Annotated in this window: 40 protein-coding genes (2 of these 40 only partly in view); 28 read left to right on the top strand and 12 right to left on the bottom strand. The window is 69.5% G+C overall.

Features of this window, described 5'->3' with window-relative positions:
* From epsZ to SYV04_RS06390, 12 genes are all read left to right on the top strand, one after another.
* On the top strand, positions 1-701 hold the 3' portion of the coding sequence (gene epsZ / locus SYV04_RS06445) for an exopolysaccharide biosynthesis polyisoprenyl-phosphate hexose-1-phosphate transferase EpsZ (RefSeq protein WP_422723914.1). It extends 805 nt beyond the left edge of the window; the window shows 701 of its 1506 coding nt (coding positions 806-1506); its start codon lies off the left edge, out of view; the stop codon is at positions 699-701.
* Positions 702-816: 115 nt separating this feature from the next.
* Positions 817-2352, top strand: a complete 1536-nt coding sequence (locus SYV04_RS06440) for an oligosaccharide flippase family protein (RefSeq protein WP_321544734.1) — start codon at positions 817-819, stop codon at positions 2350-2352.
* Between the two features lie 17 nt (positions 2353-2369).
* Complete coding sequence (locus tag SYV04_RS06435; protein WP_321544733.1) at positions 2370-2999, top strand: polysaccharide biosynthesis/export family protein; 630 nt, start codon at positions 2370-2372, stop codon at positions 2997-2999.
* A 4-nt stretch (positions 3000-3003) separates the two neighbouring features.
* Entirely contained in the window at positions 3004-4209 is a 1206-nt protein-coding gene (locus tag SYV04_RS06430; RefSeq protein WP_321544732.1) for a hypothetical protein, read from the top strand.
* Positions 4210-4225: 16 nt separating this feature from the next.
* Entirely contained in the window at positions 4226-4399 is a 174-nt protein-coding gene (locus tag SYV04_RS06425; protein ID WP_321544731.1) for a hypothetical protein, read from the top strand.
* A gap of 21 nt (positions 4400-4420) precedes the next feature.
* Positions 4421-4849 (top strand): response regulator, encoded by a 429-nt coding sequence (locus tag SYV04_RS06420; protein WP_321544730.1) that lies wholly within the window; start codon positions 4421-4423, stop codon positions 4847-4849.
* Entirely contained in the window at positions 4833-6326 is a 1494-nt protein-coding gene (locus SYV04_RS06415) for a GumC domain-containing protein (protein ID WP_321544729.1), read from the top strand. The genes SYV04_RS06420 and SYV04_RS06415 overlap by 17 nt, the downstream gene beginning before the upstream one ends.
* A gap of 40 nt (positions 6327-6366) precedes the next feature.
* The gene (gene epsU / locus SYV04_RS06410) at positions 6367-7551 is read left to right on the top strand and encodes an exopolysaccharide biosynthesis GT2 family glycosyltransferase EpsU (RefSeq protein WP_422723920.1); all 1185 of its coding nucleotides are present in this window, start codon (positions 6367-6369) and stop codon (positions 7549-7551) included.
* A gap of 35 nt (positions 7552-7586) precedes the next feature.
* A complete protein-coding gene (wzy, locus tag SYV04_RS06405) occupies positions 7587-9134 on the top strand; it encodes an exopolysaccharide repeat unit polymerase (protein WP_321544727.1) in 1548 nt (515 codons plus the stop codon).
* Positions 9135-9265: 131 nt separating this feature from the next.
* Positions 9266-9886 carry a hypothetical protein gene (locus tag SYV04_RS06400; RefSeq protein WP_321544726.1) on the top strand — a complete coding sequence of 207 codons (621 nt, stop codon included), beginning with the start codon at positions 9266-9268 and terminating at the stop codon, positions 9884-9886.
* Positions 9883-10986, top strand: coding sequence for an exopolysaccharide biosynthesis glycosyltransferase EpsD (gene epsD / locus SYV04_RS06395; protein ID WP_321544725.1), 1104 nt, complete (start codon positions 9883-9885; stop codon positions 10984-10986). The genes SYV04_RS06400 and epsD overlap by 4 nt, the downstream gene beginning before the upstream one ends.
* Positions 10983-13724, top strand: a complete 2742-nt coding sequence (locus SYV04_RS06390; protein WP_321544724.1) for a glycoside hydrolase family 44 protein — start codon at positions 10983-10985, stop codon at positions 13722-13724. The genes epsD and SYV04_RS06390 overlap by 4 nt, the downstream gene beginning before the upstream one ends.
* On the opposite strand, the gene SYV04_RS06385 is transcribed toward SYV04_RS06390, so the two are convergent.
* From SYV04_RS06385 to SYV04_RS06360, 6 genes are all read right to left on the bottom strand, one after another.
* Positions 13639-14763: an acyltransferase family protein gene (locus SYV04_RS06385; protein WP_321544723.1), complete on the bottom strand. Its 1125-nt coding sequence runs from the start codon at positions 14761-14763 to the stop codon at positions 13639-13641. The genes SYV04_RS06390 and SYV04_RS06385 overlap by 86 nt on opposite strands.
* Before the next feature lie 115 nt (positions 14764-14878).
* On the bottom strand, positions 14879-15670 hold the full coding sequence (locus tag SYV04_RS06380; protein ID WP_321544722.1) for a WecB/TagA/CpsF family glycosyltransferase: 792 nt from the start codon (positions 15668-15670) through the stop codon (positions 14879-14881).
* A complete protein-coding gene (locus tag SYV04_RS06375) occupies positions 15667-16119 on the bottom strand; it encodes a GNAT family N-acetyltransferase (RefSeq protein WP_321544721.1) in 453 nt (150 codons plus the stop codon). The genes SYV04_RS06380 and SYV04_RS06375 overlap by 4 nt, the downstream gene beginning before the upstream one ends.
* The gene (locus SYV04_RS06370) at positions 16112-16621 is read right to left on the bottom strand and encodes an NUDIX hydrolase (RefSeq protein ID WP_321544720.1); all 510 of its coding nucleotides are present in this window, start codon (positions 16619-16621) and stop codon (positions 16112-16114) included. Before SYV04_RS06370 ends, SYV04_RS06375 begins: the two co-directional genes overlap by 8 nt.
* Positions 16622-19507, bottom strand: coding sequence for a TonB-dependent receptor domain-containing protein (locus SYV04_RS06365; protein ID WP_321544719.1), 2886 nt, complete (start codon positions 19505-19507; stop codon positions 16622-16624).
* A gap of 93 nt (positions 19508-19600) precedes the next feature.
* Positions 19601-20056, bottom strand: a complete 456-nt coding sequence (locus tag SYV04_RS06360; protein ID WP_321544718.1) for an HIT family protein — start codon at positions 20054-20056, stop codon at positions 19601-19603.
* A 204-nt stretch (positions 20057-20260) separates the two neighbouring features.
* On the opposite strand from SYV04_RS06360, the gene SYV04_RS06355 reads away from it, so the two are divergent.
* The 6 genes from SYV04_RS06355 (at position 20261) to SYV04_RS06330 (ending at position 32220) form a co-directional block, all read left to right on the top strand.
* Positions 20261-21958, top strand: a complete 1698-nt coding sequence (locus SYV04_RS06355) for a carboxypeptidase-like regulatory domain-containing protein (protein ID WP_321544717.1) — start codon at positions 20261-20263, stop codon at positions 21956-21958.
* 196 nt (positions 21959-22154) lie between these two features.
* Positions 22155-22619 (top strand): response regulator, encoded by a 465-nt coding sequence (locus tag SYV04_RS06350; protein ID WP_321544716.1) that lies wholly within the window; start codon positions 22155-22157, stop codon positions 22617-22619.
* Positions 22620-22687: 68 nt separating this feature from the next.
* Positions 22688-26500, top strand: coding sequence for a bifunctional serine/threonine-protein kinase/formylglycine-generating enzyme family protein (locus SYV04_RS06345; RefSeq protein ID WP_321544715.1), 3813 nt, complete (start codon positions 22688-22690; stop codon positions 26498-26500).
* Between the two features lie 199 nt (positions 26501-26699).
* Positions 26700-27647: an ADYC domain-containing protein gene (locus SYV04_RS06340; protein WP_321544714.1), complete on the top strand. Its 948-nt coding sequence runs from the start codon at positions 26700-26702 to the stop codon at positions 27645-27647.
* A gap of 163 nt (positions 27648-27810) precedes the next feature.
* On the top strand, positions 27811-28995 hold the full coding sequence (locus tag SYV04_RS06335; RefSeq protein WP_321544713.1) for an efflux RND transporter periplasmic adaptor subunit: 1185 nt from the start codon (positions 27811-27813) through the stop codon (positions 28993-28995).
* Positions 28996-29037: 42 nt separating this feature from the next.
* Positions 29038-32220 carry an efflux RND transporter permease subunit gene (locus SYV04_RS06330; protein ID WP_321544712.1) on the top strand — a complete coding sequence of 1061 codons (3183 nt, stop codon included), beginning with the start codon at positions 29038-29040 and terminating at the stop codon, positions 32218-32220.
* 5 nt (positions 32221-32225) lie between these two features.
* On the opposite strand, the gene SYV04_RS06325 is transcribed toward SYV04_RS06330, so the two are convergent.
* Entirely contained in the window at positions 32226-32648 is a 423-nt protein-coding gene (locus SYV04_RS06325) for a type II secretion system protein GspG (protein ID WP_321544711.1), read from the bottom strand.
* Between the two features lie 225 nt (positions 32649-32873).
* Here SYV04_RS06325 and SYV04_RS06320 point away from each other — a divergent pair, with 225 nt between their 5' ends.
* Complete coding sequence (locus SYV04_RS06320) at positions 32874-34835, top strand: 4-alpha-glucanotransferase (RefSeq protein WP_422723913.1); 1962 nt, start codon at positions 32874-32876, stop codon at positions 34833-34835.
* An 18-nt stretch (positions 34836-34853) separates the two neighbouring features.
* Here the strand turns inward: SYV04_RS06320 and SYV04_RS06315 are convergent, their stop codons facing one another.
* Complete coding sequence (locus SYV04_RS06315) at positions 34854-35579, bottom strand: AMIN-like domain-containing (lipo)protein (protein WP_321544709.1); 726 nt, start codon at positions 35577-35579, stop codon at positions 34854-34856.
* Between the two features lie 285 nt (positions 35580-35864).
* Here SYV04_RS06315 and SYV04_RS06310 point away from each other — a divergent pair, with 285 nt between their 5' ends.
* The 5 genes from SYV04_RS06310 to SYV04_RS06290 all read left to right on the top strand — a co-directional run bounded on the left by SYV04_RS06310 (position 35865) and on the right by SYV04_RS06290 (position 45227).
* Complete coding sequence (locus SYV04_RS06310; protein ID WP_321544708.1) at positions 35865-36362, top strand: peptidoglycan-binding domain-containing protein; 498 nt, start codon at positions 35865-35867, stop codon at positions 36360-36362.
* A 167-nt stretch (positions 36363-36529) separates the two neighbouring features.
* Entirely contained in the window at positions 36530-37822 is a 1293-nt protein-coding gene (locus tag SYV04_RS06305; protein WP_321544707.1) for a pyridoxal phosphate-dependent aminotransferase, read from the top strand.
* Positions 37823-37894: 72 nt separating this feature from the next.
* The gene (locus tag SYV04_RS06300; protein ID WP_321544706.1) at positions 37895-39184 is read left to right on the top strand and encodes an NTP/NDP exchange transporter; all 1290 of its coding nucleotides are present in this window, start codon (positions 37895-37897) and stop codon (positions 39182-39184) included.
* A gap of 33 nt (positions 39185-39217) precedes the next feature.
* Positions 39218-40360, top strand: a complete 1143-nt coding sequence (locus tag SYV04_RS06295; protein ID WP_321544705.1) for an SDR family oxidoreductase — start codon at positions 39218-39220, stop codon at positions 40358-40360.
* Positions 40361-40880: 520 nt separating this feature from the next.
* Positions 40881-45227 (top strand): DNA topoisomerase 3, encoded by a 4347-nt coding sequence (locus SYV04_RS06290; protein ID WP_321544704.1) that lies wholly within the window; start codon positions 40881-40883, stop codon positions 45225-45227.
* Between the two features lie 8 nt (positions 45228-45235).
* Here SYV04_RS06290 and cls read toward each other — a convergent pair whose 3' ends face one another.
* Positions 45236-46687: a cardiolipin synthase gene (cls, locus tag SYV04_RS06285; RefSeq protein ID WP_321544703.1), complete on the bottom strand. Its 1452-nt coding sequence runs from the start codon at positions 46685-46687 to the stop codon at positions 45236-45238.
* Positions 46688-47036: 349 nt separating this feature from the next.
* Between cls and SYV04_RS06280 the strand changes: the two genes are divergently transcribed.
* Both SYV04_RS06280 and SYV04_RS06275 read left to right on the top strand, forming a co-directional pair.
* On the top strand, positions 47037-47846 hold the full coding sequence (locus tag SYV04_RS06280; protein WP_321544702.1) for a M57 family metalloprotease: 810 nt from the start codon (positions 47037-47039) through the stop codon (positions 47844-47846).
* A 282-nt stretch (positions 47847-48128) separates the two neighbouring features.
* The gene (locus tag SYV04_RS06275; RefSeq protein ID WP_321544701.1) at positions 48129-49658 is read left to right on the top strand and encodes a S8 family serine peptidase; all 1530 of its coding nucleotides are present in this window, start codon (positions 48129-48131) and stop codon (positions 49656-49658) included.
* A gap of 68 nt (positions 49659-49726) precedes the next feature.
* On the opposite strand, the gene SYV04_RS06270 is transcribed toward SYV04_RS06275, so the two are convergent.
* Positions 49727-50116 (bottom strand): DUF5335 family protein, encoded by a 390-nt coding sequence (locus SYV04_RS06270; protein WP_321544700.1) that lies wholly within the window; start codon positions 50114-50116, stop codon positions 49727-49729.
* 121 nt (positions 50117-50237) lie between these two features.
* Positions 50238-52196 (bottom strand): PAS domain-containing hybrid sensor histidine kinase/response regulator, encoded by a 1959-nt coding sequence (locus SYV04_RS06265; RefSeq protein WP_321544699.1) that lies wholly within the window; start codon positions 52194-52196, stop codon positions 50238-50240.
* 224 nt (positions 52197-52420) lie between these two features.
* On the opposite strand from SYV04_RS06265, the gene treZ reads away from it, so the two are divergent.
* Entirely contained in the window at positions 52421-54280 is a 1860-nt protein-coding gene (treZ, locus tag SYV04_RS06260; RefSeq protein ID WP_321544698.1) for a malto-oligosyltrehalose trehalohydrolase, read from the top strand.
* Positions 54281-54590: 310 nt separating this feature from the next.
* Positions 54591-56615: a PAS domain-containing protein gene (locus tag SYV04_RS06255; protein WP_321544697.1), complete on the top strand. Its 2025-nt coding sequence runs from the start codon at positions 54591-54593 to the stop codon at positions 56613-56615.
* A gap of 24 nt (positions 56616-56639) precedes the next feature.
* On the opposite strand, the gene SYV04_RS06250 is transcribed toward SYV04_RS06255, so the two are convergent.
* Positions 56640-57671, bottom strand: partial view of a serine/threonine protein kinase gene (locus tag SYV04_RS06250; protein ID WP_321544696.1) — the 3' portion only. 621 nt of this gene lie beyond the right edge of the window; only the last 1032 of its 1653 coding nucleotides appear in the window; the start codon falls outside the window, past its right edge; the stop codon is at positions 56640-56642.

Here is a 57671-nt window from a genome sequence, read left to right as displayed (position 1 = left end):
CCCTGCCGGCGCATCCCTTCCGCATGGACCGGGCGCGCCCCGAGCAGACGCACGCGGTGTCCGACGGCTACCTGCACTTCGTCACCCACGCGCCCGCGCCGCACCAGATGGCCATCAAGCGCCTGTTCGACATCAGCGCCTCGGCCGCCGCGCTGCTGGTGCTCTCGCCGCTGCTGCTGGCGGTGGCACTGATCATCAAGGTCACCTCGCGCGGCCCCGTCTTCTTCAAGCAGCAGCGGGTGGGCCTGCACGGCAAGACCTTCAACATGCTCAAGTTCCGCTCCATGGTGGTCAACGCCGAGGAGCTGAAGGCCAAGCTGGAGGCGATGAACGAGCAGACCGGCCCGGTCTTCAAGATCAAGAACGACCCGCGAATCACTCCTATCGGGCGCTTCATCCGCAAGTACTCCATCGACGAGCTGCCGCAGCTGCTCAACGTGCTGCGCGGTGAGATGAGCGTGGTGGGCCCGCGCCCGCCGCTGCCGAAGGAAGTGGAGAAGTACGCGGCCTGGCAGCGCCGCCGGCTGTCGGTGCGGCCGGGGCTCACCTGCATCTGGCAGGTGTCTGGGCGCAACCAGATCTCCTTCGAGGAGTGGATGTACCTGGACATGCAGTACATCGATAACTGGACCCTGCTGACCGACTTCAGCCTCATCCTGAAGACGGTGCCGGTGGTGATCACCGGCAACGGGGCCAGCTAGCAGGCAGGCGGGGCCCCCCCGGCGGCTCGGGGCAGGGGCGGGGAAGCGGTCCGCGAATTGACGCGGATGCGGTGCTGTCGTTCACTTCCCTGTCCCTCTTTCTGCCGCCGAGGCCATGTCCCCGCCGAACCCTGACACGAGCGCCGCGGCGCCCCCGTCGGCCCCGCCGCCCGCCGCGCTGGACGTGACGACGTCCATGCGCAACGCCCTGAAGCTGGGCGGCTCGCTCATGGTGACGTACGGCATCGCCATGACGGTGCGGCTGATGCTGCCCCGGGTGTTGGGGCCGGAGGCCTTCGGCCAGTTCAACTGGGCCTCGGAGGGCTTCACCGCCGTCTTCTTCGTGCTGGCCGGCCTGGGGCTGGAGGTCTACATCCGCAAGGAAGTGGCCCTGCGGCCGCACCACGCCAGCGAGTTCTTCGGCGGCACGCTGCTGCTCCAGGTCCTCCTGGCCATCGGGCTCCTGGGAGCGATGCAGGGGCTGATGCACCTGGAGGGCAAGCCCGCGCACCTGAAGCTGCTGGTGCTGCTGCTGGGCGTCTACCAGCTCTTCTTCCGGTGCAACGGGACGCTGGCGGCGGTGCTGCACGCGCGCGAGAAGGTGGACGGGCTCTCGGTGGCCAACATCGCCACCAAGTGCGTGTGGGGCGGCGGGCAGCTCCTGGTGCTCGCGCTGGGGCTTCCGCTGCCGTGGCTGGGCGTGCCGATTCTGGCCTCGGAGCTGGTGCGGGCCGTCGTGCTCTACCGCCTGGCGCGCCGCCACACCGGGCTGGAGCTGCGGGTGGACGGGCGGGGCACGCGCTCGGCGCTCACCGGGGCGCTGCCCTTCTTCCTCAACGAGGCGGCGCTGGCGGCCAACGGGCCCATGGGCGTGTTCCTCCTGGGCTTCCTCACCAACACCACGGAGGTGGGCTGGTACGGCGCCGGGTGGAACCTGGCGGGCATGACGCTGATGGCGGCGCCGGTGCTCACCTGGGTGATGATTCCGCTGCTGTCGCGTGCCTCGGCTCACTCTCCGCAGGAACTCGACCGGCTCACCCGCCGCACGCTGGAGGCGGTGCTGGCCTTCTCCATTCCGCTGACGCTGGCCATGGGGCTGGGCGCGGACGTGTGGATCGGCGTGGTGTACGGCGAGGCCTTCGCGCCGGCCGCGGCGGTGCTGCGGCTGCAGGCTCCCATCCTGACGCTGACGTACGTGGCCATGGTGTGCGCCAGCGTGCTGACGGTGACGGGCAAGGGCTGGTGGGTGACGCGCACCTCGGTGGTGTCCATGGTGCTCAACTCCACGCTGAACCTCACGCTGGCGCGTCCCTTCCTGGCGTGGTTCGGCCCGGTGGGCGGCGCGTGCGCCTCGGCGCTGGCGCTGTTTACCTGCGAGGCGGTCACCGTGACGCTGCTGGTGAGCGCGGTGGGCAGGCGGGCCTTCGACCGGCAGAGCCTCACCCGGCTGGGCAAGACGCTCGCCGTGTGCGCGGTGGTGACGGGCGCGCACCTGTCGCTCTCGGGCTTGGGACCGGTGCGGCTGGCCGTCGGTGCCGCGCTCTATCTTTTCCTCGTGTTCGCTACCGGCGCGGTGCGCCTGGACGAGCTGCAAGGCCTGCTGCGCGTGGTGCGCCGTCGGGGCGCTCCAGTCCAGGCGTCCGCCGCATGAGCCGGAGCCTCTCTTCTATGCGCCGTTTGAACCGCTCCACTCCTGTGTTCCTCTTCCGGGCCCTGCTGCCCGCCGCGCTGCTGCTGCTGTCGGCCTGCTACATGCCGGGCCGCTTCGTCTGGGTGGATGACTACCGCGAGCCGCCCTCTCTTCAGGACGAGGGCTACATCATCCGCAAGGGCGACATCCTCGCCATCAACGTGTGGAACCAGCGTGAGATGTCCACGCAGACGCAGGTGCGCGAGGACGGCCGCATCACCCTCTCGTTGCTCAACGACGTGGACGCCGAGGGGCTCACCCCGCCCGTGCTCGCCCGCAGGCTGGAGGAGTTGCTCAAGCCGCTGGTGAGCAACCCCGTCGTCACGGTGACGGTGGCCAAGGCCGAGCCGCTGAAGGTGGCGGTGCTGGGCGAGGTGAAGGACCCAGGCATGAAGGAGCTGGACCCGGGCTCCGGCGTGCTGCAGGCGCTGGCCCAGGCCGACGGCTTCACGGACTACGCCCAGCTCGACGGCATCTACGTGCTGCGGCGCCAGGCGGAGTCGCCCGCGCCGATGCGCATCCGCTTCGACTACGAGGCCGTCATCCGCACCCAGGGCAAGGGTGCCTCCTTCCGCCTGCGCACCGGCGACGTCGTGGTGGTGGAGTGAGCGGATGGCGATGCTGCCCGCGCTGATGACGAGCCTGGTGCTGGCCACGACTCCGGCCATGCGCTACTCGTCCGCCGTGCGGACGGAGACCTTCGTCCGTACGCCGAACCTGACCGAGCGCGCCGACAGCGACGTGCTGCAGGACTTCGTCATCACCCCGCGAGGAGAGGTCATCCTCTATGCGCCGCGCATGGAGGTGAAGGCCATCCTCGAGCCGCAGTTGATGATGCGCCGCGCCTTCACCCAGCCCACGCTGGAGGTGCTCACCTTCCTGTTCCTGCGCGGCGAGTACCAGCTCACGCGCGGCTTCAAGGTGTGGGCCATGGAGTCGATGACGTACGGCTCCTTCCCCTTCGAGGACTTCCGGGTGCCGGCGCCCACCATCGAGGGAGACGTGCGCCTGCTGGACGCCAGCCAGTACGTCTACTCGGAGAGCATGGTGGGCTTCGACGTGACGAGCATCCGGCGCACGTACATCGGCGTCATGGGCGGCCTGGTCGTCAACGGCCTGTTGGATGCGCCCGAGAACGTGCGCCCGCGAGGTGACCGCGTCACCCCCTCACAGATTGGCCCCGAGGTGCGGGCCCTGGTCTTCCACTCCGCCACCCGCCGGTTGGTGCTGGGCATGCACGTGTATGCCCGCGAGGTGAACTTCTCCACCGACGCGCGGCTCTCGCTGCTCCAGGCCATGCCCGTGCTGCAGTACAAGTTCCACCCGCTGATCGAAGGTCGGCTGGAGGCCGGGGTGGCGGTCGGCGAGCGGCGCCCGCAGGACACCCCCTACCGGCACTCCACCGAGTCCATCCTCCACCCCACGGGCGAGGCCAGCCTCTCCGTGCCAGTGCCGGTGGGCTTCCACTGGCCGGTGAAGGCCAAGCTGACGGCCCGCTACGTGCCCTTCGTCAACGCCTTCACCACCGACGTCTTCCCCCGCACCGAGGGCGCCTTCGGCTTCGAGTGGAAGGGGCGCCGCAAGGCCCAGGTGAATGTCGAGCTGTCCGCTGCCCAGGCCCGCACCGACGGCTTCCACCGCCGCGATGGCGAGGAGCGCCTGTCCTTCAAGGTCCAATGGCCGGTTACTCGCTCCTCGGCCGTAGTGGCGTCCGGTCGACTCTTGAGGTTGAGAGAATTTCTGATCGATGACGACCCCATCTATAAGTGGTTCGCGGGCGTTGGATTGGTGATCCGTCAGGAGAATGGTAGGCTTTAATCCCACCAGGCGATGGATGAAGAAGTTCCTGCTGCTATCGGTGTTGTACTCCATCATTTTGCTTCCGAGCCTGGCGGCGCGTGAACGCCACCAGGTCCGGGGCGTCAAGAAGGCCATCCTGATGATGGTCGTCTTCAACCTTTGCTACGCCTTCGCCGTGCTGGTCATCTGGCCCCAGCTGGACGATTAGGAGAGGACCCGGAAGCACTCCATGGTGGACGTCTCGCAACAAACGGTCCTCGTGGTGGAGGACTCGCCCTTGTTCCGGAAGATGGTGGGCGAGTTCCTGCACGCGCTGGGCGTACGCCACCTCGTGGAGGCGTCCAACGGGCGCGCGGCCATCGAGCAGCTGGCGCACAGCCGGCCGGACCTGGTGTGCCTGGACCTGACACTGCCGGACGTGTCTGGGTACGACGTGTGCGAGTACATCCGCGGGCAGTCAGAGCTGGAGGGCCTGCCGGTGCTGATGATCAGCGCGCGCGGAACGCTTTTGGACCGGGCTCAGGCAGAAGAAGTGGGGGCGGATGGTTACTTGACCAAGCCCTTTACTCAGGAAGAGTTCAACCAGCAGGTGGTGAGACTGTTGGCGCGGGCGGCCGAGCTGGCCTCGGGAGGCAAGAGCGATGTCCGCACCCCATGAGGACAAACTGCCCGAAGTGGAGCGCCAGCAGGCGCAGATCTTCGACTGGGAGCAGATCAAGGACTACGTGGGCTACGTGCGCCACGCGGTGCAGCGGCACCGGGTGCTGGCGCTGGCCACCTTCGCGGTGACGGCGACGCTGGCGCTGTCGGCGGCCAAGCTCCTGCCGCGCACGTGGTACTCGGAGACGAAGCTTTTGCCCCGGCGCGCGGCCACCATCGCCGCGCTGGTGAACCCCGAGCGCGCCAACATCCTCAACCCGGATCCGCCCAACCCCATGCGCCCGCCCAACGAGGTGGACGCGCAGACGCGCGCGGCCGCCGAGGCGGTGCTGCGCCAGGACAACCTCATTGCCCTGATCAAGAAGATCAACCTGCTGGACCGGTGGGAGGCCACGCGCCCGCCGCTGCTGCGCGCCAAGGACACGGTGATGCGGATGATCTCCTCGCCGCCGGACGAGGACGCGCGCATGGATGGCATGGTGGGCACGCTGGAGAAGAAGCTCCGGGTGAACACGGACGATGGCAAGGTGGCCATCGGCGTGGAGTGGGGCGACCCGCAGCTGGCGTACGAGCTGGTGGACGCGGCCAAGCAGAGCTTCCTGGAGGCGCGCAAGAAGGAGGAGCTGGCCAGCGTGGATGACGCCATCGCCATCCTCCAGGCGCACGAGCAGCAGGCGGGCGAGGCCGTCCGCGAGTCCTACGACGAATTCGAGAAGACGTTCTCGTCGATCATGCTCGAGCGGCGGCGCGTGGTGGGAGACCCCCGGCTGTTGCCGCGCTTCTCCTCCACGGACCAGGAGCTGGCGCAGCTGCGCTTCCTCATCCGCGCCAAGCGCCGGGCCATCGCCGACACGCAGGTGCAGCACAACCAGCGGATGACGGAGCTGCAGGACGAGCTGGCGCAGAAGCGGGAGATGTACGCGCCAGACCATCCCACGGTGGTGGACCTGGAGAGCAAGGTGGCCTCGCTGCGGGCGGGCTCGCCGCAGATGAAGGCGCTGCAGGCCGAGGAGAAGGAGATGCTGGCCGAGTACGCGGACATGGGCGGCAAGTCGCTGCCGTTCCCGGACGAGCCGGTGCCGGACCCGTATGGCCTGGAGCGCGTGCTGATGGGGCTGTTGCCGGCGGTGTCGGAGAACCCGAGCGCGGCGGTGACGCTGGAGCGGCTGCGCAGCCGGCTGAACGCGCAGCAGATGATCCTCAAGCGCATCGACGCGGCGAAGCTGGAGCGGGAGATCGCCGACAAGTCCTTCAAGTACCGCTTCACGGAGCTGACGCCCGCGGAGTTCCCGCGCAAGCCGATCAAGCCCAACGCGCTCATCATCGCGGTGGGCGGGGTGGTGGCGGGGCTGCTGCTGGCGGTGTTCGCGGCGCTGGCGCGAGACGTGCTCAGCGGCCGGGTGCTGGAGAGCTGGCAGGTGGAGCGCGGTCTGGGGCTGCCGGTGCTGGCGGAGCTGGATCGGGGCCAGGGGTGAGGCAGATGGAGTCCCGGGCCGAGGTGACGCCGTGACTTGGATGGACGTGCTGCTGCTGGTGCTGTCGCTGCCGGTGGTGCTGGCGTGCGGCTATCTGCTGCTGCTGACGCTGCTGTCAGCGAACCTGCCAACGCCCCCGCGGGTGGCGCCCCGGCTGCGGTTCGACATCATCGTCCCCGCGCACAACGAGGAGGCGGGCATCGCCCGCACGGTGCGCAACCTGCTGGCGCTGGACTACCCGGCGGAGCTGCGGCGCGTCCTCGTGGTGGCCGACAACTGCTCGGACACCACGGCGGAGCGGGCGCGCGACGCGGGCGCCACGGTGCTGGTGCGCTACGACACGGAGAAGCGGGGCAAGGGCTTCGCGCTGGCGCACGCCTTCGAGCACAGCCTGAAGGACGGCTTCGCCGACGCGGTGGTGGTGGTGGACGCGGACACCGAGGTGTCCCCGCACCTGCTGCACTCCTTCGGCCTGCGGTTGGAGGCGGGCGCTCAGGCCATCCAGGCGCACTACGGTGTGCTCAACCCGAATGACTCGTGGCGCACGCGGCTGATGGCCATCGGCATGGCGCTGTTCCACAAGGTGCGCTCGCAGGGGCGCGAGCGGCTGGAGGTCTCCTGCGGCCTGCGCGGCAACGGCATGTGCTTCAGCCACCGCGTCATCCGCGAGGTGCCGCACGACGCGTTCTCCATCGTGGAGGACCTGGAGTACGGCATCCGCCTGGGCCGGGCCGGCCACCGCGTTCATTACGCGTGGGAGGCCGAGGTGCTGGGAGAGATGGTCTCCTCGGAGAAGGCCTCGCGCTCGCAGCGCCGCCGCTGGGAGGGCGGGCGCTGGGCGATGACGAAGCAGTTCGGCGTGCCGCTGCTGGACGAGGCGCTCGAGAAGCGCAACCCCGTGCTGCTGGACCTGGCCATGGACCTGCTGGTGCCGCCGCTGAGCTACGTGGTGCTCGGCGCGCTGGCGGTGGCCGGGGCGGCGGGCGCGCTCTCGGTGTGGCAGGACCGGGTGGCCTTCAGCGCGTACGCGGCGGCTTTCTGCGTGGCCAGCCTGGGCCTCTACGTGTTTCGTGGCTGGTGGGTGTCCGGCATGGGCGTGCAGGGGCTGCTGGCCCTGGCGCGGGCGCCCTTCTACGTCGTGTGGAAGGTGTGGCTGATGGCCGTGGGTCCTCGAGACAAGAAGGGGGAGTGGGTGCGCACCACCCGCGAGGCGCGCAAGCCCTGAGGGCCTTGCGTGGCGCGTAGCCCCCGAGGACGACGATGGAAGCCTTCCTCTCCCGCACCCCGGTGTTCCTCACGCTGATCGCGGGCGTGGTGATGGCCACGTTGGGCCTGCTCGTCCTCTTTCCGCCCGTGGCGATGCTGCCCATGGTGGCGGCCATCCTGGTGTGGGTGCTGGCCAAGGTGCCCATCCGCTACCCCGTGCTCACCCTGCTGGCGATCCTGCTGATCGTCGACTGCGCGGTGGAGAACCCCTACTCGGGCCTCTGGAAGTCGCCACTGTCCTTCGTCGGCCGGCTGTTCTTCATCAACCTCAACGTCGTCACCGGCGTGCCCGGTCTGGGCTTCACGCTCATCGACCTGGCCGTCTTCGGCCTCACCGCGCTCTACGTCTACCGCAACGCCGTGGGCCTGAAGACGGACGAGAAGGTGGTCCCGCTGCCCCGGCCGCTGGTGATGTCCCTGCTGCTCATCCTCGGGACTATCAGCTGGATGTACCTCTGGGGCTACCTGCGCGGCGGGGACATGCGCCCGGCCAAGTGGCAGCTCCAGAAGCTGCTGCTGATGCCGGTGTTCGTGATGCTCTTCAACGCGGCCATCCGCGGGCCGCAGGACTTCCGCGTCCTGGGCCGCATCATCGTCGCGGCCGCCTTCACCAAGGCGTTCCTGGGCGCCTTCTTCATCGTCGTCATCGCCCGGCCCGGAGGGCTCTACACCGAGTACGCCACCACGCACTCGGACACGATGATCTACGTGACGGGGCTGTCGCTCGCCGTGGCCTCCTGGGCCGAGGAGCCCAACCGGAAGAACTTCTGGCGCATGTTGATCGTGTGCGGCGTCATCTTCATGGGGATGAACTACAACGACCGCCGTCTGGCATACGCCAGCTTCAACCAGTGCCTGGTCGCCATCTATCTGATCAGCCCCTGGTCGAAGGTGAAGGTCTACGCCACGCGCGCGGGCATCCTCATGGCGCCGCTGTTCCTGCTCTACGTCGCCGTGGGCTGGGCCAATCCGACGGGTATTTTCTCGCCTGTGAACACGTTCAAGTCGATGATCGTCGGCGAGCACAACGACACCGGCGTGATGGACTACCGCGACGTGGAGAACTTCAACGTCATCGCTACCTGGCAGAAGAACCCCATGCTCGGCACGGGCTATGGCCACGGCTTTGACGAGGTGATGAAGCTCGCGGACATCTCTCACCTCTTCGAGGACTACCTCTACCATCCGCACAACTCGGTGCTGGGCCTGCTGGCCTTCGGCGGAGTGGTGGGCTTCACCGGGGTGTGGCTCTTCGTGGCGTTCACCGTCTTCTTCGCCGTACGCGCCTACCACCGGGCCCATGTGCCGCAGTGGCGCGCCGGGGCGCTGGTGGCCGTCGCGATTGTCGTCGCCTACACGAACCAGTGCTTCGGAGACATGGGCATCACCAGCTGGTACTGCACCATCCTCATGGCCCTGGCCGTCACCATCGCGGGCAAGCTGGCGACCCTCACCGGGGCCTGGCGCAGCACCGGCCCAGCGCCCTCCGCCAACCCCGCGGAATCTGGTGCCGTGGAGCAGGAAGGATATAGGCGCACATGAGCCGCAAAGGTGCTCATTCATCCCGAGCGGAACGGCGCCGCGAGGCGACGTCCAGCAGTAGCCATGAGCGCACACATGATCCTGTTGCCACACTGGGCAGCGACCGGAAAATGAGTAGACTGGGGCTCTCTATGTACGAGCCGACGGACAATCCGGGCGGTGGAGGACCTCCGCGGGGGGGCGACGGCAATGCGCCCAAGCCCAACGCGGCGCGTCCACGCCCCTGGTCCGTGGTGAGGGGCACTCCGACGCCGATTCCCCTGGCGCCCGAAGAGCTCCCTGTTCAGAACGAAGTCGTTCCCGCTCCCGCGGAGCCGATTCCCAACGAGCTGCTGCACCTGTGGACGCTGCTCACCCAGCGCGAGAAGTGGTCCTCGCTGGTGGTGGTGCCCGCGCAGCCGGGAGCTTCGGGTCTGGACGCCGGGCGCGCCATCGTCACCGTGGGCAGCCAGTACCGCGAGCGGCCCATCCGCCTCATCGACGCGCAGGGGCTGCCTCCGGGCGCCGGCTCGCGGCTAGTGCGTGACATCCGCGGAATCGTCGAGCAGGGCGGCATGGTCGTCACCTGCATCGACTCGGTCATCACCAATCCGGTGGGGCTCGAGGTGGCGCTGGCCGCCGAGCGCGCGCTGTTGTGCGTGCCGCTGGGCTCCACGCAGTTCTCCGCCGCCAAGCACACGCTGGAGATGATTGGCAAGGCGCGCTTCCTGGGCAGCGTGACGCTGCAGCAACGGGTGGGGAGCAAGAAGTGAGCGACGGACCCTCGGCCGGCGCCAACGCGCCGCCGCGGACCGAAGCGCAGCGGCCTCGGGTGAGCGTGGTGATGGCCACGTACAACCGGCTGACCCTGTTGCCTCGGCTGCTGCGGCAGCTCGCGCGCCAGACGCTGCCTCCCAGTGACTACGAAGTGATGGTGGTGGACGACGGCTCCAAGGAGCCGGCGGAAGGCCCCTTGCGCGAGCTGGCCAAGGAGCTGCCCTACGCCTTGCGCGTGGAGACGCAGAAGAACGCGGGCGCGGCGGCGGCGCGGCACCGGGGCGTGCTGGCCTCGCGCGGCGATGTCGTCATCATCACCGACGACGACATGCAGGTGCCCGAGGACTTCGTGCAGCGGCACCTGGAGCAGCACCCGGACGGCTCGCGCCATGTGGTGCTGGGGCGCATTGATTCGGATCCGGCCATCGACGACATGCCGCTGTTCGAGCGCTGGTACGCGTACCTGCACGACCGGCTGGCGCGGCGACTGAACGAAGAGGGCGCCCACGGGTGGAACCTCTACACGGGCAACGTCTCGTTCCGCCGCGAGGACTACGTGGCGGTGGGCGGCTTCGATCCGAACCTGAAGCAGTCGGAGGACATCGAGCTGGGCATCCGCCTGGAGAAGTCCGGCTGCCGCGTGCGCTTCTGCAATGACTCGTACGTGCTCCACGGCTCGGACCACACCAGCTTCGAGAAGTGGCTGGCGCGGGCGCACCGCTACGGCATCATGGACTCGCGGCTGTCGGAGCGTCACTCGGACGTGCCGCAGGTGGATCCGTGGCGGATGCTCTTCGAGATGAACGCGCTGGCGCGGCCGCTGCTGGCCACGGCGGTGATGTTGCCGGGGCCGACCAAGCCGGTGACCGAGGCGCTGATGGGCGCGGCGCGGATGGCCGACCGGCTGGGGCTGGCGGGGGTGGCGTTCAAGAGCACCTCGGTGGCCTACACGATGGAATACCTGCGCGGGGCGCGGGCCGAGGCGGGCTCGTGGCGGGAAGTGGCCCGGCGCATCGCGCGTTATCGGCAGGCCTCCGCGCGGGCGGGAGCTGCGTCCCAAGAGCCGTCGCGGAAGGACTCGAACGGAGAGCCATGAGGCACGAAGCCGGAGGGCACCGCACGCCGGGCCTGACCGGAAGCTGGGCAGGGCGCCAGGGGCTGTACACGGCCTTGCTGGCGACGTGTGCCGCGCTGCTGGTGGCCTGCCAGGACTCGCCTCGCTCTTCCGCTCCCTCGTCGGGCTCCGGGAGCACTTCCGCGCCCAAGCCGAGCCTCACCGTGGAGCTGGAGGAGGCCGCGTATGACGGTGGCTTCCAGGGAAGCTGGGAGGACGCCGGCTGGTCCGAGCGCGAGGTGAAGGGCCCCGGCCCAGCGCGGGTGATGATGGCGGACCTGGGCGGGTGGATGCTCAAGCACAAGGAGTCGGTGCATGGCTCTTTCGGCGCCCTGGCGATGCGCTTCAAGGCCCCTTCCGGCTTCGGCGAGTTCCTGGAGGTGCGGCTCGACTCCGAGGACGCCAACGTGTTTCCCCGGGTGAAGGTGGCCTCCAAGCACGTGGCGGGGCAGGACGGGGAGTGGACGCAGCTGCTCATTCCCATGAGCGAGCTGAACCCGAACGCGAAGTCCTTCAACCGCATCATCCTGCGGGCCCACAAGCGCGTGGGCAACGACTGGGTGGAGCTGGACAAGCTGGGGCTTACCTCGCAGGGCGCGCAGATGTCCGAGGAGGCGCCGAGCGGCTCGCTGGAGGTGGTGGAGGTGGCCTACGAGGGTGGGGCCAAGGCGGGCTGGGAGGCGGGAGGCTGGACGGAGCGAGAAGTCGAGGGGCCCGGGCCGGCGCGGGTGATGATGGCGGACCTGGGCGGGTGGATGCTGCGCCGCAAAGAGCCGCTGCAGGGCACCTTTGGCGGGCTGGCGCTGCGCTACCGCGCACCTTCCGGCTACGGCGAGTTCCTGGAGGTGCGGGTCGACTCCGAGGACGCCAACGTGTTTCCCCGGGTGCGGGTGGGCTCCCAGCACGTGGTGAACCGGCAGGAGGACTGGGTCCAGGTGCTGGTGCCGCTGGCGGAGCTCAACCCGGGGATGAAGCCCTTCGACCGCGTCATCTTCCGGGCGCACAAGCGCGTGGGCAACGACTGGGTGGAGATGGACCGGATCGGCTTCACCGGGACGAACGCGGCGGTAGTGGGCGCGCTGTCGATGGGTGGGGCGCGCGTGGCGGTGGGGCCGCCGCAGCCGGCGGGCCTGTTGGTGGACTGCACGGCGCCGGGCCACTTCATCAGCCCGCTCATCTACGGCACCGCCTTCAACGCCCTGCGCGAGCGCAAGGACAGCCACCAGTGGGACATGGGCGCCACGGTGCGCCGCTGGGGCGGCAACCCCACGAGCCGCTACAACTGGAAGCTCAACGCGTGGAACACGGGCAACGACTGGTACTACCGCAACACCGCGCCGGGGGACGACGCGAAGTTCACCTATGAGGAGTTCCTCATGGCGAACCGGGCCCACGGCCTCCAGTCGGCGCTCACGCTGCCGATACTCGGCTGGGTGGCCAAGGACACGACTTCGGTGAGCTTCCCGGTGTCGAAGCTCGGCGCGCAGGAGAAGGTGGCGCCGGAGATGCCGGAGGCGGGCAACGGCATTGCCTCCGGAGGCCGCAAGCTGCCGTCACCCATGCCCACGCAGACGAGCGTGGCGGCCCCGCCGGAGTTCATCGCCGAGTGGGTGCGCACCATCCAGCAGAAGGACAAGACGCGCGGGCGCAGCGTCCACATGTACTTCCTCGATAACGAGCCGATGCTGTGGAACTCGACGCATCGGGACGTACACCCGGAGCCCACCACCTACGACGAGCTGCTCGAGCGCACCATTTCCTATGGCACCGCGGTGCGGAAGGCGGACCCCGAGGCTGTCATCGCCGGGCCCACGGAGTGGGGCTGGACGGGCTACTTCCGCTCGGCGGCGGACGTGGCGCCGGGGGCCTCGCCGGACGCGGACCGCAAGGCGCACGGCAACATCCCGTTGCTGCCCTGGTACCTGCGCAAGCTGCGCGAGCACGAGAAGAAGACGGGGGTGCGCATCCTCGATGTGGTGGACGTGCATTTCTATCCGCAGGGCGAGGGCATCGGCTTCGAGGAGGGCGGGCGGACGGACGCGGACGCATCGGCGCGGCGCATCCGCTCCACGCGCGCGCTGTGGGATCCGAACTACAAGGACGAGTCGTGGATCGACGAGCCGGTGCGGCTCATCCCCCGGCTCAAGAAGATGGTGTCGGAGAACTACCCGGGGCGGGGTCTGGCCATCGGCGAGTACAACTTCGGCGCCACGAAGCACATGAGCGGCGGGCTGGCGCAGGCCGAGGCGCTGGGGCGCTTCGCGGAAGGTGGGCTCACGGCGGCCTACCACTTCACCTACCCACCGGCGAAGAGCCCCACCTGGTGGGCCTTCCGGGCCTACCGCAACTTCGACGGGCAGGGCGGGCGCTTCCTGGACACCTATGTGCCGGCGAGCGCTCCCGAGGGCACCTCGCTGTTCGCCTCGCGCAGCGAGGACAAGCGGCACGTGGTGGCCATCGCCCTCAACCTGCAGCCGGAGACGGCCCGCGACGCACGGGTAGAGCTCAAGGGCTGCGGGGTGCTCAAGAGCGCGCGGGTGTGGACGTATACGGGTGAGCCCCAGGGCTTCAGCGAGCAGAAGGCGCCCCGGTTGAGCGCGGCGGCCATGGATGCGCGGCTGCCGCCCTACTCCATCACGGTGCTGGACTTGATGCTGGAGCCGCCGGGGACGGGGACTCCCGGGGGGCAGGTGCGGGGCCGGCGCCCAGGCGGTCCTTGAGGCGCAGGAACCAGCTCTCGAAGTAGCGGTAGCTCAGGCCCGCCAGCAGCACGCTGAGCCCCAGCGTCAGCGGCAGGTAGACGGCCATGCCCTGCCCAGGCACCAGCCGCCGCACCAGGTTCAGGGCGAGCATGTGCAGCAGGTACACGCCGTAGCTGACCGTGCCCACGTAGCGGATCCACGAGAAGGTGAGCACCGGCATGAGCGGGTGCTTGGTGCTGATGCAGCAGGAGACGACCAGCGCCGTCATCAGCAGCGAGGTGAGCCCGAAGGGCACGCCGTCCGTCGCCACGGCGGCCAGCACCAGGGCCAGCGCCGCCGGCGGCACCCACGTGTGGCCGAGCACGCGGTACACCCACGCGAAGCCCTGGCGCGTGTGGACCGCGTAGGCCGCCAGGCACCCCATGCAGATGGGTGGGGCGAAGCTGGCGAGGATGCGCACCCACAACAGTGAGTCATCGAGCCGCCCCGTCTCCACGGCCCAGGGCGCCCACAGCGAGATGGCGAGCAGCCCCGCCATGAAGACTACGGCACCGCCCCGGCGGGCCATGCGCATGACGCCGGGCCACAGCAGGTAGAACTGCTCCTCGGTGGCGAGCGACCAGGCGAAGTAGAAGATGATGCGCTTGTCGGGCACCAACGGGACGAACCAGTTGGAGGTGTACGTGAGGAAGGCCGGCAGGTTGGTGAAGAACTCGGTCTTCTCCTGCACTCCCTTCTCGGTGAAGAGCACCAGCACCACGTAGATGCCGAGCACCGCGTAATAGAGCGGGAAGATGCGCAGCGAGCGCCGGGCGTAGAAGCGGCCCAGGGAGATCTGCCCGTGCGAGTCCTGCTCACGCAGCAGCAGCGTGGTGATGAGGAAGCCGCTGATGGCGAAGAAGAGGGCGACGCCCAGGTAGCCCCGGCCGAGGAAGCCCGAGTGCATGCCGGAGACGTGGTAGGCCACCACGAGCACGATGCTCAGGCAGCGCAGCCCATCGAGCCCAGGGAAGAAGCGGGTGCGCTGGAACTCCTGGTGAGCGCGAGCGGTATCCATTCGGGTGCCAGGAACGCGTAATTTCCCTCGGGCCACAAGAGGCCCGCGTGACACCCCTCTCCCAGCGGGGAGAGGACGGGGGTGAGGGTGTCGCCCGGCCGATATTCTCACAGAGTCACGGAGACTTCTCGCCACCCTCGGAGGCTCGTGGACCAGCCAGGCGAGTGACCGCCACATGGGAAAAGAACACCGGGATGCCGAGCAGATAGCGGCTGGCCAGGCGCTTGGGCTCCAGGTAAAGGCGGTACACCCACTCCAGGCCCGTGTTGCGCATGAGCTCGGGGGCGCGCGTCACCTTGCCCCCCAGGAAGTCCAGGATGGCACCCCCGTTGACGATGAGCACCGGGTGGGAGAGCCGCTCCCGCAGCTTCACCGCGATGTCCTCCTGCTTGGGCATGCCCATGGCGAGCAGGATGAGCTCCGGCTTCGTCTCGGCGGCCAGCTCCAGGTATTTCTCGGGCGGTGAGAAACCATCATGGCAGGCCACCACCACGAGGCCCTCGGCCTCCAGCTTCTGGCGGGCGGTGTCGAGCCAGGGTGAGCGGGTGCCGAACAACGCAGCGCGTCGACCTTGGTAGGCGCGGGCAATCTTGGGGATGAAGTCCGTGCCGTTCATGTTCAGGCCCGGCTCACGGCCGAAGGCCTTCATGCCCAGCTTGACGCCGATGCCGTCGCGCAGCAGCAGGTCCGAGCGCAGCAGGCTCTCCAGCATGGAGGGCGTGTTCCACCCCAGGTTGGCGGCGTGCGCGTTGACGAAGGAGACGATGTACGGGCGCGAAGGGCGCTGCAGCGCCTCGAGGAGCGCCTGCGCCGCGGGCTCGTCATCGATGCTCTGGATGCGCTCGTGCAGCGCCAGGAAGTCCTGGGTGCGCTGGGCCAGCGTGCGGTCCGGGGAAGTAGCCGTCATGCCTCCGCACTCCTGAGTGACTTGCGCATATGGCGGTGGGGGATGTTCACCTCGGTGAAGGGCTCACCGTAGACCGCATAGCCGAGGCGCTCGTAGAAGGGGACGACGGGAGCGCGCGCGTGGAGGTGTACGTGTGTGAAGCCTCGCCGCTGAAGCTCCGCCTCCAGGGCGGTGACGAGGCGCGCGCCCAGTCCCTGGCCCTGGAGCGTCGGGGTGACGGCCATCTGGAAGAGGCGGCCACCGTGGGCATCCTCGGGGTTGAAGAGGACGCAGCCGACCACGGCGCCAGACTGGCGCGCCACGAGGTGGAGGCTGTTGGCCTCGAAGGGGAAGGCCACCGCGGAGCGCGGGAAGCCGAGCGGCTCGCGCAGCACGCGGAAGCGCAGCTCCAGCTCCTCGGGATAGAGGGGGTGCTCGGGGTGGATGAAGAGCAGCTCGGTGTCATCCATGGGTCTGTTCGAGGCGGTGGGTGAGGTAGGCACGGAGGGTGGGGGCCAGGGGCAGCCGGAGCGCGGCCTCCAGGTCGATGAAGTCGGCCCACACCACCTCGCGGTGGTCGATGGAGAGCGGAGGCTCGTGCTTCACCTCCAGCTCCAGGAAGTAGACGTGGTCGCGCTTGAACTCTCCCCGGTCTTCTACGTCGAAGGCGGGGCGCAGGGAGGCGGCCTCCACGGAGAGGCCCACCTCCTCGCGGAGCTCGCGCGTGCCGGTCTGCACGTGGGACTCGCCCGGGTGGGCTCCGCCGCCGGGCATGCTGAAGAGGCGCTTGTAGGAGTTCTGCAGGAGCAGCACCCGTTGGCCGCACCACACGGCGACGAAGACACCCTGGGTGGCCGGGCGGCGCACGAACCAGTACGCCATGGCCAGCGAGTAGGCGCCCCGGTAGGCCACGCGCGTGAGGGCGTCGGTCACCTGGCGCGCCGCGGAGCGGTTGTCGGTCTCGGGCCGCATTCAGTAGGAGCCCGAGAGCTGCAACGTGAAGGTGCGGCCGTACTGCGGCACCGCGGCCTTGGAGGTCTCCGCGCTCACGGGCAGCACGTAGCGCTCATCGAGCAGGTTCTGCACGCCGGCGAAGTAGTGGAAGCGGGAGAGCTCTCCCGAGACGCCGAGGCTCAGCAGCACCGCCTCGCCGTTCTCGGGTCCGCCGACGCCGGCGCCGCGAGCGCTCTGGTAGGTGGCCTGGGAGGCCAGGCGCACCTGGCCATCTCCCAGCGGCAGCAGCGCGCGCCCGGAGATGAGGTGGGCGGGCCGGGCGGCCTTCACCTCGTCCGAGGCGTGGCGCAGGCTGACGTAGGAGTAGCTCAGGTCCACCAGCAGGTAGCGTCCGGGCTGCCAATGAACGCCCGCCTCGGCGCCCCAGGCGAGCGTCTCGTTGCGGCTGTTCTTGAAGACGATGCATTGCACGCTGCCCTGCGGCGTGCCGCACATGGGCGTGGCCAGCTCGTCGACCTCCAGGGTGATGAGGTTGGAGATGCGGTTGTGGTAGCCGGCGACGGTGAAGCGCAGCTCGTCCGTCAGGTCGTGCGAGTGCTCCAGCTCGAAGGTGGAGATGGTCTCCGGGTCCAGCTCCTCCGCGGGGCGCTGGGTGAGGAGTCGGTCGTCGTAGAACAGCTCGTAGACTGTGGGCGCGCGGAAGGCGCGGCCGGCGACGAGCTTGGTCAGGCCGTTGGAATACGGTCGCCCGATGACGGCCAGGCGCGGGGTGATGGGCAGCGCGTCCAGGTCCAGGTACTTGTCCACGCGCAGGCCGGCGGACACGCTCACCTTCGGGTGGAGGCGCCACTCGTCCATCAGGTAGAGCGACAGCAGCGTGCGCGTCTTGGTGGGCAGCGGCTCTCCGCCTCCGCCGAAGCTCTCCTGCTCCACGCGGACCTGGCCCTGGCCCTCCAGGCCCACCGTGAGGCGGTTGGTCTCGGTGAGAGAGAGCAGCACGCGCGCCTCGGCCGAGAGCCAGTCGGCCCGGCCGGCGTCGGTGTCTCGGCGCAGCGTGTCGCTTCCGTCCTCCTCGTACATCCAATAGCCCCGGTAGCGGCTCAGGTCGAAGGCGCCGCGCAGCGAGAGGCTGACGCGCTCGTTGAGGGGGCGCTCGTAGCGCGCCTCGGCGAAGCCGCGCACGTCCTGCACCTGGGTGCCCTGGACGTTGACGACGGTGTCGAACGGGCCGGTGGGGATCTCCTTCACGCGGCTGTGGAGCTGGGCCATGAGCGTGAGGTGGCCGAAGCGCGCGCGCAGGGAGCCGCCGATGGCGCGCTCGCCGTCCAGGCCCTGCACCAAGGTGTCCTCTTCTCCTGGCGCGGCGGCCCCCAGCAGGGTGATGTCGGCGCCCGAGGCATGCATCGTCGCGAGCGACACCAGCACGGAGCGGTCCTCGCCGTCCTCCCACGCGCCGGCGGCGTGGATGCCCGCGGCCCCCAGCGCGCCCACCGTGCCCGTCACCTCCACATTCCGCTGGGTGCCCAGTGAGTCGCGAGGCACCACGTTGATGACGGCGAAGAAGGCGCCGGTGCCATACAGCGCGCTGCCAGGGCCGCGCACCACCTCGATGCGTTCGACTTCCTCCAGGTCCACGGAGAGATCATGCGCCGCGTAACCCTGGCCGGCCCACACGTCATTCATCGAGTGGCCATCCCAGAGGATGAGGATGCGGTTGTTGAGATCTCCCGGCGGGGAGAAGCCGCGCACGCCCACGTACGTGTAGTTGCGGTCATCGGAGAGGAAGAAGCCGCGCACGCCGGATAGCGCCTCGGCGAGCGTCCGCCAGCCGAAGGAGCGCAGCTCCTCCTGGGTAAGCACGGTGGTGGAGGCGGGGGCCTCGTCCACGGCCGTCAGGCCCTTGGACGCGGCGCGCACGGGCGGAGGGACATAACGCAGCTCGGCGTGGACTTTGACTTCCTGCTCGGCCACCACCTTCACCGTGCGGCGCAGGGGGCGCACCTCGAGGCTTTCCACCTCGAGGACGTGGTCGCCCTCGGGGAGGGTGACGACGGTGGGGGTGAAGCCAGCGGGCTTGCCGTCCACGCGCACGGAGGCGTTGTCGCGGTTGGCGGTGACGACGAGGCGGCCGGTGGGCCTGGCCTGGGGCCCGAGCGCCACCTGGGCGTTGACGCTGCCATCGGCGGGCACCTCCACCACGAGCTGCGCGGTGGCGTGGCCAGGGGCGCGTACGTGGAGCACGTGCTGGCCAGGAGTCAGGGCGAGTTTTCCAGGCACCTGGGCCAGGACGGGCCCATCCGGGGAGGTGCGCACTTCGGCGCCGGCGGGGGTTCCCGTGAGCTCCACGGTGCCGGTGATGAGGGTCAAGTCGAAGTCCTGCGGCATGGATTTGCCGCGAGACAAGGTGACGCTGGCCTCGGCGGGGCGGTAGCCCTGCTTCTTCACCATGACTTTGTGGCGGCCGGGCGACAGCGCGAGCGTCTGGGGCGAGCGTCCTCGGCTGCCCAGGTCGATGCGGTCGATGTAGACCTCGGCGCCCTCGGGGGTGGTGGTGACGCGGACGAGGGCGACCTTGGGGCGGAGCCGCTCCAGCGAGCGGCGAATCTCGACAGCGTCCTCGTCCGGCAGCGCCTCGCTGGCCAGGTCGTTGTAGTAGCGGTAGGCCTCGTTGAAGCGGTTCTGGGCCTCGTAGCAGCGGGCGATGTTGAAGAGGACGTTGCGGTTGGGCACCAGGCGGTAGCTGTTGAAGTAGGAGCGCAGGGCCTCGTTGTAGTTGCCCTTGGCGTAGGCCTCGTTGCCCAGCTCGAAGGCGACATCCGCCTCATCCGCGGTGTTGTTGGCCAGCGCGAGGCAGGGAGCAAGCAGCAGCGACAGGATGAGCAGACCGGGGCGAAGCGATGTCATGGGGGCTACGACATTCTCCCCACCTGAAGGGGAGAGGTCCACGGGCCGGCTCGCGAAAATCGCCTCCGAGCGGGTCCAGGCAGGCAGGCGGGGTTAGGGAGCGGGGGGCATCGCCAGCGCGGCGGCGAGGGTGCGGGCGGCGGCCTCCAGCTCCTCGGCGGGGAGGTGCTCGGCGGGAGTGGCCTCGAAGACGGCTCGGCCCCAGAGGTGGCGAGGGGTGTCGGCGAAGCGCGGTACCAGGTGCAGGTGACAGTGGCGCAGCACATCGCCGATGGCGAAGGCGTAGGCATGCTCGGCGCCGAGCACCTCGCGCTGGGCGCGCATCACCCGGGCGGCGAGGGCGCCCAGCTCACGCGCCGTTGGCTCGTCCAGATCATAGAGGGCACGCGCGTGCCGCTCGCTGGAGATGACCACCCAGCCCCGCACGGGACTGGGCCCGGCGACGCCATGGAGCACCAGCCCAGGCAGTCGAGCGAGGACTCCTCCCACCGGGCGGGTGTCACCGCGGACGATGGCACAGCCCAGGCACGGCTCATTCACGTCGGACATAGGAGAACCGTACCAGTGGAACGGTCCAGGCTGATCCAGGGATGATCCAGGGCAGGCATCCAAGTCAGGCTGATCCAGCCGAGGGGACGCCTTGGGTTATTCGGAGCGGCACCACCTTGACGTCAAGGGGGTGAGTCGGAGAGTGTCCACACGCCGCCGTGTGTCGCGGCGCTGACGCTTCAGAAAAACTTAAAGGTGGGGAAGATGAAGAAGCTGGTAATGGCTGCAGTCGTACCGCTCCTGGCTTTCGGCTGCGGCGATGACCCTGTGGACGCGAACGGTGATGGCATCGCCGACGGGGTTCAGACGCCGGACAACGTGTCGGTGGTGGTGCCGGCCAAGCCGAAGGGCACCGTGTCGGGCCAGGTGCTGACGACGCAGCACAAGCCGCTGGCGGGCGCCAACGTCTCGATGACGATCGGCAGCGATCTGGCCACGAAGGTGGCGCAGACGGACGCCGAGGGCAACTTCGCGTTCAAGGACATTCCGGGCGGCGCCCAGGTGCTGCTGACCTTCGCCAAGGACGGCTACGCGCCGCTGCGCGCGGTGGGCCGCGTGCCGGTCGAGGCGGGCAACATCCCCATCAACGACGGCAACGCCAGCTTTGGCCCCGTGGTGCTGAGCGAGAGCAACGGCACGGTGAAGTTCACGCTGATCTCTCCGACGGGCCGTCCGGCCGAGGGCGTCCGGGCGACGCTGCAGGTGGAGTCGGCGGGCACTGTGCTCTTCGGGCCGACGGACTCGACCTCGAGCACGGTGGTGGCCGAGGCGACCGCGGACAACCAGGGCATCGTGACCTTCAACAACGTGCCGCCCCCGGCCGAGATCGACCGCATCACCACGTCGGCGGTCTACAAGCTGATCGTCTACGCGCATGACGCCAATGGCGACGGCATCCTCGAGTCCAATGGCCGCACGGTGTCCTACTCGGGCTCGGGCCTGCTCACGGGCGCCAACGCCAAGCCGCTGAGCCTGGCCTTCACCTACGACCCGGTCGAGGCTCTCGCGGTCGAGCACAGCAACCTCGCGGTGCTCCGGGGTGGCTCGACCGTGCCGCAGTACAACATGCTCAAGACGGGCGAGAGCGTCTACATCGTCTTCAACCAGCCCGTGCAGACCAACTCGGTCGTCGTGGGGCTGACCGACGAGTACGGCAAGGAGAGCCTGCCCATCAACAAGGCGGTGACGAACGGCGGGACGGTCCTGACGCTCAGCCCGCAGAGCGTTCTGCCGGGCAAGGAGTACAACCTCTACTACCGTGCCGTTTCGCTGAATGGTGACAGCTTCTCGTCCGATACCATCTCCTTCTTTGGCGGAGATGTTGCCAGTCCCCAGCCCATCAGCGTCGAGAGCGTCCGGTTCCAGGAGGCGAACAACACCAACAACGGGACCATCGACTCGAGCGTGACCGCGGGCGGCGGTGAGGACGTCTACGTCAACTTCAACCAGGTGATGAAGGCGCGTGTCGGCACGCAGTTCGCAGTCGTGTACTTCCACGCGGACCTCAACAACAGCAACACCATTGGTGACGCTGTGGGCGAGCGCAACCCGTTGACGGGCAAGACCCTCAGCCCGAACTCGGGCTTCCCGCTCGTGTCCGCCGAGCCGCTGGCGCCCATCGCCACCCGGACCCCGGCGGAGCGGCCGGTGTTCAACTTCGCCGCGTCGGGCTACACGACCCGCTTCCGCTTCCGGTACACGGGTAATTACTCCAACGGGACGACGACCGTGCCCTACACGTCGCTCAACCCCACCTCCAACTTCCCCATGTTCATCGCGTTCGCCGCCCTGGATCCGACGGTGGATGCCTACGAGTCGGGCTGGGGTGTCTCGCAGACGGCCGACATCACCGTCAACGGCTCGACCATCACGCCGATCGCGGTGCCCGTGGCGACGCCGTGATGTAGGTGTCTTGATTTCAGCTTAGAGGCAGTGTCGCCGCCCTCTCGGAGTCTGATCCGAGGGGGCGGTGTCGTTTTCCAGACACTCTTTTCGCGCTCTGGTGCACGCCTGGAGTCCAGGGGGGAAGGGGCGCCTGGGCAAGACCGTGTATAAAATGGCCCGGCACTGATCCCCAGCTGTTGGAGAACCCCGCGCCATGAGTCAGTCGGCCAAGAAAGTCCTGCCACTCGCCGAACTCGCCGAGCTCGCTGCAAGCGCCGAGCCCAACGGCTCGAAGAAGCGCGTGCTCGTCGTGGACGACTTCGATGATGCCCGGGAGATGTATGCCGAGTACCTGGAGTTCGCTGGCTTCCAGGTGGAGACCGCGCGCAATGGCGCCGAGGCCGTCGAGAAGGCCCAGGAGGCCTCGCCCGACATCATCCTCATGGACCTCTCCCTGCCCGTCATGGATGGCTGGGAGGCCACCCGCCTCATCAAGCAGGACTCGCGCACCCGCGACATCCCCGTGATGGCGCTCAGCGGGCATGTGCTCGCCGGCAGCGAGAACCACGCCAAGGAGGCCGGAGCCGACGAGTTCGTCGCCAAGCCGTGTCTGCCGCAAGACCTCGAGAACAAGATCCGCGGCATGCTCAAGCCGAGCAAGGCGAAGGGCAAACCCTAGCTCTCCTGCTCGCCCATCCGCTCCCGGGAAGGCTTGATTGCCGAGGTCCGGGCGCGTAGGCACCTCACGTGGCCTCTCCCGCCTCCTCGACGCCGCCCGAGACGTGGACTCCTCCTCAGGAGTTCGACGAGTATCGTCTGATACGGCTCATCGGCCGCGGACGCACGGGACGGGTGTATCTGGCCCACGACACGCTGCTCGAGCGCCCCGTGGCGGTGAAGTTCATCCCCGCCCTGGGACCCAACGCCCTGGCGCGCTTCCTCGTCGAGGCCCGCGCCGCCGCTCGCATCCAGCACCCCAACGTCGTCACCCTCTACCGCGTGGGCCAGCTGGAGGATCAGCCCTACCTCATCTCCGAGTTCATCCGTGGCGTGAGCCTGGACCGGCTCGCCAAGCCCGTGCCCTCGGAGCGGGCGCTGTCCATCGGCAAGGACCTGGCGCGCGGCCTGAGCGCGGCGCACCGGCGCGGCGTGCTCCACCGCGACATCAAGCCCGGCAACGCCGTGCTCACCGAGAGCGGCGAGGTGAAGCTGCTCGACTTCGGGCTCGCCAAGCTGCTCGACCCGACCGCCGCGGCCACGGGAACTCAGCCCGGCCCCGTTCGGCCTCCCACGCCGCCGGAGCTGCCTGCGGAGCTGGACCCGGACGCGAGCCCCGGCTTCGGCGCCCGCTCGCTGGATGGTGTCTTCCTGCCCTCGTTGCCCCGGGGCTCGCTGGTGGGCACGCCCTATTACATGTCTCCCGAGGCGTGGGCCGGCGAGGAGCTGACCACCCGCAGCGACGTGTACTCGCTGGGCGTCATCCTCTACGAGCTGTGCGCGGGCAAGGGCCCCTTCCGCGACGTGCCCTGGCGCGAGCTGTCCGAGATGGTGCGCTCGCGCGACGCCAAGCCCCTGGCGGAGGCCGCGCCAGGAGTGGACGCGGGCCTGGCCGCCGTCATCGATCGCTGTCTGCTGCGCGAGGCCTCCGAGCGCTACGCGTCCGCCGCGGCCCTGCTGGATGCCCTGGAGCAACTGGGCCGGGACGAGAGCGCCTCGGGCGCCATCCCCGAGGGCAATCCCTACCGCGGCCTCCAGGCCTTCGAGGCGGAGCACCGGGCCCTCTTCTTCGGCCGACGGCGCGAGCAGCGCGCGGTGCTGGAGCGCCTCAAGGGCGAACCCTTCCTGCTCATCACCGGCGACTCGGGCGTGGGCAAGTCCTCGCTGTGCCTCGCCGGTGTCATCCCCATCATCGCTGACGGGGCGTTGGAGGACGGACGCACCTGGCGCAGCGTGCGGCTGGTGCCCGGCCGCCGCCCCGTGGCCGCGCTCGCCGCCGCGCTGGCCCCCGTGCTGGAGATGGAGGAGGAGGCGCTGGCCGAGCTGCTGCGCACGGAGCCCTCGGGTCTGGCGCGACGGCTGCGCGCCAAGCTGGGCGCGAGCGAAGGGCTGTTGGTCTACATGGACCAGCTCGAGGAATTGGTGACGCTCGCCAGCGCCGAGGAAGCGGCGCAGGCGGGCAGTGCCCTGGGCGAGCTGGCCGAAGGTGTCACCGGCGTGAGGCTGCTGGCCACCGGGCGCAGCGACTTCCTCACGCGACTCACGGCGGTGCCCGGCCTGGGTGGCGAGGTTCCGCGCGCGCTGTACCTGCTGCGGGCCCTCACGCCCGAGGAGATGCGCGAGGCCATCGTCGGCCCGGCGCGCGTCAAGGGCGGGCGCTTCGAGACCGAGGCGCTGGTGGACACGCTGGTGGCCTCCACCTCCACCACCGAGGGCGGACTGCCGCTGCTCCAGTTCGCCCTGGCCGAGCTGTGGGAGGCGCGGGACACGGCCTCCGGTGTGATTACCCAGGCGGCGCTGGATGGGCTGGGCGGCGTTGCCGGAGCGCTGGCGCGACACGCGGACGCGGCGGTGGACAGCCTGCTGCCAGATCAGCGCGTGGCCGCGCGCGGGGTACTTCTGCGCCTCATCACCGCCGACGGCACGCGCGCCCGCAAGACGGACCGGGAGCTCGTGGGAGAGGACCCGCGCTACCGCGCCGCGCTGGAGGCGCTGGTGCGCGCGCGCCTGCTGGTGGCCCGGGAGGCGGAAGAGGGCACCTCCTATGAAGTGGCGCACGAGGCGCTCGTCACGGGCTGGAAGACCCTGGCGCGCTGGCTGGCGGAGGCCTCCGAGCGCCGCGAGGTGCAGGCCCGGCTCGAGGCGGCGGCCGCCCACTGGGAGCGGCTGGGGCATGCCCGGGACGTCCTCTGGGGAACGCGACAGCTGGCCGAGACGGCCGTGCTGGATCCGGGCGAGCTGACGCGCCGCGAGCAGGACTTCCTGGAGGCCTCGCGCCGCACGGTGGTGCGCAGCCGCCGCATGCGCCGCGCGCTGGCCGCGGGCTTCCTGGGGCTGCTGGCCCTCGTATATGGCGGTGGCCGGCTGCGAGAGCGGCTGAAGGTGGAGCAGGACGTCCAGGCACACCTCGCCGAAGCCACCCGAGTGCTCGATCAGGCCCGGAAGGAGCGCGAGGCGCTGACCGCCGAGCGCACGGAGGCCTTCCGGCTCTACGACTCCGGCGGCAAGGAGCAGGGAGACAAGGCCTGGACGCACGCGGCCGCCCGGAGCATGCAGGTGCGCCAGAGCTTCGACCACGTGGCGGATCGGCTCGAGCGCGCGCTGGTGCTCGCGCCGGGGCGCCAGGATGTCCGCTCCGCGCTGGCGGACTACCTCTATGAGCGGGCCCTCCTGGCCGAACAGGAGGGAGAGGCGCTCATGCTCCCGGCGCTGCTGCAGCGGCTCCAGCTCCATGATGTCGGCGCGCATCGCTGGAAGCGGTGGAACGTCCCAGCGCTCCTCACCGTGGAAGCGGACGTGCCCGAGGCCACGGTGGAGCTGCGCCAGGTGTCTCGCGACGCCGAGGGCCACGAGGTGCTGTCCGATCCGTTGCCGGCAGCCGCGGGCCCCTGGAAGGAGGTGCCCGTGCAGCCAGGAGACTATCGGCTGACGGTCCTCGCTCCGGGGCGTGAGCCCGCCTCCCTGCCGATCAAGCTGTCGCGCGGAGAGCAGCTTCAGCTCAAGCTGCCGCTGCCGCGCGCGGGCTCGCTGCCGGAGGACTTCGTCTACATACCTCCAGGGCCGCTGCTCTTCGGAAGCGCCGCCGAGGCCAGCGTCCGGGACTTCTTCAACGCCGTCCCGCTCCATGAGGTGGAGACCGGCGGCTTCCTCATCGCCCGCCACGAGACGACGTACGCCGACTGGATCGCCTTCTTGGAGGCGCTGCCCGCCGACCAGCGCGCCAAGCACACGCCCAACCTGGGCTCGCTGGTGAAGCTGGAGCAGGTGAGCGGTGCCTGGCAGCTGACGATGCAGCCCAGCACCATCACCTATACGGTGCGCGCCGGAGAGAAGCTGCGCTACGCCAAGCGGGACCGACGCGTCGCGCAGGACTGGCTGCGCATGCCCGTGTCCGGCATCACCTTCGAGAGCGCCAAGGCCTATACGGACTGGCTGGGTCGGACAGGTGGCGCGGTGCCGGGGGCTCGTCTGTGTACGGAACTGGAGTGGGAGCGTGCCGCGCGCGGCGCTGACGGGCGCGAGTACCCCCACGGAGACAAGCTCCGGCCGGACGACGCCAACTTCGATCACACCTACGGAAAGCAGGCCGGGGGGTTCGGCCCGGACGAAGTCGGCAGCCACCCCGCTTCGCGCAGCCCGTTTGGCGTGGATGACATGGCGGGCAACGTCTGGGAATGGACACACTCCTGGCTGGAGCCCGGCAAGCAGGTGGTGCGGGGAGGCAGCTACTACTTCGCGGCCACCACCGCCCGATCCTCCAACCGCGAACTTCCCGAGCCGGGAATGAGAGACCCGACGCTCGGTTTGCGCGTGTGCGCCGAGCTGCCCGAGCCTCGACGCTGATCGGCCCCTGGGTCCATCCCAGGATTCGTGCGGCACACTGCTCGCTTCTCAACTGAGCAGGAGAGCTCATTGTCCTTTCGGGACAGTCGAGTGCCCTCCGGTGGACGGTGCAAGTGCCTGCGTGTTTCGGCGCCGCTTGTCCCTCTGGAGCCCAGTACACACCGTGGCCCTGCGGTCACGGATGGCTGGGGAGGTTCCAATGGGTGCTAAGCACGTGGTGGGGGCAGCGGTTGCTGCCTGGGTGGCGGTGGGGTGTGGCGTGTCGCAGCCTCAGGTGGAGTCCACCCCTTCGATGGATACGGCGGTGGCGAAGCTGGCCTCGCCCAATGGTCGGAATATGAACGGCCGGAACATGAACGGCTCGTTCCTCAACCGGATGCTCGTTGCGGTGCGGTATGACGGCGCCAAGCGCGAGGGCATGAGCACGCCGATGGACTCGGTGTGGCTGGAGGGCTCGGTGCTGCACGGCCTGAGCGACACCGAGGAGCTGTCCGGGCTGGATTTCCTGAAGGTTCGCTTCACCGGTGAGCTCGACAACGGCCAGACGGTGGCGCTGCGGGTCGACAGCGCGACTCAGGGCCAGGGCGCCGATCAGGACATCTGGAGCTACGGGGTCTCGTACCAGGATCCGGCCGACGGCTACTGGTACCCCATCTGCACCAACGCCGATGGCTCGCCCGCCAAGGCCATCGCCCTGGAGAACCGCTGGGACTACCGCCAGGGCGTGGAGGGCGGCGGCTCGAAGATCTACGACGCGAGCGCCTTCACCTTCGCGTGCGAGGGCGCGGCGCTCGCCAAGTGCGTGCGCTTCGGCTACGCCCCCTGGCGCTCGCTGGGCGGCACCAGCCTGGAGGGGCACCACCAGGCCTGCACCCGCATGGTGCGCGCGGACTTCTGCGGCGATGGCACCTCCTATACGGTGGATGGCAACTGGGTGAACCTCTACGACTCGATGAACGTGCAGGTGGATTCGGAGTCCTGGGTGGCCGAGGCCGAGTGGACGAGCAACGGTGCCAGCTGCGTTACCTCGAAGACGCGCGCCACCTCGCCCATCCAGTGCGGCTCGGGCATGGTGGTGAACGACTGCGGCACGAACTTCTCCTCGGGCGCGCTCCTCATCAGCGAGACTCCGCCGGCCCAGCCGTAGTCCGACAGGCCTGACAAGGCCGCTGGCCCGCCGCTCTCGGGCGCACGAACTGTGCGCTTGGGAGCGGCTTCCTGCGTTCCTGCTGTTGCCCTTCCGGCCAAATCCGCCTAGGAGGGCACCCTGGCGGGTAGGCCAAACCGCTCCAGACAGGGAGACAGGGTCCATGCGACAGGTTCCGGGAGGGAGGCCTGATGCCTCCGGGAAGTGCTACCGGACGGGCATTCTGCTGGGGGCGTTGGTGGCCGCCATGGTGGGCTGCGACGGCCAGAAGGCAGAGGCCCCCGCCGCGCCGCAGGCCGAGGCGCCGGTGGCGCTGAGCGCGGAGAACGTGACGCGCGCGGAGGTGCGCAAGCTGGAGAGTGGCCCGGTCATCTCCGGCTCCCTGCAGGCGCGCCGCGCGGCCACCCTGCGCGCCGAGGTCGGCGGCGCCCTGTTGGAGATGAAGGTGGAGCAGGGCCAAGCGGTCAAGCGCGGCGAGCTGCTGGCTCGCATCGACGACGCCACCCTGCAGGATCAGCTCATCGCCGCGCGCTCCGCGGCGCGGGTCGCGGAGAACGCGCTCCAGGTGTCCAAGGCCGAGGAGGAGCGCAACGGGAAGCTGGCCCAGGCGGGCGTCATCACCCAGCGGGACTTCGATCGGGTGAAGCTGGCGCGCGAGCAGGCCGAGGCTCAGCTCTCCGAGGCCCAGGCGCGCCTGGCGCTCTCGCAGGAGCAGCTCGCCCGCACCCGCATCAGCGCTCCCTTCGACGGCGCGGTGAGCGAGCGCCAGGCGAACGCGGGCGACGTCATCGCCCCGGGCACTCCGCTGGTCACCGTGGTGGACCCCACGAGCCTGCGGCTGGAGGCGGCCGTCCCCGCCGAGCACGCTGGCAAGCTCCAGGCCGGCACTCCCGTGGACTTCCGCGTCTCGGGCTACGGGGACCAGGGCTTCACGGGGAAGATCGAGCGCGTCAACCCGGTGGTGGATCCGACCACCGGGCAGGTACGCATCTACGTCGCCATTCCGAACGTCGAGCAGTCGCTGCTGGCCGGGCTGTTCGCCCAAGGGCGCGTGGCCTCGGAGTCTCGCGAGGCGCTCTCGGTGCCGGTGGGCGCGGTGGACCTGCGCACGGCCTCGCCCACGGTGCTGCGGGTGAAGGACGGCAAGGTGGAGCGCGCACAGGTGGAGCTGGGCCTGCGCGACGATGTGGCGCAGCGCGTGGAGGTCCGCTCCGGCCTCCAGGCGGGGGACGTGGTGGTGATGGGCTCGGCGCGTGAGCTGGCCGAGGGCACGCGCGTGGAGGTGGCGCAGGCCCCGGCGCAACCGGCGCAGCCGACGCAGGGCCTCACCCCACCCACGCCGCGCTGAAGCCGCTTTCCGCTCGCCCACGCCCTTTCTTCGGGAGACGCCGTGTTCATCTCCGACTTCGCCATCTCACGCCCCATCGTCACCATCACCTCGATGGTGGCGCTGGTCATCTTCGGTCTCGTGGCCCTCGCCAACCTGCAGACCGACGAGTTCCCCGACGTCCAGCAGCCCGTCGTCGCCGTCACCATCATCTACCCGGGCGCCTCACCCGACGTGGTGGAGCGGGAGATCGTCGAGCCCATCGAGGACGCCATCTTCAGCATCAGCGGCGTGGATGGCACCAAGACGACCTCGAGCGCCATCGACGGCCTGGCCCAGTTCACCGTCTTCTTCGACTTCGAGAAGGACGTGCAGCAGGCCACGCAGGACATCCGGGACGCCATCTCCACCAAGCGCGCGGACCTGCCGCAGGAGATGGAGGAGCCCATCCTCTCGCGGTTCGACCCGGCGGACATTCCCATCCTCTCGCTGACGCTGACGTCCGACACGCTGCCGGCCACGACGCTCACGCGCATCGCGGACCCGATGGTGGTGCGCGAGCTGCGCTCCATCTCCGGCGTGGCGCAGGTGACGGTGGTGGGCGGCATCGAGCGCGAGCTGACGGTGGAGCTCAAGCCGGCGGCGCTCCAGGCGGCGGGGCTCTCGGTGGCGGAGGTGGTGCAGGCGCTCCAGTTCCAGAACCTCGCCGCGCCGGTGGGCCGCATCACCGAGGCGCTGGAGGAGCAGACCATCCGCCTCAAGGGCCGGCTGGAGAGCCCCCTGGACTTCACCAACGTCGTCATCGCCCAGCGCGGGGGCCAATCCATCCGGCTGGGACAGGTGGCCGAGGTGCGGGATGGCACGGAGGAGCCGCGCACGCTGTCGCTCTTCAACGGCAAGCAGGCGGTGGGCATCGACGTGCTGAAGTCCAAGGGCTACAGCACCACGGATGTGGCGGACAAGATCCGCGAGCGGGTGAAGGCGCTGGAGCCCAAGCTGCCCGCGGGCGCGCGGCTGGAGATCGTCCGCGACGCCGGCACGCGCGTGGCGGCCGCGGTGCTCAACGTGCAGGAGGCGCTCGTGGAGGGCGCCATCCTCACGGTGCTGGTGGTGTTCCTGTTCCTCAACTCGTGGCGCTCCACGGTGATTACGGGCCTGGCCCTGCCGGTGAGCGTGCTGGCGGCCTTCATCAGCGTGTGGGCGTTCGGCTTCACCCTCAACACCATGTCGCTGCTGGGCCTGTCGCTGGCCATCGGCATCCTCATCGATGACGCCATCGTGGTGCGCGAGAACATCGTGCGCCACATCGAGATGGGAAAGGACCACCTGACGGCCTCTCGCGAGGGCACCAGCGAGATTGGCCTGGCGGTGGCGGCCACCACCTTCTCCATCGTGGCGGTGTTCGTCCCCATCGCCTTCATGTACGGGGTGGCCGGGCAGTGGTTCAAGCCGTTCGCCCTCACCATCGCGTGCGCGGTGCTGGTGTCGCTCTTCGTGAGCTTCTCGCTGGACCCGATGCTCTCGGCGTACTGGGCCGACCCCCAGGTGGAGCATGGGGCGCGGCGGGGCCTCATCTCGCGGGCGCTCTCGCGCTTCAACAATTGGTTCGACCGGCAGGCGGACAACTACAAGCGCGTCATCGCCTGGGCGCTGGACCACCGGATCGCCATGGTGCTGCTGGCGGTCGGCTCGTTCGTGGGCGCGCTGATGCTGCAGGGCATGTACGGCGGCGCGGGCTTCGTGCCGGTGAGCGACAACAGCGAGATGGAAGTGCTGGTGGAGACGCCTCCCAGCTCCAACCTGGAGTACACGCGGCGCAAGGTGGAGGAGGTATCTCGCATCATCTCCGCACACCCGGAGGTGGCCTATACGTACTCCTCCATCGGCACGCCGCTGCCGCTGCGCTCGCCGGGCGTGGACCAGGCGCTGGTGTACGTGCGGCTGAAGCCCAAGGACACGCGCGAGCTGAGCCAGGACGCGCTGGGCCACATCATGCGCGGCGAGGTGACGAAGGTGGGTGGGGCGAAGGTGTCCGTCTTCACCAGCGGCTTCGGCGGGGCGTTCAAGTCCATCCAGCTCGAGCTGCGCGGGCCGGACGCCAATACGCTCAACAGCCTGGCCGAGAAGATGATGCACGAGGTGGAGAAGGTGCCGGGCGCGGTGGACGTGGGCCTGTCCACGCGCGGGCAGAAGCCAGAGCTGGAGGTGGAGCTGCGGCGCGGGCTGGCGGGGCAGCTGGGGGTGACGGTGGGGCAGGTGGCGCTGTCGCTGCGGCCGGCCTTCGCGGGCCTGGACTCGGGCGACTGGGTGGACCCCACGGGTGAGACGCGCGACGTGATGGTCCGGCTGGCACCCGAGGCCCGCAGGAGCCCGAGCGATCTCGCGCAGCTGCCAATCGTGCTCCCCGGAGGCCCGAACGGCGCGCCGGTGGTGCTGCCCCTCGGACAGGTAGCGGACATCCGCGAGACGGTGGGCCCCGCGCAGATCAACCACCTCAACCGTGAGAAGGTCGTCAACATCCAGGCGAACGTGCAGGGGCGCTCGCTGTCGGAGGTGCTCAATGATGTGACGGCGCGGCTGGCGAAGACGCAGCTGCCGGCGGGCTATGTGCTCTCGCAGGGTGGAGAAGCGGCGGACACGGAGGAGGTGTTCACTCGCGTGCTGACAGCGCTGATCATCGCTGTGGTGCTGATGTACCTCATCCTGGTGATGCAGTTCGGCTCGTTCCTGGATCCGATCGCCATCCTCGTCTCGCTGCCGCTGTCGCTCATCGGCGTGGTGCTGGCGCTGCTCATCACCGGCGACACGCTGAACATCATGAGCCTTATTGGCGTCATCCTGCTCATGGGCATCGTGGCCAAGAACGCCATCTTGCTCATCGACTTCGCCAAGTGGTCCCACGAGAAGGGGATGCCGCTGCGCGACGCGCTCATCGAGGCGGGGCGCATCCGTCTGCGGCCCATCATGATGACGACGCTGGCGCTTATCGCCGGCATGGTGCCGGTGGCGCTGGGCCGCGGCGAGGGCGCGGACTTCCGCGCGCCGCTGGGCCGCGCGGTGATTGGCGGCGTCATCACCTCGACCTTCCTGACGCTGCTGGTGATTCCGACGATCTACGAGATCCTCGCCAACACGCGCTCGAGGCTCTTCGGCTTCTTCCGGCGCTTGTCCGGGCGGGGCACGTCGGGCCCGACCCATGGTGGAGGCGGTGAGCCCCGCCCGGTGCCTCAGGCCCGGCAGGAGTAAGGGGCTCAGGGAGGAGGGGGCCGGCTGAAGATGTCGGCGTCGCGCCCTTCTCCCCCGGGGGCTCCGTCCGCTCCGAGGCTCCAGATCTGGGGCGCACCTCCGCGCAGGGCATAGTGGTACTCGAAGTTCCATGGGTCTCTCGGGAGAGATTCGAGCGCTTGGGCTTGGACGAGCGCCCGCAGGCCCTCCTCGGTCGAGGGATAGCGTCCCTGGTGCTGCCGGTAGAGCTTGAGCGCGAGCTGGATGTTCTTGATGTCGAGCTGGGCGCGATCCACCCGCCCGTTTCGATGGAAGCAGCCGTGCAAGACCGCCAAGCCGAAGGAGAGCAGGCTCACCAGGGTGAGGCAGCCCACGGCATAGCTCACCACGAGGGCGAGCTGCGCCAGGAGCCGGGAAGGCTGGCGTGAAAGGCTGGGGTAGGGCGTCATCGCTCGAGGCTCCTTGCGTGTGCCCGGGAGCGATTCAACGCGCGTGCCGCCTTGCTTCTCCAGGGGAGGAGCCTCGCGTCAGCAGAGGGACAGGACGTCGTGTCACGGGAGCGTTCAGAGGCGCGTGCCACTCTGACAACGCGGGCGTCCTCTGGACGCATGAGGGCTGGCCGCATCGGATATGGTGCCTCCCCGCACGCTGCGGGATGCGTGGGAGGTGCGAGGTTGGCAGTGGGCTTGAGCAGCGAAGAGTCCCGGAAGCTGGTCGCCGCGGCCCTGGATGCGCTGGACGTGCGCAACCTGGTGCTGAGCATCCACGATCCGAGCTTCCCCAGTGAACCGGATGAGGACACCGGCCGTGGCTCGCCGTACACCCGAGGCGCCGCCCGCTTCCTCGCCTTCGCCCGTGAGCTGGGCTTCAACGGCATCCAGCTCGGTCCCCAGGGGCAGACCTCCGAGTCCAATGCTTCGCCGTATGACGCGACCCTCTTCTCGCGAAACGTGCTCAATGTGCCGCTCGCCAATCTCACGCAGGAAGAGGGCGGCCGGCTGCTGAGTCCCGAGCGGCTCGCGGCGCTGATCTCCTCCCGCCCCACGGCAGCGGGGCCGGGTGAGCGCTACCGCTACGCCTTCCGAGCCTCCTACGCCGCGCTCGATGAGGCGTGGAGCACCTTCCAGCGCGAGCGGACCCGAGCGGATGCACGCCCCGCCCTTCGGGAGATGGCTCGGCGCTTCGAGGACTTCGAGAAGGAGCACCGGGGCTGGTTGCGGCGGGACGCCCTCTTCGAGGCGCTCTGTGTCGAGCACGGGCAGCGCGACTGGAGACGGTGGGCGGGGCAGGGAGAGGCGGCGCTCGATGCGCGGCTCTATGCCCCGGAGCTTGGAGAGGAAGCCGCGAGCGACGCCCGTCGCCAGGCGCTGCGCGTGAAGTACGCGGAGCTCCTCGAGCGCTACGCCTTTCATCAGTTCCTCGTCCATTCAGCCCACGACGAGCTGCGAGCCCGCTCGGCCCAGGCAGGGCTGAAGCTCTACGGCGACCTGCAGATCGGCTTCTCGCTGGAGGATGCCTGGTCGTGGCAGGGCCTCTTCCTGCGCACCTATCTGATGGGCGCTCCGCCCAGCCGCACCAACCCCGAGGGCCAGCCGTGGAACTACCCGGTGCTGGACCCGAACCGGTTCTTCGAGCCGCGGGAAGGTGCCTCGCCGGAGCATCGTGCCGGCCCCGTGCTGCGCTTCATGGACGCGCGCATGGACAAGATGCTCGGCGAGTATGACGGCATCCGCATCGACCATCCGCACGGGTTGGTGTGCCCCTGGGTCTACCGTGTCGAGCTGCCAGACAGGTTGCGCGCGGTGCAGACCGGCGCCCGCCTCTTCGACTCGCCGGACCTGATCGACCACCCGGAGCTGGCCCGCTACGCCATCGCCACGCCCGAGCAGCTCGACCCCTCGGCGCCGCGCCACGGCGATGGCTGGGTGCGCACGCTCACCCCGGAGCAGGTGCGCCAGTACAGCGTCCTCTTCGACACCATCGTCACCTCCGCGCGCCGCCACGGCCGCCAACTCACGGACCTGCTCGGCGAGGTGCTCAGCACGCAGCCCTATCCGCTCCAACGGGTGCTGGCGCAGTACGGCTTGGGCCGCTTCCGCGTCACCCAGAAGGCCAACCTGAAGGACCCGACCGACGTCTACCGCAGCGAGAATGCCGCCCCCGAGGACTGGGTCATGGTGGGCACCCACGACACGCCGCCCCTGTGGCGCGTCGCCGCCGCGTGGCGGGAGGCCGGCACGGACCGCGCGCAGGCCGAATACCTGGCGTGGCGCCTCCACCCCGAGCCCGAGGGACGCGAGGCCTTCGCGCGCCAGCTCGTGGAGGAGCCCGGGCTGCTGGTGCAGGCGAAGTTCGCCGACCTCTTCGCCAGCCGCGCGCGCAACGTGATGATCTTCTTCTCGGACCTGCTCGGGCTGCACGACGTCTACAACGCGCCCGGCACCGTCAACGAAGAGAACTGGACCCTGCGCGTCCCCTCCGACTACCCGCGCGAGTACCGCGAGAAGCGCGCCCGCCACGCTGCGCTCAACCTGCCCAAGGCCCTGGCCCTGGCCCTTCGCGCGGGAGGAACCGACTCCCGCGTGCGACACCGCGAGCTCATCGAAGGCCTGGAGCGCCTGGCCGCTGAACCGTAGCGGCCCCGGCGCGGGGCCTCAGTGCTGCACGTCCACCACGAGGCGGGTGGGCTCGCGCAACTCCATCACCCGGTACTTCTTCGGGCTCGCGTTACCGAGCACCCACGTCACCTCGCCCTCGAAGTCGCAGGTGAGCTTCAGCTCCTGGATGACCGGCAGCGAGGACTTGCGCTCCCGCTCGGCCACTGTCACCTGGCCGCCTTCGTGCGCCTGGGCAGGGGTGAGGCTCACCTGGAGCACGCCCTGGCCCGCCACCGGAATCTCGTTCCCCGAGGCGCAGTGGTGGACCGGCTTGTCCACGTACTCGATGCGGTAGCCGGGCACCTGCGTCCCGTTGAACTCGAACACCACCCGATCGAAGCCCTCGTTGCGGGCCTCGCGCACCGAGCGCAGCGTCACCGGCGGAAAGCCCGTGCGCTCCAGCTTCACGTCGTTCGCCGTCCACTCGCGGTTCTTCGCATCCTCGGGCGCCACCGAGCCCGTCGGGGCCGGCGTCGGCGGGGCGGTGTCCGAGGGCGCCGGGGTGGGCGCCGGCTCCGAGGGCGCGGGCGGATTCGCCTCACCCGAGGGCGGTGGGGGAGGGGGCGAGAGCGGGGGCGCGGAGTCCCGCGCCTCGGGCGTGGCCGGCACGGTCTGCACGGGCGGAGGCGCTGGCTCCTCCTTCTTGCTGCACCCCGCAACCACCAGACAGCCCGCCAGCCAGAGGGGCTGCATCCACCGGGAGAACACCTTCACCTGCGTCATCCGTCATGCTCCTGTGAGCCCGGGCCGCCGGGCCGGGGCCTCCTCTCGCATGGGAGGCCCCTACGTTCCAGTGCGGATCGCCTGCGAGGGCTCGCGTGGAGGGCCGAGAATTCGGGGCTCGGCGGCAGGGTCGACCACCCAACGGAGTGAAATTTCCCTGACAGCAGCCAACCTTCGAGGTAGTAGAAGGTGAACTGTGCGCCCGGGGGGGACTGGCATCTTACGCGCGGATCACCCATAACGCCCTTCCTCGGTCCTGCTAAACCCACCGCCTGGAGTTCCTCGATGCCCTCCATGCTTCCTGTCCTCGGGTTGTCCACCCCCTGCGGGGCCTTCTCCTGTCTCAAACAGGGCGCCAGCAGTCCGGAGGTCGAGTACCTCCAGCGCCAGCTCCAGGTAGCGGGTTTCAACCCGGGACACGTCGATGGCCTCTTCGGCCCGAAGACAAAAGCCGCGGTGATGGCCTTCCAGCGCGCCCGGGGCCTCGAGGTGGACGGCATCGCCGGCCCCCGGCTGTGGGCGGCGCTCGATGTGCAGCGCGGCTCGGGGCAGCGCCCGGTGCTCAAGCGCGGGCTGAGCGAGCCGGTGGTCGAGGTGATTCAGAAGCTGCTGGCCGCGCACGGGTTCGACCCGGGCACCAAGGACGGCATCTTCGGCCCGAAGACGGAGCGCGCCGTGCTCGCCTTCCAGCGGGCCATGGGCCTGGAGGCCGACGGCGTGGTGGGCCCCAAGACGTGGAGCGCCCTGAGCGGCATGGTCCTGCCACAGCGCTCGGTGGCCTGATCTCCCAGGTAGGCTGTACTCCCGGTGTGCGATGCCGGGCCGCGTCGTGGCTATCAGTGCCAATCATGCTCCCTTGAAGCCGATGGATGACGCGTGCGCGGCGCGCGGCGTGTATGGTCCGTGCGCCCGTGGTGCTCCAGTCCCCGGGCGCCAACCGGAGCAATTTCATGGCCCTTGATCTCACCCAACTTCCCAAGCGGGACGACGCCAACGTTGGCACCATGGCGCGCGGCCTCGTCGGCAGCGAGATCCTCCGCATCGCGGCGGAGATTCGTGAGCTGACCGCGCAAGGCCGCAAGGTGTGCAACCTCACCGTGGGCGACTTCAGCCCGCGCGAGTTCCCCATCCCCGCCTCGCTGGGCCAGGGCATCGCCAACGCGCTCCAGGCAGGCGAGACCAACTACCCGCCCTCGGACGGCGTGTTGGACCTGCGCCAGAGCGTGCAGCGCTTCTACGAGCGCATCCTGGGCGTGAAGTACCCGCTGGAGGGCATCGTCATCGCTGGCGGCGCGCGCCCCATCATCTATGGCACCTACCGCGCGGTGCTGGATGCGGGCGACACCGTCATCTACCCGGTGCCCTCGTGGAACAACAACCACTACACGCACATGATGGGGGCGAAGGAAATCGTCGTCGCCACCCACCCCGACCAGGGCTTCATGCCCACGGTGGAGCAACTTGCCCCGCACCTGCCCCAGGCGCGGCTGCTATGCCTCTGTAGCCCGCTCAACCCCACCGGGACGATGATCTCCGCCGAGGCGCTGCAGGCCATCTGCGAGCGCGTCGTCGCCGAGAACCGCGCGCGCCAGAGCCGGGGCCAGAAGCCGCTCATCCTGATGTACGACCACATCTACTGGACGCTCAGCTTCGGCCAGGCCAAGCACGTCACCCCGGTGACGCTGGTGCCCGAGGTGGCGCAGTACACGGTGTTCGTGGATGGCATCTCCAAGGCGTTCGCCTCCACGGGCCTGCGCGTGGGGTGGGGCGTGGGCCCGCCGTCCATCATCTCGCGCATGCGCGATGTGCTGGGGCACGTGGGGGCGTGGGCACCCAAGCCCGAGCAGGTGGCCACCGCGCGTGTGCTGGATGACGTGGCCGGCACCGACGAGTTCCTGAAGACGATGCGGCTCCGGGTGGACGAGCGGCTGGAGGCTCTCTACCAGGGCATCGCCCGGATGCGCGAGGCGGGGCTGCCGGTGCGCGCGATTGCTCCCCAGGGCGCCATCTACCTGTCGGTGCAGTTCGACCTGGTGGGCAAGGCGGGGCTGCAGAGCAACGACGCCATCCGGAAGATGCTGCTGGAGAAGGCCAGCTTCGGGGTGGTGCCCTTCCAGGCGTTCGGCCTGAAGGACGACACGGGCTGGTTCCGACTCTCGGTGGGCGCCGTCTCCATGGCGGAGATCCAGGACGCGCTGCCTCGGCTGGAGGCCGCCATCCGCGCCACGCTCTCCGCGGCCTGACGCCCCGCGCCTTGGCGGTGGGCCCGCGCCGGGAATAGCCTCTCCGGGCGCGGGTTGGACGCGCGGTCATCCATGCTCAAGCGATTCGTGGACGTGCGGGAGGAGGAGGTAGGGGCCGTCCTCTGGTCCTTCCTCTACTTCTTCACGCTGATGTGCGGCTACTTCATCCTCAAGCCGCTGCGTGACGCGATGGGCACGGCCGGCGGGGTGAAGGACCTCAAGGCGCTGTGGACCATCACCTTCGTGGTGATGCTGGTGGCGGTGCCGCTCTTCTCGGCCCTGGTGTCGCGCTGGCCACGCAAGCGCGTCATCCCCCTGGTCTACCGCTTCTTCCTGCTCAACCTGCTCGTCTTCTTCGTGCTGCTGAAGCTGGACGTGGCGCGAGAGACGGTGGCGCGCACCTTCTACGTCTGGCTCAGCGTCTACAACCTGTTCGTCGTCTCCATCTTCTGGAGCTTCATGGCGGACCTCTTCGCCAGCGAGCAGGGTAAGCGCCTGTTCGGCTTCATCGCCGGAGGCGGCACCACGGGCATCCTGATAGGGCTGCTGCTGGTGCGGCAGTTCGCCGTGCCGCTGGGGCCCATCAACCTCATCCTCGTCACGGTGGTGCTGCTGGAGCTCAGCGCCCAGTGCGTGCGCCGGCTCGGGCACTGGGCCCGCGAGGTGCAGTTCCCGCCCTCGACCGGAGAGCCCGTGGGCGGCGGGGTGCTCGCCGGCCTCAAGCTGCTGGTCTCCTCGCCCTTCCTGATGGGGCTGGGCCTGCAGACGGTCTTCTACACCGTCACCTCCTCCTTCCTGTACATCCTCCAGGTGAAGCTGGTGGACTCCGTGGCCAGCGGCGCCGCCGCGCGCACCACCGCCTTCGCCAACATCGAGCTGTGGGTGCAGGGGCTCACGTTGGTGCTGCAGGCCTTCGTCACCGGGCGCGTCATCTCCAAGCTGGGACTGGCGGTGGCCATGGCCGTGGCGCCGGTGCTCACCGGGCTGGGCTTCCTGGCCCTGGCCATCATGCCCGCCATCCTGCTGTTCATCGGCGTGCGCTCGCTGCGCGGCGCCTCGCACTACGCGCTGGAGCGGCCCTCGCGAGAAGTCCTCTTCACCACGGTGACCCGCGAGGAGAAGTACAAGGCCAAGAACTTCATCGACACGGTGGTGTACCGGGGCGGTGATGTGGTGGGGGGCTGGATGGAGGGCGGGCTCACCGCCCTCGGGTTGGGAGCGGGCGGGGTGCTGCTGACGGCCATGCCGGTGGCGGGGCTGTGGCTGGGCATCTCCCTGTACCTGGCCCGGCACCCCCGGGTCCGGCGCGGCACCGGGGTGGCCTCGCTGGCGCCGCTGACCGGCGATGCCCCGGCCCGCTAGGGGCGCGAACCTTTCCAGGAGGGGAACACGGCAATGACGTTGTCTCGCAGAGGTTTGATGAAGGGAGCGGCCGCGCTCGGCTCGCTCTGGGCGATGGGGTGTGCGTCCACCAAGGAGAGCGGCGGAGGAGGCGGCGGCTCGGCGCCCGCGGCGAAGAAGAAGATCCTCATCCTCGGCGGCACGGGCTTCCTCGGGCCGGCGCTGGTGGAGCTGGCCCAGCCTCGCGGCCACACCCTCACCCTCTTCAACCGCGGCAAGACGCAGCCCCACCTCTTCCCCGACGTGGAGAAGCTGCAGGGCGATCGGGACGGCAACCTCAAGGCCCTGGAGGGCCGCAAGTGGGACGCCGTCATCGACACCTCCGGCTACGTGCCGCGCGTGGTGCGGGCCAGCGCCGAGCTGCTCGCGCCCAACGTGGAGCAGTACATCTTCGTCTCCACCATCTCCGTCTATAAGGACATGGCGAACTACGGCGTGGACGAGGACTCGCCCGTGGCCACCGTGGAGGACGAGAAGACGGAGGACGTCTCCCAGCACTACGGCGCCCTCAAGGCCCTGAGCGAGAAGGCCGCCCAGGCCGCCATGCCCGGCCGCGCCGCCGTCGTGCGCCCCGGCCTCATCGTCGGGCCTGGAGATCCGACCGACCGCTTCAGCTACTGGCCGGTACGCGTGGCCCGTGGCGGCGAGGTGCTTGCCCCGGGGGATGGAGAGGATCCGGTGCAGTTCATCGACGTGAAGGACCTGGCCGCCTTCATCCTCCGCCTGGTGGAGACGAAGGACATGGGCGTCTACAACGCCACCGGTCCCGCCAGCGGCATGCCCATGCGGAAGCTGCTCGAGGCGTGCAAGACGGCCAATGGCGGAGACGCCTCGTTCACCTGGGCGGACGCCGCCTTCCTGGAGGAGCAGAAGGTGCGCCCCTGGTCGGACATGCCCGTGTGGATTCCCCGCTCCAGTGAGATGAAGGGCATGGGCCGGGTGAGCAACGCCCGGGCCGAGGCGCGCGGGCTGACGCTCCGCCCCGTGGAGGACACGGCGCGCGACACCCTGGCGTGGTTCAAGACGCAGCCGGCAGAGCGCCAGGCGAAGATGCGCTCGGGCCTCACGCCGGAGCGGGAGCGCGAGGTGCTCGCCGCGTGGCACCAGCGCCAGGGCTCCAAGGCCGCTGCCCCCTGAAAAGCGATGGGGGATGCCCCTTCCGAGGCATCCCCCGCGCCGACTCGTTGCGATGGGACGCTCTCCCCTCCCGGTGAGCGTTCCCGCCTCGAATCTCCCGACCCCGGTGCCCCTCCCGGCATGAGCGGCACCTTCCTCCATGCCTGGACCCCTGCTCGGCTCCTGGAGGAACGAGCCCGACCGCGACTCCCCCTGACATCCCCCTGCCCGCGCGTCGCGACGGCGTGCGAGCCTGCGTCGATGATGGCCATGCGCCTGCGAGCAGGTTTGCGGACGAGCGCCAACCGCTTGCGTGAAAACGCCACGCGCCCCGGGTATGAGCGCACCCGGTGGAGGGGCTCCGCGCGGTGGGGCGCCCCGGTGAAAGGTGGGAGGTAGGCTCCCTGGCGGTAGGGGAGGCAGCCTCGCCAGGTAGGGTGCGGCGGCGGGGTGCGATGTCGGCCGGGCACGATAAGGAAGAGAGTTGGCCACGGGAGCCTGGACGCAGTGGGTTGGCCAGGGCGGGGTGGGAGGGGAAGGTATGAGGTGGGAAGTGATGGGCGCAGGACGCGAAGGACAGAGGACTCGCTGGGAGGGCCGCGAGGCGGCTCACGGGAGCCGTGCGTCCGTGCTGGCGGTGGTGGCGGAGAAGCCGGCGGTGGCGCGAGACATCGCCCGGGCGCTGGGGGCCTCGCAGCAGGGCGAGGGGTGCTTCCGAGGTAACGGCTACGTGGTGACGTGGGCCATTGGCCACCTGGTGGGGCTGGCGCAGCCGCACGAGGTGCGGCCGGAGTGGAAGCGCTGGAGCCGGGAGCAGTTGCCCATGCTGCCCCAGCAGTGGCCGCTGGTGGTGTCGGAGCGCACGCGCTCGCAGTTCGCGGTGGTGCGCGAGGTGCTCAACGCGCCCGAGGTGAGCGGGGTGGTGTGCGCCACGGACGCGGGGCGAGAGGGCGAGCTCATCTTCCGCTACATCTACGAGGCGGCCGGGTGCCACAAGCCGGTGAAGCGGCTGTGGGTGTCGTCTCTGACGGAGAGCGCCATCCGCGAGGGCTTCCGCCAGCTCAAGGAGGGGCAGGCGTACGACGCGCTGGCCGACGCGGCCAAGGGGCGCAGCCGGGCCGACTGGCTGGTGGGGATGAACCTGTCGCGCCTGTACACGCTCTCGGCGGGCGGGGAGATGCTGTCGGTGGGGCGGGTGCAGACGCCCACGCTGGCGATGGTGGTGGAGCGGGAGCTGGTCATCCGCGACTTCGTGCCGGAGGACTACCTGGAGGTGGTGGCCACCTTCGAGCCCCAGGCGCCCGGCGTGGCGGCGGGCACGCGCTACCAGGGCACGTGGTTCCGGGAGCTGGACCCGAAGGTGCCGCGCACGGCGGAGGCGACGCGCGAGGCCCGGCGCCTTCCGGCCGATGGGGTGGAGGCCGGCGAGGTGATGGCGCGGGTGCGGACGGGGAAGGCGGCCATCGAGTCGCTCACCTCCGAGACGAAGCGGATGGCGCCTCCGCTTCTGTACGACTTGACGGAGCTGCAGCGGCACGCGAACCGGCTCTACGGCTACAGCGCGCAGCGGACGCTGGAGCTGGCGCAGGCGCTGTATGAGAAGCACAAGCTGCTGAGCTATCCGCGCACCTCCAGCCGGCACCTGTCGGCGTCGGTGGCGGAGACGCTGCCCGAGGTGGTTCGCGCGATTCGCAGGCCCTACGAGCCGCTGCTGGCGCCGGGCACGGGGGAGCGCCCGCTGGGCAAGCGCTTCGTGGATGACGCGAAGGTGACGGACCACCACGCCATCGTGCCCACGCCCACGTCTCCGGATGGGGTGCGGTTGTCGACGGACGAGCAGCGCATCTACGAGCTGGTGTGTCGGCGGCTCCTGGCGGCGTGGCACGAGGAGCACGTCTGGTCGGTGACGACGGTGATTACGGCGGTGAGCTCCCAGGTAGCGGGCAGGGCGACGAAGGTGGATCGCTTCCACAGCTCGGGCACGCAGGTGGTGCGCGCGGGGTGGAAGGTGCTGGACATCGGGGGCGCGAAGCCGCCGAAGGGGCGCGAGGGCAAGGGGAAGAAGGAAGAGGGCGAGGGGAAGGAGGAGGAGGACTCGCAGGAGCTGCCTCCGGGCCTGGAGCGCGGGCAGCCGCAGCGGGTGGAGGACGTGGAGGCGGTGAAGAAGCGCACGCGGCCGCCGCCGCGCTTCACGGACGCGTCGCTGCTGACGGCGATGGAGACGGCGGGGCGGACGCTGGACGAGAAGGAGCTGGCGGACGCGATGAAGGAGACGGGGCTGGGGACACCGGCCACGCGCGCCGCCATCATCGAGGTGCTGCTGGAGCGCGAGTACCTGGTGCGCCGGGGCAAGTCGCTGGAGGCGACGGAGAAGGGCATCCGGCTCATTCAGGTGGTGCATCCGGATGTGAAGACGCCGGCGATGACGGGGCAGTGGGAGGCGTGGCTGCAGCGCATCGAGCGCGGCCGGGGGGATTTGTCGGACTTCCTGAGGAGCATCGAGGCCTACGTCATTGAAGTGGTGGGCAAGGCGCCCATGAGCCCAGTGCCACCCCGGCCACCGCCCCCGCCTCGGAGCGCGCCGCCGGCACCCGTGCAGGAGCGGCAGGGCGAGGCTGCACCGGCTCGTCCCAAACCCGCGCCTGTGTCCGCTGCCGCTCCCACGGGCAAGAAGGTCGCGCGGATACCCCGGGCGCCCACTCCTCCCGGTGAGCTGCGCAAGCTCTTGAAGCAGGCCTTCGGCTTCGAGGACTTCCGGCCCTACCAGGAGGAGGTGTGCCGGGCCGCCACGGCGGGAGAGGACCTGCTGCTCGTCATGCCGACGGGCGCGGGCAAGTCGCTGTGCTACCAGCTCCCAGGGCTGGCGCGGGCAGGGACCACGCTGGTGGTGAGCCCGCTCATCGCGCTGATGGAGGACCAGGTGACGCGGCTCCAGTCCCTCGGCTTCGCGGCGGAGCGCATCCACTCGGGCCGGGACCGGGCTACCTCCCGACAGGTGTGCGCGGACTACCTGGAGGGGCAGCTGGACTTCCTCTTCATCGCGCCCGAACGGCTGGGAGTCCCCGGCTTCGTGGAGCTCTTGGCCCGGCGCACGCCCTCGCTCATCGCCATCGACGAGGCACACTGCATCTCCCAGTGGGGCCATGACTTCCGGCCGGACTACCGGCTCTTGGGCACTCGGCTGCCGATGCTGCGCCCCGCGCCAGTGGTGGCGCTCACCGCCACGGCGACGCCGGATGTGCAGCGCGACATCGTCCAGCAGCTCGGGCTGAAGGGCACCCGGAGCGGGGCGGCTCGCACCTTCATCCACGGCTTCCGGCGCACCAACATCGCCATCGAGGTGCGGGAGCTCAACCCGGGCCAGCGCGGCGAGGCCATCCGCGAGGTGCTGTCCGAGCCCGAGCACCGGCCGGCCATCATCTATGCCGCCACGCGCAAGCACACCGAGCAGTTCGCGGAGCTTTTGAACGGCGAGCTGTCCACCGCCATGTACCACGCGGGCATGAAGCCCGAGGAGCGCGACCGCGTGCAGGCCGCCTTCCTCTCGGGGCGGGTGGACGTCATCGTCGCCACCACGGCCTTCGGCATGGGCATCGACAAGGCGGACGTGCGCACCGTGGTTCACGCCGCGCTGCCCGCGAGCCTGGAGGGCTACTACCAGGAGCTGGGGCGCGCGGGCCGGGATGGCAAGCCCTCGCGCGCGGTGTTGTTCCACTCCTATGTGGACCGGCGCACCCACGAGTTCTTCCACCAGCGCGACTACCCGGAGCCGAGTGTGCTGGAGCAGCTCTATCGGGCCGCCCGCGTCGAGCTGGAGCCCAAGGAGGCGCTCCAGGCGCGCGTGCGCATGGACCCCGACGTCTTCGACAAGGCCCTGGAGCAGTTGTGGATCCACGGGGGCATGGAGGTGACGCCGGACGAGCAGGTGCGCCGCGGCGGGCCGGGCTGGGTGAAGCCGTACGCGGCGCAGCGCGAGCGCAAGCAGCACCACCTGGAGCAGATGGGGCGCTACGCGGAGGCCTCGGGGTGCCGGATGCGGCACCTGGTGGCGCACTTCGGCGATGTGCAGGACTCGGGCAAGGCGTGCGGCCTGTGTGACGTATGCGCCCCGGAGACGTGCGTCACCCTGCGCTTCGCCGAGCCGGGCGAGGGAGAGCTGCACGCGCTGGGGCGCATCCTGGACGCGCTGCACGAACGGGATGGGCAGGCCACCGGCCGCCTGCACCGAGAGCTCTTCGGAGAGTCGCTGCCGCGCCGCGAGTTCGAGCGGCTCGTGGGAGGGTTGGTGCGCGCGGGACTGGCGCGGCTGGGCGAGGACGCGTTCGAGAAGGACGGGCAGCGCATCACCTTCCAGCGCTTGACGCTCACGCCGGACGGCCAGCGCACGCGGGTCATCGAGCCCAACCTGGTGATGTTGCCCCTGGCGCTCGAGGCCAAGGCCGGGAAGAAGAAGGCCCGGGCCCGGCTGGCGAAGCCCACCCGGGGACGCACCGAGAAGCCGCGCCGCGCCAGCGCGTGGAAGGCCCCCCCGGAGCGAGCAGGACGCGACGGCGGGCTGACAGTGGTGCGCGACGGGGAGGAGGACGCGGAGACAGGAGGCTGGGACGAGGAGTCGGACGTCGGCGTGCGCCGGGGCCCGAGCCGTGGCGAGGCCCTGCCCAAGGCCTCGCCCGCCCTGGTAGAGGCGCTCAAGGCGTGGCGGCTGGCCGAGGCCCGCAAGCGGCGCGTGCCCGCCTTCCGCATCCTCACGGACCGCGTGTTGGGCGTCATCGCCGCCGTGCGGCCCGAGGACAACGAGGCCCTCATGTCCATCCAGGGCGTGGGGCCCAAGCTGGTCGAGCGCTACGGCGCGCAGTTGCTCGCCCTGGTCGGCCGGGGCAGGGGCTGAGGCCCAGGCTACAGGTAAGGTGACATCAGCCGCGCCAGCCCGTCGCGCAGGCGGATGGGCAGCGGCAGCCCGTCCAGCTCCTCGCGCGTGAGCAGCCGCGCTCGGCCCAAGCGCTCCTCCACCACCGCCTCCAGTTGCGAGGCCAGCGCCGCGTCGTAGCACTCCACGTCGAACTCGAAGTTGAGGCGCAGCGAGCGCGGGTCCCAGTTGGCCGAGCCGATGAGCGACCACATCCCGTCCACCACCATCAACTTGGCGTGGTCGAACGGCGGCGCGGTGAAGAAGATGCGGCAGCCAGGGCGCATCACCTGCCACAGCTGTGCCCGGCTCGCCCACTGCACCAGCGGCACGTTGCCGCGCGCGGGCAGCAGGATGTCCACCTGCACCCCGCGCATCGCCGCCACGTTGAGCGCGGTGACCAGCGCCGTGTCCGGCAGGAAGTACGGCGTAATGATGCGCACCCGCTCGCGCGCCGAGGCCAGCGCCCCCAGGAACACCATGCGGATGTTCTCGAAGTCCTCGTCCGGCCCGTCCGGAATGCCCCGGGCCACCACGGGCCCCGCAGGCTCCAGCGGAGGGAACCACGCCTCGCCCGAGAGCCGCTCCTTGGTGGTGAAGGCCCAGTCCTCCGCGAACGTCTCCTGGAGCTGACCCACCACCGGGCCCTCCAGCCGGAAGTGCAAGTCGCGCGCGGCGTCCTCGCCCGGTAGGAAGTGCGCGCGGATGTTCATGCCCCCGGTGAAGCCCACCTTGCCGTCCACCACCATCACCTTGCGGTGGTTGCGCAGGTTCATGAAGGGCAGCCGCTTGGGCATGAGCGTGGGCAGGAAGCGCGCGGCCCGCACCCCCGCCCGCCGCAAGCGCCCCGTAATCGGCGGCCACGTGTAGCGGCTGCCCAGCGCGTCCACCAGCACCCGCACCTCCACCCCGCGCCGCGCCGCCTCCGCCAGCGCCTCGACGAAGCGCCGGCCCGCCCGGTCATTGTCGAAGATGTAGCTGCACAGTGAGAGCGACACGCGCGCGCTGGCGATGGCCTCCAACATGGAGGGATAGGCGTCCGTGCGCGACTCGAGCACGGTGACACGGTTGCCCGGCAGCAGCGGCCGATGCACCACCGCCTCCACCACCCGCGCCAGCGAGGCGAGGTGCGCCCCGGTGGGCAGCGCCTGGCTCAGCGCCTCGGCCGGCAGCGGCGCCACGCTCGGGGTGGGCGGGAAGCGCCCATGCTCCTGCCGCAGCGTGAGCGAGCGCGCCCGGCGGCGGATGCGGTTGATGCCCAGCAGCAGGTACAGCACCGCCCCCACTACCGGCACCAGCCACACCAGCCCCACCCACGCCACCGCCGCGCGCACGTCCCGCTTGCGCAGCACCACGTGGGCCGAAGCCAGCACGCTCACGAGCACCGTGAGCACCGCCATGACGTGCGGGCCGACCTCCCTCAGAAGCTCCAGCAGCTCCATGGACCAATGCACTTCAGAAGTATGGTGACCCTGGACGTGCCGCGCCCAAACCCCATGTCCGATAACAGGACAGGACCGACCTTTTCTCAGTCAGTGTTGCAAACGTGAGAGTTTTTGAATGTTCCCAGGCACTTGGTGACGGAAACGTCACGTTCTTTTACACCCCAGGTCCGGATTGCTGGAGTCTGGACGCTCCGGGAATCACGGGGGGTGCTAGATAAACCCTGATTATTCGTTATCCCAACTTCTGGCCCGGGAGTTGCTCAAGCGAGCAGGCGCGCTGGACGCGGCTGATGGCGATCAGGCGGCTGGCGCACCAATCCCCCGAAGTGCTTTCCGAGGAAGACGAATGCTCAAGTTCCGTACTGTTGCGATGCTGGCGGGTGTGGCTCTCTTTGGTTCTGCGTGCGGCGGTTCCCAGGAGATGGCGCAGGAAGAGCAGCCGATGAGCTGGGAGGAGTTCAAGGCCTCCGCCATCAAGGGCGACGGTGACGTGTTCGTCGTCGACTTCGACATCGCGCTCGAGAACGAGCAGGCGCTGCGCGAGTACTACGAGCAGAACGTCGCCTCCGCGGGCCACGGCGCCAGCCAGGACGGCCTGGCGGTGTACTACATCGGTGGCGACATCAAGTGGAGCGCCACCCAGGCGCGCAACCTCACCTACTGCGTGAGCAGCAGCAGCTTCGGCAGCCGCTACAGCACCGTGGTGAGCGCGATGAACACCGCCACGGCGGCCTGGGAGGCCACGGCGAACGTCAACTTCGTCCACTCCAGCAGCTACGACAGCAACTGCACCGCCAGCCAGAGCGCGGTGCTCTTCGACGTGCGCCAGACCAGCGACCAGAGCTACCTGGCGCGCGCGTTCTTCCCCAACACCAGCCGCTCGGGCCGCAACGTGCTGATCAGCACCAGCGCCTTCACCCCCAGCCGCTACACGCTGGCGGGCATCCTGCGCCACGAGCTCGGCCACGCGCTGGGCTTCCGCCACGAGCACACCCGCACCAGCGCCAGCGGCTGCTACGAGGACGCCAACTGGCGTGCGCTGACCAGCTACGACAAGGCCTCGGTCATGCACTACCCCCAGTGCGCTGGCACCAACACCGGCGACCTGGTGCTCACCAGCCTCGACAAGACCGGCGCTCGCGCGCTGTACCCGTAATCCCTTTCACAGCCTGAGCCCCGCCGCGTGAACCGCGGTGGGGTGGCAGTGACACCGAGGGCGTTCTCCCACTTTGGCGGAGAGCGCCCTCGGTTTTTTTATTCTCAGCGGATAAGGCGAAATCAAAGCCAGACACAGAATCTAAGCAAAAACCACTGAACGAATTCTCAGGGGAAGCTTGTATTAAGCCGATTCTCAATTTATAAGGGTTGAAGGATTTCACCCTGGCTGCTCGGTGAAACCCGGTTAGTGCGCTTAACGCGATGTAGGAGACAATCCCCCATGAAGAAGTCGACGCTGTTTGGTGCCCTGGTGATGCTGTCCGCGTGTGCGTCGGAAGTCGGTTCGGAGGAGACGGAGGTACGCACGCAGGAGGCGGGCGTGGCCTCGGAGGCCAAGGAGCGCTACATCATCAGCTTCAAGCCCGGGTTCGACCGCTCCAAGGTCGTCTCGGCCGCCGGCGGGCGCGAGCTGATGTCCATCCACGGGATGAACGCGTCGGCGGTGGAGCTGCCCGCCAAGGCGGTCGAGGCGCTGAGCAAGCACGCCGGGGTCGAGTTCGTCGAGCTGGACGCGCCCCGCAAGCTGCTGGCGCAGACCACGCCGTACGGCATTCCGCTGACCCAGGCGGACCAGGTGTGGGCCTCGGCCACGGGCGCCAACCGGAAGATCTGCATCATCGACTCCGGCCTCTACGCCGCGCATGAGGACCACCAGAGCGGCAAGTCCATCACGGGCTACCCCACGGGCTGGAACACCGACAAGTGCCACCACGGCACGCACGTGGCGGGCACCATCGCCGCGGTCAACAACACCACCGGCGTGGTGGGCGTGCTGCCCAACGGCGTGAACCTGCACATCGTCAAGGTGTTCGGCGATGACTGCTCGTGGACCTACGCCTCCACCCTGGCGGACGCGGCCAACCGCTGCGTGAGCGCGGGCGCCAACGTCATCAGCATGAGCCTCGGCGGCCCGACCAAGAGCAAGACCGAGGAGAACGCCTTCAAGAACGCCTTCAGCGCGGGCGTGCTCTCCATCGCGGCGGCGGGCAATGACGGCAACAACCGCATGAGCTACCCGGCCTCCTACCCCATCGTCATGTCGGTGGGCGCGCTGGACGCGAACAAGACCATCGCCACCTTCTCGCAGTTCAACACCGAGGTGGACATCGCGGCCCCGGGCGTGGGTGTGCTCTCCACCGTCGGCGCGGTGGACACCAACAGCGTCGCCGTGGCCGGCGGCACCTTCAGCGGCGGCTACATCGACGGCGCGGCCCGGAGCGCGGGCGTGACGGGCGCGCTGGTGGACGGCGGCCTGTGCGACAGCGTGGGCGCCTGGGCGGGTAAGGTCGTCCTCTGCCAGCGTGGCACCATCGACTTCAACACCAAGGTGGTGAACGCGAAGGCCGGTGGCGGCGTGGCCGCGGTCATCTACAACAACGTGGCGGGCGGCTTCGCCGGCACGCTGGGCACGGGCGTCACCAGCACCATCCCGGCCATCTCCCTGAGCCTGGAGGACGGCACCGCCATCAAGGCGGCGGGCGGCCTGGGCCAGTCCTCCACGGTGTCCAGCCAGTTCGTCGAGCCGGCCAGCGGCTACGAGCCCTACGACGGCACCTCGATGGCGACCCCGCACGTGTCCGCCATCGCGGCCCTGGTGTGGAGCTACAACCCGGCGTGGACGGCCACCCGCGTGCGCAACGCCCTCGAGAAGACGGCCGAGGACCTGGGCACCGCCGGTCGTGACAACTACTACGGCAACGGCCTGATCCGCGCCAAGGCGGCGCTGGACTACGCCATCGCCAACCCGTAACGCACCTTCGCAGTCGTCTCACCGGGGCGGGCTCCTCGACGGGGGCCCGCCCTTCTGCTTTTCCGGGCTCAGAGCGGCGGGGAGGACCAACGGTCGCTGCTCTCGGCGAAGGCCTCGGCCGGCTCGAAGAAGATGAGCGTCTTGGTGTGCTCCTCGTCCTCGATGTCCAGGCACTCCAGCTCGCCGTTCTCGCTCTCGTCGGCGTAGATGCGGTCGGGGTGGAGGATGCGGTGGGTGATCTCCTCGCCGGGCCGCCCCACCGTCACCTCGACGCTGCCCTGGCCGCTGCCCTTCTCCTCGAAGGAGATGTCGATGAGGGGCAGGCGTTGGGCCAGCGTCTGCTCGCCTATCTCCGGACTCCCCGCCTCGATGCGGACGCACTGAGCTTGGGTGATGCTGCTCAGCAGCGTCAGGTAGTCGGACCAGACCTCGCGAGGAATTTCCCGGGTGTGATGCATGGCGTCCCGCCTCCAGCGTCTCCCACACACCCTAAGGACGATGGTGCGAGAAGGCTCGCCCGGCTGGCGCCCCCGGCAGGCGGGAGGGCTTGCCTTCGCGGGCCTGGCCGCCGCTTACCCTTCAGTTTCGCGAGTCCTCCTCGGCGGGGAGGCCGGCGGCGACCGTCGCCAGGTCCGCCCTCAAGGCCGTGATGATGTCCTCCAGCTCCGCGTGAAGGGCGTGAGCCGCGGCACGGACCAGCTCCGCGTCGCTGTCTCTTCGGGACAGAAGCGCGCGTCCTCGTTGCAGCGCCGCCCGAAGGGCCTCCGCTTGGAGCAGCTCCTGGGTCATCTTGATTTTGTGGGCATGGAACTCGAACCCTTCCAGATCGCCGGCCTCGAGCGCTCTCTGAAAGGTGGGCTGGGCCTGCTGGCAGTTGGCGATGGCGACGGCGATGAGCTCTCGCAGGGCGTGACGGTCTCCCTCGGCCAGGCGCCGGAGGCCCTCCAGGCTGAAGCGGGACGGGCGGGCGCAGTGCAGGGAAATCTTCGAGAGCAGATCATCGGGCTTGAAGGGCTTGCCCACGAAGCCCGTGAAGCCAGCGGCCGCGAGCTGCTCCTCCAGCCCGAGCCGGTTGGAGGCGGACAGGGCCAGGATGGGCAGGCGGTGGAGCCGCTCCTCGGGCAGGCCCCGGATGGCGCGGGTGGCCGCGTAGCCATCCAGCTCCGGCATCTGGAGGTCCATCAGGATCAGGTCGAAGTGTCCCTGCTGGACCTTCGCCACGGCCCCGTGCCCGTTCTCCACCACCTCGAAGTCGGCGCCCCACTTGCGCAGGAACTGCGAGAGCACGAAGACGTTGAGGCTGTTGTCCTCGGCCACCAGCAGCTTGAGGCCGGTGAGGCAATGCTCGGAGGGCGGAGGCTTCACGGCGGGCTCCTCCGCCGCCTCCGCGACCTTCAGGCGCAGGGTGAAGAAGAAGCACGAGCCCTTCCCCGGCACGCTCTCCACGTGGAGCTGGCTGCCATACAGCGCGAGCAACTTCCGGCAGATGGAGAGGCCCAGGCCGGTGCCGCCGTACTTCAGCTGGATGTCATAGCTGGCCTGGGTGAACTCCTCGAAGATTCGCGCCAGGTGCTCCTCGGGAATGCCGATGCCCGTGTCGGTGACCCGGAAGTCCACGAAGACGGCCTGCGGGGAGGAGTCCCGGACGTGCGCCGCCAGCGTCACCGCGCCTCGCTCGGTGAACTTGATGGCATTGGCCACCAGGTTGGTGAGCACCTGGCTGAGCTTGATCGGATCTCCCAGGAGCCCGTGCGGGAGCCGCTCGTCCAGCTCCAGCCGCACGGCCAGCTGCTTCTGCTCGGCCTTGACGTGGAGGCCGTGGAGCAGGCCGTGGATCAGCTGGCGGAGATCGAAGCGGCGCTCTTCCAGCGTCACCTTGGCCGCTTCGATCTTGTTGAGATCCAGGATGTTGTTGAGCAGCTCCAGCAGGTTCTCGGACGAGGACTGGAGCAGGTGGAGGTACTTCTGTTGCTCCGAGTTCAGCTCGGTCTGGAGCAGCAGGCCCGCCAGCCCGAGGATGGCGTTCATCGGGGTGCGGATTTCGTGGCTGACCATGGACACGAAGTCCGCCTTGGCGCGGGCGGCCAGCTCGGCTTGTTCGGCCTGCCGCCGGGCCAGGAGCAGCTCTCGCTCGTAGAGTTTGCGGTCGGTGATGTTGAAGAGCGTGGTGCGGTGGAAGGCGGGCGTGCCGGCCGCATCCTGCTTCTGGACGCTGTTGATCAACACGGGCAGCGGTCGGCCGTTCTTGCACACGAGCTCGAAGCTGATCTCATTGACGAACCCTTGCATCCGCAGCAGGGGCGCGTAGTGCGTCTCGTGGAAGAGCTTCCCCCCGATGGTCAGCAGGTCCCGGAACCGCTTGCCGACGAGGAGCTCTTCGCGCGAGTAGCCCGTCCAGGTCAGGAAGGTCTGGTTGACCCGGACGATGGTGCCGTTGGGCAGCGTGGAGAGGTATCCACACGGCGCGTTCTCGTAGAGATCCTCGACGCTCTCTTCGGGCAATGCCGTGGGGATGCTGTCGCTCGGAAGGGATGGCATATCCAAAACCAGGCCGACAGGGATTGCGCGAAAATCAGAGAAGAAAGTGTACCTGCTGGGTTGGATGGGCGGATAGGGGGTGAGCAGGGACCCGGCGGTCCCGAGGGCTGGGCCAACGTCCGAGGGTGCGCACTCCCTAGGGTTACCAGTGAACACCTTTCCGCCTCGAAGCATTGGACCTGGGCGCAAGGTGCTCCTCGGTAGGAGAGGCGCGCATTAAAGGAATGGGTATGAAGACAGCGGAGGAGACACGGGCGGCGGTTCCGAGGTTGGGGGCGTGGGTGGAGCCGGGCCCCCGAGTGCGCTGGCGCGTCTGGGCGCCAGACCACCGCTCGCTGGAGGTGGTGCTCCACGACGCGGCGGGCAAGCCAGGGCGTGTGCTGCCCATGACGCCCGAGCCGGGCGGTTACTTCGTCGCGGTGCTGGAGGAGCAAGGCCCCGGGGTTCGCTACAAGCTTCGCGTCGACGGAGAGGGCCCCTTCCCGGACCCCTGGTCGCGCTCCCAGCCGCAGGGCGTGCATGGCCCCTCCGAGGTGGTGGCGCCGGACTTCGCCTGGACGGACTCGGGGTGGAAGGGCATCGGGGCGGAGGAGCTGGTCATCTATGAAGTCCACGTGGGCACGGCCACGCCCGAGGGCACCTTCGAGGCGCTCATTCCCCGGCTCGCCGGGTTGCGCGAGCTGGGCATCACCGCGCTGGAGTTGATGCCGCTGGCGAGCTTCCCGGGCACGCGCAACTGGGGCTACGACGGGGTGGACCTCTTCGCCCCGCAGCACAGCTACGGCGGCCCCACCGGCCTGCGCCGGCTGATCGACGCCGCGCACGCGCACGGGCTCGCGGTGCTCATCGACGCCGTCTACAACCACTTCGGCCCGGACGGGAACTACCTGCGCTGCTACTCGCCGCACTACTTCACCGGGCGCCACCACACGCCGTGGGGCGACGCGGTGAACTATGACGGCGAGCACTCCGCGCCCGTGCGCCAGATGGTGCTCGACAACGTGGAGATGTGGATCCGCGACTACCACGCCGACGGCCTGCGCCTGGACGCGGCGCACGCCATCGTGGATGACAGCCCGAAGCACCTGCTGACGGAGATCGCCGAGCGCGCCCGCGCCAGCGCGCCGGGGCGCCGCGTACACGTCATCGCCGAGGACGAGCGCAACGAGGCGCGGCTGCTGCGCTCGCCCGAGCAGCGCGGCCTGGGGCTGGATGGCGTCTGGGCGGATGACCTGCACCACCAACTGCGGCGCGCCTTCGCGGGCGACCACGAGGGCTACTACCAGGACTACACGGGCAGCGCCGAGGACATCGCCCGCACGCTGCGCCAGGGCTGGTTCTACGAGGGCCAGGTGTCGAAGAACCAGGGCCACGCCCGGGGCACGCCCGCCGAGGGGGTGCCGCCGCGCTGCTTCGTCCACTGCATCCAGAACCATGATCAGGTGGGCAACCGAGCGCTCGGCGAGCGGCTCGGCCATGACGTGTCACCCGCGGCCTTCCGGGCGATGAGCACGCTGCTGCTCCTGTCGCCCTACACGCCGCTGCTCTTCATGGGGCAGGAGTGGAACGCGAGCACGCCGTTCCTCTACTTCACCGACCACAACGCCGAGCTGGGGCGGCTCGTCACCGAGGGGCGGCGCAAGGAGTTCTCCGGCTTCGCCCGGTTCGCTGGCGACACGGTGCCGGATCCGCAGGCGGTGGAGACCTTCGAGCGCTCGCGCCTGGACTGGAGCGAGGCCCAGCGGCCGCCGCACGCGTCGGTGCGAGCGCTCTACCGCGAGCTGCTGCGGCTGCGCGCTACCGAGCCCGCGCTGAAGGATCAACGCCGAGGCGGCTATGAAGCGCGGGTGCTGGGCAAGGACGCCCTCGTGCTCGAGCGGCGCGGCGCGGATCAATCGCTCCTCATCATCGTCAACGTGCGCGGTGCGCTGGAACACGCGCTGCCGGCCGACTCACGCGCCGAGGGGGTGCTGTGGAGCGAGGCCCCGCGCTTCGGCGGCGCCGTGGAGGCCTCTCCACTGCGTGAGAATCGGCTGAGTCTGGAGGGACCCTCGGCGGTGGTGGTGCGTGTCAGACGGTCGTGACATGACAGCTCCGTCTTTGGTGGAGGATTCCGCTGGGAGCACGTTGGCCTGAGGGTTTCCCACTAGCCGAGTTCCTGGGAGATCCAGGGGCTCGCGTTACGGCCAATTGTCACTCGATGGCGTTCTTGAAAACGCCCCGAGGAATCGTTAACTCCTGGCGCCTTTCACTGTTCACCGGCTGCCTGTGTAGGCGGGGGGAGGGGCTCTGTACCCTGAGCGCCAAGGGGGTAAGCTGTCAGTCGCCGAGCAAGCCAAGGCTCCTGGCCCCCCGCCCAGCGTCTGGCCGTCGTGCGTCGGAGGTACCCAGGCCATGCCCAAGCCCGCCTTCACCGAGCCGCTGAAGTCCCTGAAAGGCGCTCGCGCCTGGGAAGGCGATGAGGTGTTGCGAGTCCTCCGGGAGGTGGAGCATTTCCACCCCGAGGGCAGCATGGTGTTGCGTGCCGTACGGGACGCGGACGGCAACATCGTCGACTTCGAGTGGATCTACGCCAACCCCGCCGCCGAGCGCATTCTGGGCTGGGGCGTGGGAGGGCTGCTGGGGCACTTCCTGCACGAGGTGCCGCCGGAGCTGGGGCTGGCGGGGCAGTTCGAGGCCTTCCACCAGGTGGTGGAGACGGGCGAGGCGTGCCAGCAGGTCTTCCCGCACGCGTGCAATGGGTTCGACGGCTGGCTCCAGGCCACCGTGGCGCAGTTCCGGGATGGCGTGCTGGTGCGCCTGCGCGACATCACCGCCGCGCGGCGCGCGGAGACGGGCCTGCGTGAGACTCGGGACCGGATGGTGGAGATCCTCGAGGGCACGCCGGACTGCTTCCTCTCGGTGGATGCCAACTGGCGCTACACCTATTGCAACCGCAACGCGCTGCTGATGAAGGGCGTGTCGCGCGAGAAGCTCTTCGGGCGCGGGCTGTGGGACACGTGCCCGGAGCTGCGGGGCACGCTGGTGGAGCGGGAGTTCCGCCGGGTGATGGCCGAGCGCGTCTCCTCGGTGTTCGAGCTGATGTTGCCGGGCACGGACCGCTGGTTCGAGATGCACGCGTACCCGTCGGGCACCGGCATCGCCGTCTTCTTCCGGGACGTGACGGACAAGAAGCGCACCGAGCAGGAGCGCGACGGGCTGCTGGAGCGCGAGCACTCCGGGCGCCTGGAGGCGGAGGCCCTGGCGCGCCAGCGCGCGCGGGAGCTGCTGGCGGCGCGCGAGAAGCTGGTGCAGTCGGAGAAGCTGGCGGTGGCGGGCCAGCTCGCGGCCGGCGTGGGCCACGAAATCAACAACCCGCTGTCCTTCGTGATGGGCAACATCCACTTCGCGCTGGAGCAGGTGTCCTCGCTGCCCGAGGCGATGGTGCGCCAGGCGCTGGGGGAGACGACGGAGGCGCTGGAGGAGGCACGCCAGGGCGCCGAGCGCATCCGCGGCATCGTCCGGGATCTGAAGACGTTCGCCCGAGGGGATGACGCGCAGCTGCGGCCGGTGGACGTGCATGCGGCGCTCGAGTTCAGCCTCTCGATGGCGATGAACCACATCCGCTACCGCGCCAAGGTGGTGAAGTGCTTCGGCAAGGTGCCGACGGTGTGGGGCAACGAGGCCAAGCTGGGGCAGGTGTTCCTCAACCTGCTGGTGAACGCGGCCCAGGCCATCCCCGAGGGGGATGCCGAGCAGCACCGCATCATCCTCACCACCTACGCGCAGGAGCATCGCGTGGTGGTGGAGGTGACCGACACGGGCAAGGGGATGACGCAGGAGGTGCTCGCGCGTGCCTTCGAGCCGTTCTTCACCACCAAGCCGGTGGGCGAGGGCACGGGGCTGGGGCTGTCCATCTGCCACGGCATCATCAAGGCGCTGCGCGGAGACCTGACCGCCGTGAGCACGCAGGGCAAGGGCAGCACCTTCCGGGTGGTGCTGCCGATCCGCGGCGCGGAGGCCGAGGCGCTGCTGCCGGTGATGGACACGCCGACCGAGACGTTGATCGTCCAGGGCAAGCGGGTGCTCGTCATCGACGACGAGCCGGGCATTGCCTCGGTGGTGCGGCGCATCATCGGCCGTGGCAACGAGGTGGTGGTGGCGCACAGCGGGCGCGAGGCGCTCACGGTGCTGGAGCGCGACACGGACTTCGATCGCATCTTCTGCGACTTGATGATGGCGGACCTGACCGGCATGGATGTCCACTCGGAGCTGGCGAGGAAGCACCCCGAGTGCCTGCCCCGGCTGGTCTTCATGACGGGCGGAGGCTTCACCGCGCGCGCGCGGGCCTTCCTGCAGAACTTCTCCCACCCGCGCATCGACAAGCCCTTCGAGCCGGAGCTGATCCGCCGACTGGTGGCGCAGTCTCCGCCGCGGTAGGCCGCACGGCCCGGCGGGCGCGCTTCAGCGGCCCGTCTTGATGCCGAGCCCGGAGCCGCCCGGCGTGGGAGGCTTCTTGATCCCCGGCTTGGTGCCGTTGGCGGGGCGTCGGTCCAGCACGACGGCGAGGGTGGGTGCGTTCGCGGCGGACACCTGCTGCGTCTTGGCCTCGTACCCGTCCAGCGTCAGCGTCAGCGACACGGGGGGCGCCCCTTCGGTGAGCGGCAACTTCATCGGCGTCACGCCGAGCGGCAGCCCTTCCATCTGGACCGCTGCGCCCAGGGGCTCGGAGATGAGCGTCAGCTCCACCTTGCTGGGCTCCACCGGCGTAGGCACCTGGATGGGTGGCTGCGGCTGCTCGGGCGGCACATTCACCAGGTGCTGCTGCGGCGGCGTGGGCTGCTCGGTAGGAGGGCTCTTGCGCAGGAAGACGACGGCCGCGCCCGCGAGCACCAGGAGCGCCGCGCCGCCCACCGCCACCGGCACCACGGGGAAGCGCCGGCGCGGGGCAGGCGCCGCGCCCATGGAGACGGTGCCGCGCGAGGGCTCCTGTCGCGGAGCGGGTGCGGGGCCCACCAGCGCGTCCACCGCGCGGCGCGAGCGCGTTCCCGGGCTCTGGCCGGTCCCCGGCGAGCGCGAGGGCGTGGAGGAGGGATTGCCCACCAGCACCGAGCGCAGGTTGCTGCGCGAGGGGTTGGACTTCGAGTCCAGGTCCGCGTCCTCGGCGAGCTGATCCAGCTTCGAGGGGTCCGCCTCCGCGGCGATGCGCTCGGCATACAGCTCGCGCAGGTACGCCGACAGGTGCGCGTTGCTGGCCGGCATGCGCAGCTGGATGATGTAGTCCTCCAGCGCCAGGCGCAGGGCGCCGCAGTCCGGGTAGCGCTTGTCCGCCGTGGGCGAGAGCGCCCGCAGCACCACCTCGTCCAACCCCGGGGGCAGCTTGGGGTTGAGCTGCGAGGGCGGCGGCACCTGGCAGTCCTTCACCAGCCGCAGCGTCATGAGGTCCGAGTCGCCCTTGAAGAGGCGCTTGCCCGTGAGCAGCTCCCACATCACCAC

Source organism: Hyalangium ruber (assembly GCF_034259325.1).
In the GTDB taxonomy this organism is placed as follows: Bacteria; Myxococcota; Myxococcia; order Myxococcales; family Myxococcaceae; genus Hyalangium_A; species Hyalangium_A rubrum.
The sequence above is the reverse complement of the archived record's forward strand: the minus strand, read 5'-3'. Positions and strand labels throughout refer to the sequence as shown.

Bases quoted from the DNA above. Each gene is read 5' to 3' on its own strand.
- SYV04_RS06440 (WP_321544734.1), top strand. From the start codon at position 817: ATGTCCCCGCCGAACCCTGACACGAGCGCCGCGGCGCCCCCGTCGGCC.
- SYV04_RS06435 (WP_321544733.1), top strand. From the start codon at position 2,370: ATGCGCCGTTTGAACCGCTCCACTCCTGTGTTCCTCTTCCGGGCCCTG.
- SYV04_RS06430 (WP_321544732.1), top strand. From the start codon at position 3,004: ATGGCGATGCTGCCCGCGCTGATGACGAGCCTGGTGCTGGCCACGACT.
- SYV04_RS06425 (WP_321544731.1), top strand. From the start codon at position 4,226: ATGAAGAAGTTCCTGCTGCTATCGGTGTTGTACTCCATCATTTTGCTT.
- SYV04_RS06420 (WP_321544730.1), top strand. From the start codon at position 4,421: ATGGTGGACGTCTCGCAACAAACGGTCCTCGTGGTGGAGGACTCGCCC.
- SYV04_RS06415 (WP_321544729.1), top strand. From the start codon at position 4,833: ATGTCCGCACCCCATGAGGACAAACTGCCCGAAGTGGAGCGCCAGCAG.
- epsU (WP_422723920.1), top strand. From the start codon at position 6,367: ATGGACGTGCTGCTGCTGGTGCTGTCGCTGCCGGTGGTGCTGGCGTGC.
- wzy (WP_321544727.1), top strand. From the start codon at position 7,587: ATGGAAGCCTTCCTCTCCCGCACCCCGGTGTTCCTCACGCTGATCGCG.
- SYV04_RS06400 (WP_321544726.1), top strand. From the start codon at position 9,266: ATGTACGAGCCGACGGACAATCCGGGCGGTGGAGGACCTCCGCGGGGG.
- SYV04_RS06390 (WP_321544724.1), top strand. From the start codon at position 10,983: ATGAGGCACGAAGCCGGAGGGCACCGCACGCCGGGCCTGACCGGAAGC.
- SYV04_RS06385 (WP_321544723.1), bottom strand. From the start codon at position 14,763: ATGGATACCGCTCGCGCTCACCAGGAGTTCCAGCGCACCCGCTTCTTC.
- SYV04_RS06380 (WP_321544722.1), bottom strand. From the start codon at position 15,670: ATGACGGCTACTTCCCCGGACCGCACGCTGGCCCAGCGCACCCAGGAC.
- SYV04_RS06375 (WP_321544721.1), bottom strand. From the start codon at position 16,119: ATGGATGACACCGAGCTGCTCTTCATCCACCCCGAGCACCCCCTCTAT.
- SYV04_RS06370 (WP_321544720.1), bottom strand. From the start codon at position 16,621: ATGCGGCCCGAGACCGACAACCGCTCCGCGGCGCGCCAGGTGACCGAC.
- SYV04_RS06365 (WP_321544719.1), bottom strand. From the start codon at position 19,507: ATGACATCGCTTCGCCCCGGTCTGCTCATCCTGTCGCTGCTGCTTGCT.
- SYV04_RS06360 (WP_321544718.1), bottom strand. From the start codon at position 20,056: ATGTCCGACGTGAATGAGCCGTGCCTGGGCTGTGCCATCGTCCGCGGT.
- SYV04_RS06355 (WP_321544717.1), top strand. From the start codon at position 20,261: ATGAAGAAGCTGGTAATGGCTGCAGTCGTACCGCTCCTGGCTTTCGGC.
- SYV04_RS06350 (WP_321544716.1), top strand. From the start codon at position 22,155: ATGAGTCAGTCGGCCAAGAAAGTCCTGCCACTCGCCGAACTCGCCGAG.
- SYV04_RS06340 (WP_321544714.1), top strand. From the start codon at position 26,700: ATGGGTGCTAAGCACGTGGTGGGGGCAGCGGTTGCTGCCTGGGTGGCG.
- SYV04_RS06335 (WP_321544713.1), top strand. From the start codon at position 27,811: ATGCGACAGGTTCCGGGAGGGAGGCCTGATGCCTCCGGGAAGTGCTAC.
- SYV04_RS06325 (WP_321544711.1), bottom strand. From the start codon at position 32,648: ATGACGCCCTACCCCAGCCTTTCACGCCAGCCTTCCCGGCTCCTGGCG.
- SYV04_RS06315 (WP_321544709.1), bottom strand. From the start codon at position 35,579: ATGACGCAGGTGAAGGTGTTCTCCCGGTGGATGCAGCCCCTCTGGCTG.
- SYV04_RS06310 (WP_321544708.1), top strand. From the start codon at position 35,865: ATGCCCTCCATGCTTCCTGTCCTCGGGTTGTCCACCCCCTGCGGGGCC.
- SYV04_RS06305 (WP_321544707.1), top strand. From the start codon at position 36,530: ATGGCCCTTGATCTCACCCAACTTCCCAAGCGGGACGACGCCAACGTT.
- SYV04_RS06300 (WP_321544706.1), top strand. From the start codon at position 37,895: ATGCTCAAGCGATTCGTGGACGTGCGGGAGGAGGAGGTAGGGGCCGTC.
- SYV04_RS06295 (WP_321544705.1), top strand. From the start codon at position 39,218: ATGACGTTGTCTCGCAGAGGTTTGATGAAGGGAGCGGCCGCGCTCGGC.
- SYV04_RS06290 (WP_321544704.1), top strand. From the start codon at position 40,881: ATGAGGTGGGAAGTGATGGGCGCAGGACGCGAAGGACAGAGGACTCGC.
- cls (WP_321544703.1), bottom strand. From the start codon at position 46,687: ATGGAGCTGCTGGAGCTTCTGAGGGAGGTCGGCCCGCACGTCATGGCG.
- SYV04_RS06280 (WP_321544702.1), top strand. From the start codon at position 47,037: ATGCTCAAGTTCCGTACTGTTGCGATGCTGGCGGGTGTGGCTCTCTTT.
- SYV04_RS06275 (WP_321544701.1), top strand. From the start codon at position 48,129: ATGAAGAAGTCGACGCTGTTTGGTGCCCTGGTGATGCTGTCCGCGTGT.
- SYV04_RS06270 (WP_321544700.1), bottom strand. From the start codon at position 50,116: ATGCATCACACCCGGGAAATTCCTCGCGAGGTCTGGTCCGACTACCTG.
- SYV04_RS06265 (WP_321544699.1), bottom strand. From the start codon at position 52,196: ATGCCATCCCTTCCGAGCGACAGCATCCCCACGGCATTGCCCGAAGAG.
- treZ (WP_321544698.1), top strand. From the start codon at position 52,421: ATGGGTATGAAGACAGCGGAGGAGACACGGGCGGCGGTTCCGAGGTTG.
- SYV04_RS06255 (WP_321544697.1), top strand. From the start codon at position 54,591: ATGCCCAAGCCCGCCTTCACCGAGCCGCTGAAGTCCCTGAAAGGCGCT.